Origin of the sequence: Vreelandella venusta (assembly GCF_007989605.1) — a bacterium.
Lineage (GTDB): Bacteria > Pseudomonadota > Gammaproteobacteria > Pseudomonadales > Halomonadaceae > Vreelandella > Vreelandella venusta.
In genome coordinates this window covers 172318-229988 of the sequence record NZ_BJUL01000002.1, presented here as the reverse complement: position 1 = coordinate 229988, position 57671 = coordinate 172318, and the positions used below count along the sequence as shown (strand labels likewise).

The following is a 57671-nucleotide window of genomic DNA, read 5'->3' as shown; positions in this document are numbered from 1 at the left end:
TCACGAAGGCGCTCCTCTTTTTCCAGCGTTAAGCCAAACGCTGTAGCGACTCGATCAGCGGTTTGTGTTGTCCGCAAAAAGTCTGAGTGCAGCACCTTGGTGGGCGTCGGCCAACACCATTGTGCAACGACTGTTGAGAGCTGCTCTTCGCCCAGAGGCGACAAGCCGAAGTCGCAAAGACCACGCCCAGGCGAACTAATAATGAGGCCTTGTTCGTTCGCTTGGCTATGGCCATGGCGCATCAACAGATAGCGATTTCGCCAATGGTAGAAGGTGGCTGTGAAAGTGTTTGACATATCTTCGTAATAAACCCTAGATTGAAAGAGATCGTTTTCGAAAAATAAACATCTAGCGCTACAAATGTCCACTTGCGAAACGTACGCGCAGTAAAAGAAGCGCTGAATTCGATAGTGGATAGCACAACACAAAAATAACGCACATAAGAGGCTAACTATGGAAACATCACGTTTCTGCAAGCGCCCGCTTGCCATGCTAGCGGCTGCATCACTGCTCCCCTTCGCACTCCTCTCTACCCATGCTTTAGCAGAGTGCGAGCGTGGCGACCTGGACCCAATGTACTGCGATGAAAACGGCGACATGGTGGCTGATCGGCCAAGTGACGAGTCTGAATGGGCGAACCCAGACACGCTTATTTTTGCTTATACCCCGGTAGAAGACCCGGCCATTTATTCGGATATCTGGCAGCCCTTTATTGATCATCTATCCGAGGTCACCGAACGCGATGTGCGTTTCTTTGCTGTTCAATCTAACGCCGCACAAGTCGAAGCCATGCGCAGCGGGCGCTTACACATTGCGGGCTTCTCGACCGGCCCGACGCCTTTTGCCGTTAACTTGGCAGGCGCGGTGCCCTTCGCACTGATGGGGTCTGATGATGGTCAGTTCGGCTACACCCTGCAGCTCTTTACCCACGCAGATTCAGACATTGAAAGCCTGGAAGACCTCAAGGGCAAGCGTGTTGCCCACACCTCGCCTACATCCAACTCCGGCAATCTAGCGCCGCGTGCCTTACTGCCAGAGCTTGGCATCACCCCCGAAGAGGATTACGAAATCGTTTACTCGGGCAGCCATGACCAATCGATGCTGGGCGTCGTCGCACGAGACTACGATGCCGCGCCGGTGGCTTCTGAAGTGGTCGAACGTATGGCAGCACGCGGCCTTTACGATGAGGAAGATGTACGTCTGATCTACGAATCTGATCGATTCCCCACGACCTCCTATAACTACGCCCATAACCTACACCCGGATCTTGTAGAAAAAATCGAGGAAGCCTTCTTTACCTTCGATTTCGTCGGCACCGAGCTTGGCGAAGAGTTTGAAGGCGTCGAAAAGTTTATTCCGATTAATTACAAAGATAACTGGCAAGTGATTCGTACCATCCAGGCAGCTAATGACGTGAGCTATACACGAGAAAACCTAGAGTAATAGCGATTGCGCCGCCTCCGGCGGCGCGATTATTCGCCTTTCGATGGAAACAATTACATGCTGGAAATTACCAATCTGGTCAAGCGTTATGGCCACAACGAGGCAGTGCTGAAAGGACTCGACCTTAAAGTAGAGGGCAACAGCGTTGTTTCGATTGTCGGCGCATCCGGTGCCGGTAAAAGCACCATGCTTCGCTGCATCAATCGCTTAGTAGAACCTACATCGGGCTCTATCAAACTCAACGGCACCGAACTGGTGAATGTGAAAGGCGCTGAGTTACGCCGTGCCCGGCGCAAAATTGGCATGGTTTTCCAGGGGTTTAACTTACTTGATCGCCTCACCGTTATGGAGAACGTACTGGCCGGGCGGCTTGGCTACGTTAATCTCTATCAAGCAATCTCGCGTCGCTACCCTCAAGCCGATATTGAGCGCGCATTTACCCTTATGGAGCGCGTTGGGATTGCTCATTACGCCAATAAACGTGCCGATGAGCTTTCTGGCGGTGAGCGCCAGCGTGTCGGGGTGGTGCGGGCATTGATGCAAGAGCCCGACCTGTTGCTGGCCGACGAACCAACGGCATCACTCGACCCGCGCACGTCCGAGCAAATAATGATACTGCTGCAGAGCCTTGCCAGTGAGCTTTCGCTACCGGTGTTGATCAATATTCATAACGTTGCGCAGGCAAAAACCTACACTGAGCGCATTGTCGGCTTACGCCACGGCAAAATGATTTTTGATGGAGTGCCTGCAGACTTCAACAAAGACGCTCTTGATGCCATTTATGGTGGTATTGAAGCGCCTGATGACGCTATTACTGAGCAGCCCGGTGACCATGCTGAGGAGCCACGACATGACGCCGTCTGACGCCCCGTCTCCCCCACGCACCTGGAAAAAACCGCCATTCATTGCCAACCCCATCATCCGCTACGGCATTTTCATTGTCGCTGCGATTTATCTGGTGTGGGCTTTCGGCTCTTTGCCGTTTAACTGGGCGCGCATTTCAGAAGGCTTACCACGGGCAGCGCGTATCTTTAGCGGCGGCTTTCCACCCAGTCTGGAACGTTACGAGCTACTCCTGACAGGCTTTAAAGAGAGCTTCCAAATTGCCATTCTCGCCACATTGCTAGGCGTTTTTTTATCGATTCCTTTTGCGGTGATGGCCGCTCGTAACATTGCCCCGATGCCCATTTACGTGATTGGCCGCGCGGTCATTATTATCTCGCGCAGCTTTCACCCCGTTATCGTGGCTATTTTATTCGTGGCGGCCGTTGGCTTTGGGCCGCTGGCAGGTATTTTAACGCTGACGCTCTACTCCATCGGGTTTGTTGGAAAGCTGCTAGCAGAAGAGATCGAAGAGATTGACTGGGGGCAGGTAGAAGCCATGCGCGCGGCAGGAGCAGGCTACATTGCCACGCTTTATTACGCCGTCTTTCCACAAATATTGCCCCGCCAGGTCGGCCTATCGATGTACCAGCTTGATAGCAACCTACGCGCCTCTGCGGTAGTCGGCATCGTCGGTGCAGGCGGTATTGGTGGCACATTAATGAATGCCTTTGGCCGCTATGATTACGACTTCGCCTTTGCGATTCTACTGGTCATTATTGCGGTTATTTTACTGAGTGAAGGCATCAGCGGCTGGGTGAGGAAAAAAATATGGTAGATCACGCTCAGCAACTTGCCGACCGTGTTTGGCATCGCTACGACCGTAAAGAACGCTTAATCCGCTACGCTGTACTGCTAGGCACACTGATGCTGGTGTTCTGGGCGGTTCGCGATATTGATATTTTCTGGCCCTGGGTTTGGGATGCGCCCAATCAAATGTCTAATTTGGCTGGGCGCATGTGGCCACCCAGCACTGCCGGGTTAAGCAACATTCTGAACGCGCTACTGGAAACCGTGCATATCGCGACATTAGCCACATTTCTGACTATTTTTCTCGCCTTGCCGGTCGCCTATATCGCCGCCCAGAACACCACCCCCAATCGTGCCTGCCTATGGCTGGGGCGCTTTATTCTGGTCTCCAGCCGCTCGGTTAATACGATTATATGGGCGCTGTTATTCGTGGCTATTTTTGGCCCCGGCGTATTAGCAGGGATTCTGGCGATTGTGTTTCGCTCAGTCGGTTTTATTGGCAAATTAATGGGTGAAGCCATTGAAGAAATTGACCGCCGGCCGGTAGAGGCGATGGAAGCCACCGGCGCTTCAAAAGCAAAAGTGGTCGCCTACGCCATTGTGCCCCAGGTGATGCCAGCCTTTTTTGCCATTGTGATTCTGCGCTGGGATATCAACATCCGGGAATCCACGGTGCTGGGGCTCGTTGGCGCAGGTGGCATAGGCGTGATTCTGCAAGGCGCTATCGACACCTTTGCTTGGCCGACAGTCGCTACTATTTTGATCGCGATTATCATCTTAGTACTGATTGGCGAAGCCATTACGAGTCTGTTACGCAGCAGGGTACTTTAAACACCACACAGTGCTTTAAATTTAACACCGTACTTTAACGCTCCCAGAGATGCTCTAACGCTACGCAAGTGTTTGACCAAACGGCAAATGCTTGCCATGGTTAGAGAGTAACTAACGACAAGGAGGACGTACGACGATGACCACCTATATCGTGGTAGCTGACGCCGCCCGCGCACGTATTTTCACCCGTGATGCGTTGAATCTCACTGAGCATGAGAGCCTTGTACACGCAGCAGGCAGGCTGCACGAAGGTGATTTAATCACCGACCGCCGCGGTGCCGATGTTCATGAATCTACGTCAACCTCATCGCGCTCGTCAGGAGAGGAGGGTGCCGCCTCGCAGCATGAAAATGAGCTGTTTGCCAAAGAAGTTGCCAAGCGCTTATATGACGCACGCGTCGATAACAGCATGGAAAAGCTTATTATGGTCGCGCCGCCGAAATTTCTTGGGTTACTGCGAGAGAAGCTTGATAACACCACCCACAAGTTGGTTATTCACACGCTTTCAAAAGATTTGAGTAAAGCCTCCCTGGCCGATATTCAAAACGCCGTTAGCGACCTACGCTAATGCTCTCTACGTCACTCATACTGCGCTATTAAGCACGCTTTTCTACTAAAGAAGTGGTCGTTCTTGCCGATAGTCGTCAGACCCCTGACGATTTAGAGAGCGACCATGTTTTCCTCCCTACGAGCCCGCATCTTACTAGCCGCCCTCACGGCCATTATTGTAGCCCTCATCATTAATGGCATAGCCAGCTACACCACCGTCAAGCATCATAATAATCAACAAGTAAGTCGCAATCTCAGTGCCGTCGTTAACGGTAACACCCAGGCGATTAATGAGTGGTTTAACGCTCGCTATACCATGCTGGCCAGCATGGACGATGCGGTTAGCAGCAGCGACCCGCTTGCCGCATTGCGTCAGTTGGCGGATTCTGGGAGCTTCATGACTGCCTATCTAGCTTATCCCTCTACGTCCGATGCTATTTTTTCTGATAACTGGCAGCCACCTAGTGATTATGACCCTCGCCAACGCCCCTGGTATCAAGACGCTGCCAACGCCAAAGACACCATTATCACAACGCCTTATGTCGATGCCCAAACAGGGGGATTAATCGTTACCTTTGCACGCCCCTTCTACCGTAACGGGCAGCTTGCTGCGGTCATTGGCGCAGACATCACCATTGAGGATGTCATTGATATCGTGGACAGTATCGCCCCGACACCTTCAAGCTTTGGTTTCTTGGCAACACAAGATGGCACGCTCGTCGCACATCCCGACGCCGCGTTAACGCTTGAGCCGTCCTCAGTGTTGAGCCGCGATCTAACCAACGACAGCTTAGCTAAGATTATCCAGGCTGAAGAGCCTCAAGCGCTTGAACTGCAAAACAGTGGCAAGCTGCTGATGGGCAGCACAGTGGGCGGCAGCAGTGGTTGGCAGTTAGTCGTAGCGCTTGATGAGCACGAAGCCACCGCAGGCCTGCGTGCCATTGCGACTACCTCGATTATCACTTTGCTGATTGTCGCGGCCATCACCGCCGTTATATTTGGAATCCTGCTTTCATTGATGCTGCGTAGACTACTTGGCGTGCGCAACGCGATGGATAACATTGCCTCGGGAGATGGCGACTTAACCCTACGTTTGCCAGAAGAAGGCAACGATGAAGTGACCCAAATTGCCAGCGCGTTCAACCGTTTTGTCGGCAAAATGGAAGCCGTATTGGTTGATGTCCGCACGAGCAGTGAAGCGGTTCATCACGCGGCCAACGAAATTGCCATGGGTGGTCAGGATTTATCACGCCGTACCGATAACGCGGCCGCAAGCCTGCAGCAAACATCTGCGTCAATCGAGGAAATCACCAGCACCGTTCAACACACTGCCGCATCCGCCCAACAAGCCAACCAGCTCTCCCATGTAGCATCAGACGTTGCGAAGGAAGGCGGCCAAGTGGTGGCCAATGTCGTCACAACAATGGAAGACATTTCTCAAGCCTCTAATAAAATTGGTGAGATTGTCACGCTGATGAACAGCATTGCCTTCCAGACCAATCTGCTGGCACTCAACGCCTCCGTGGAAGCGGCCCGCGCAGGCGAGCATGGCCGCGGCTTTGCGGTAGTGGCCGACGAGGTCCGCAAACTGGCGGGCCGCAGCAGCGAAGCTGCCAACGATATTCAAAAGCTTATCGAAGACTCACAAAGCAAAGTCAACAATGGCACCTCTCTGGTACAAAATGCGGGGGCGACGATGCAGGATATTGTTGCCCATATCACCCGTGTTACCGATGTGCTGGAGGAGATTAACGCAGCCACCAGCGAGCAGAGCGACGGCATTAATCAAGTCAATATTGCCGTTGCCGAGCTTGACCGTATGACCCAAGAAAACGCTGCCATGGTTGAAGAATCCACCACCGCCGCCGAACAGCTGAAAGAACAAGCGGAGCATCTCGCGGGGACTATCAGCAGTTTTAAACTGTCCCACACTGCTTCGCCTGCTTTGCAAGTGCCCTACCAAGCACCTAACAGCCAACGTCTCCATATCGCCTAGGGATTACACTATGCATTTTCGCTCGTTACGCTCTTTTGTCGTGGCACTAGCAGGCCCTTGCCTGTTAGCCATTGTGGCCGCCCTAGTGGTGTATAACCTGGTCGCCGCCTCTCACACCCAACAAACCGTGGATGACCACACCAGTGAGCTTATGGAAGGCGCGTTGGATGCCCGCCTAAATGCCATTGCCGAAGCGGAAGGCCAGCGCATTCAGCGCGAGCTGGACAAAGCGATGACGCTGGCCAGCCAGCTAGCCACAACCAATGCGTTGATGGGCATGGAAGATGCAGAGGGCCAACGCGCGCTCTACTTAAGCCGCCGGCAGCTATCAAACCTTGTACGCCAAACCGTCGCCGACAACCCTGACCTATTGGATGCCTATATTGGCTGGGAGCCCAACGCTTTTGGAGATGACGCTCGCTACGCGGGTGAAGAGCGTTACGGCCATGACAGCAGCGGCCGCTTTATGCCTTGGTGGTACCGCACTGATGATGGTGAGCTGGCGATACTACCGCTAGGTGAGGACATCGAGAGCCAAGCACTCCTGGCAAGCGGCGTGCGCGAAGGTGAGTACTACCTGTGTCCGAAGGAAACCTTAGCTCCTTGTATTATCGACCCCGCAGCTTACGACTTCGGCGGTGAAACCCAGCTAGTCACCTCGTTCAACGCGCCGATCTTGGTAGATGGCGAATTTCGTGGTGTGGCAGGGATTGATTTGGCGCTTAACTTTATCCAAACCCTGTTAAACGACGCCAACCAGGCGCTTTATAATGGCGCTGGCCGGATGACACTGGTGGCAGGGCGTGGCGGCTTGGTAGCGGATACCGCTGGCAAAGAAGCCTTGGGCTTACCCGCTAGCGATTCGCTAAGTGACACGCTATTGGCAGGTATTGAGCAGGCCACAACGCAGGGCAGCCTACACAGCAGCATGGCCGACGGTATGTTCCAGCGTTATCAGCCTATTGCCCTTGGCAATACCGATCAGCCCTGGGTGCTGGTACTGCAGCTTCCCGAGTCAGTGGTACTGGCCGAACTGAATGCCTTGCAAGACGTGCTCAGCGAGCAGCGTCAGCAAAACACGCTGGGCATGACGCTGGTGGGCTTATTACTGGCAGCTATCGGTGTCGGCGCACTGTGGTGGATTGGTGGACGAATCGCACGCCCTCTTAAACGCCTGGCCAACCGGATGGAAGAGATCGCAACCGGACATGGCGACCTTACCCAACGCTTGCCAGTTCATGGCCGCGACGAGAGCGCAGCGGTAGCAGAACAGTTCAATGCCTTCGCGGAGAAAATCCAAACCATCTTGCTGGATGTACGGCGCAGCAGCGAAGCCGTAAATCATGCGGCCAATGAGATTACCCAAGGAGGGCAAGACCTATCTCGGCGCACCGAGCAGGCCGCCGCCAGCCTGCAGCAGACCTCTTCAGCCATGGAAGAGATCAGCAGTACCGTTGGCCACACCACCCATGCCTCACAGGAAGCCAGTGGGCTTTCCCAAACCGCCTCGGAGCTAGCATCTCGTACTGACAGTGCGTTTGAGCAGGTGGTCGCTACGATGACGGATATTCGCACCAACTCTGATGAAATTCAGAGCATTGTCAGTGTCATTGATGGCATCGCTTTCCAAACTAACCTGTTGGCGCTAAACGCATCCGTAGAGGCTGCCCGTGCAGGGGAGCATGGTCGTGGTTTTGCCGTCGTGGCTGATGAGGTACGCAAACTCGCCTCGCGCAGCAGCGACGCCGCCAAAGATATTCGCCAACGCATCGATGCCTCGGCAGGCAAGGTGGAAAGCGGTACCCAAATGGTACGTGATGCCGAAGCGGCTATGCATGAACTGGCTCAAAGCGTGACGCGCGTTACTCAAATGCTCGGCGATATCAGCACGGCCGCGCGCGAGCAAAACGATGGTATTAGTCAGGTAAGTATTGCAGTCACCGATCTAGACCAGATGACTCAGCAAAACGCAGCCCTAGTGGAGGAGTCCACCACCGCCGCCGAACAGCTAAAAGATCAGGCGAATCGGCTCGATGCACTAGTGGGTGGCTTCACCCTTGAAGCACATGACAGCCGCCATACACAGAGCCAGCACACACTGCCTGCGCCAACGCTGGCACAGTACTAAACGGCGACTCAACCAGACCGCCAGGAGATCGGCAGTAGCACAGGTTTATCGCTCTGCTGAACTTCGGCGGTCATTATCCTGCCCGGTCTCATTGCGAGGCTCACCTCGTTATCCATCCTGCCTTAGCTCAGTTTACTCCAGAGCATGTCTTCCCCGATGCGGGCCTATAACAACACAATCTTAAGAATACGCCTAAAGTCGTAGGCATTGGTGCCGATAGTAGGGCTGCAGATAGTACCTAAAAGATAGTACCTAAAAAGTGGCCTGTTTTAGGCCTTAGCTTTCCTAACTAGCGAGACTATATTCATGCTGTCGTCCCTACGCTTGCGTATTCTTATCATCACGTTAATGGTAATTACGCTAGCACTGACTATTAATGCCTCAATCAGCTACCTAACCCTGCAAACACATAATGACCAGCAGGTAACTCAGCAGCTGGCCTCTATTGCACAGGGTAACGCCCTGGCCATTGAGGAGTGGGTTGATGCCCGAGTCGCCATACTAGAAGCAGCTCGCACACCCGTGATCGATAATGATCCGCTTGCGCCACTTGTCCAGTTAGCAGAGTCAGGCGGTTTCCTAACGGCATTTTTCGGCCAATCCGATGGACGCCACCTTTCGTCTGATGGCTGGGTACCAGGCAGTGATTTTGATCCACGCCAGCGCGAATGGTACCAAGCAGCAACAAAGCAGGATCGTACGATCGTCTCGCTGCCTTACGTGGACGCTAATAGCAATCAGCTTGTGGTTAGCTTTGCTACGCCAGTCAAGCGTAATGGCCGTTTGTATGGGGTAATCGGCGGCGATGTCGTCATCGACAGCCTAGTCAGTCAGGTCAACGCTATTCGGCCAACGCCCTCGAGTTTTGCCTTTCTTAGTAGCGGCGGCGAAACAGTCATTGCTCACCCCGACGCGGCGCTGACGCTCAAACCGCTGAGTCGAATTAGCGATACCCTATCCCCTGCATCCATCGAACAACTAAGTGCTGCGCCAGACACGTGGGAGCCTATCAACGTCGATGGCCTGGATAAGCGACTCTCGGTGACTCCCATCGCAGGAACCGACTGGGAACTCGGCGTGGCACTCGACGAGTATGAAGCCACGGCCGGGTTACGTGCCATTCTCAAGTCTTCATTGTTGACGCTAATCGTCATCATTGCTGTCACGGCTCTGCTGTTGAGCTTGTGGCTCAAGCGTGCCTTCGCTGGCCTAGAACGGGCGCGTGATGCTCTGGATGACATTGCCAGCGGCGAAGGCGATTTAACCCGCCGACTTCCCGAACAGGGCAGTGATGAAGTGGCTCAGATCTGCGGTGCTTTCAACCGCTTTGTGGGCAAAATGGAAGCGGTCTTGGTCGATGTACGCACCAGCAGTGACTCGGTGCACCATGCCGCGAATGAAATTGCCTTGGGCGGCCAGGATCTATCCCGCCGTACCGATAATGCGGCTTCTAGCCTGCAGCAGACCTCGGCTTCAATAGAACAGATCACCAGCACCGTGGAACACACCGCCGCATCGGCCCAAGAAGCCAATAAGCTATCTCAAACGGCCACGAACGTAGCTAAGGAAGGCGGGCAAGTGGTCGCCAATGTGGTTACCACGATGGAAGATATTTCCCAGGCCTCCCATAAAATTGGCGAAATCGTCACGCTAATGAACAGTATTGCCTTCCAAACCAACTTACTGGCCCTTAACGCCTCCGTAGAAGCCGCCCGGGCAGGGGAGCATGGCCGTGGTTTTGCGGTCGTTGCTGATGAAGTACGCAAATTAGCAGGACGCAGTAGTGAAGCCGCCAACGATATTCAAAAGCTCATTGAAGACTCACAAAGCAGAGTGAATAACGGCACTGTATTAGTGCAAAACGCGGGCGCAACCATGCAGGATATCGTTGCTCATATCACTCGCGTCACCGATGTGTTAGAGGAAATCAACTCCGCCACGAGTGAGCAGAGCGATGGCATCAAACAGATCAATATCGCCGTGTCTGAGCTTGACCGTATGACCCAGGAGAACGCTGCCATGGTGGAAGAGTCCACCACTGCCGCTGAACAACTGAAAGAGCAAGCTGATCACCTTAAGGGCACCATCAGCAGCTTTAAGCTGTCTCAACACCCCTCGGCTCCTCTAACCATCAGCTCAACCAGCGCTTTGCCATCGTATTGAGTGACTATCGTATTGAGTGACTAAGGAATCGGCGGCAGTGGAATATCGTCGCTGCGCTTGGCACCTGCGGTCATCTCTCGGCAAAGTCGCAAGAACTCTCGTATCCCCGTGGTAAGGTACTTGTGGCGGTGCCAGATGAAAGTGAACTGACGTTTTAAGTCTAATTCCGGTGTGGGCAGAGGCACTAAGCTGCCACGCCGGAAAGCATCGCGTAGTGCTAGCCTGGACACACAACCAATCCCTAGGCCTGATTCTACTGCCCGCTTAATACCTTCGGTATGTTCAAGCTCCAACAGGGTATTAAACCGACTACGCCGATGCCTGGCAGCGTGCTCAAGAGTCATGCGGGTGCCAGAGCCCTCCTCGCGCATAATCCAGTCTTCTCGCAGCAGCTGGTCCAGTTCCAGATGCTCACGGCCTGCCAACGGGTGGCGCGGCGAGCAGAAGACGCACAGCTCATCCTCGACCCATGGCTGGCTAATAATCATATCGTCGTCGCACTGCCCTTCAATCAGCCCTAAATCAAGCGAGTGCTGGCGCACGCTCTCAATAATGTGGCGCGTGTTACGCACTGCCAACCGCACCCGACTGCCGGGATAGCGCTGCATAAAATCGCTGATTAACAGAGTGGCTAGATAGTTGCCAATGGTGAGCGTTGCGCCCACATCCAACGCACCTACGCCCTGCTGGCCACGCAACAGCTCCTCTACCTCTTCAGCCCTGTCCAGCAGCGCCACTGCTTTTGGCAACAGTTGGAAGCCCAGCGCATTAAGCTTCAGTCGTTTTCCCATGCGGTCGAGAAGCTGGCAGTCAAATTGACGCTCAAGCTCCGCTAGCGACGTACTGGTAGCAGATTGGGACATAGCGAGGGCACGCGCCGCCTGAGAAACACTTTCGTGCTGGGCGACGGCTACAAAAACCTCCAACTGGCGCAGGGTGTAATGCATAGAGGCAACCTCTGTTGTTTTGACAGCATATCTATTTTTTAGATAAGTGTTATCAGTATAATTTGCTTAACAGATATATTGCGGTTTATTTAGAATTGGTAGCAACATATTTAGCTATTTTTTATGCTTTTTTAGAATATGGCAGACAAGGCTTAGGCCACTCTGCCCATTGGAGGAGTTAGCATGAGCAAGTTTGCCCTGGAAGAAGTCCTCAGCGTTCACCACTGGAACGACACCCTGTTCAGCTTCCGCACCACTCGCGAGCGTAGCCTACGTTTCAAAAACGGTCAGTTTGTGATGATTGGCCTGGAAGTGAACGGCAAACCGTTGATGCGCGCTTACTCCATTGCCAGCCCCAACTACGAAGACCACCTGGAATTTTTCAGCATCAAAGTACCCGATGGCCCACTCACTTCGCGCTTGCAGCATCTTCAAGTTGGCGACCAAATTATGGTCAGCCGCAAGCCTACGGGCACGCTGGTATGCGATGACCTGCTGCCTGGCCGCAACCTTTACATGCTTTCCACCGGAACAGGCCTTGCACCGTTTATGAGTCTGATCCAAGACCCAGAAGTGTACGAGCGCTTTGAAAAAGTGGTACTGGTGCATGGCGTGCGCGAAGTATCTGAACTTGCCTATGCCGACTTTATTACCAAAGAGCTGCCTGCTCACGAATATTTAGGCGAAGAGATTGCCGAAAAGCTGGTGTACTACCCCACGGTTACCCGTGAAGAATTCCACACCATGGGACGCCTGACCGATCACATTCGCAGCGGCAAGCTGTTTGAAGACACCGGTCTTCCGCCGATTGATCCGCGCCAAGACCGCGCGATGATTTGCGGCAGCCCCGCCATGCTCGACGACACAAGCGCACTGTTAGACGAACTGGGCCTGAATATTTCCCCGCGGATGGGCGAGCCGGGTGATTACGTGATTGAACGCGCCTTTGTTGAGAAGTAAGGCGTCAACGGTAAAGAGTAGCAAGTCGAAGGCAGGAAAATCACTTGCTAAGCTATGGTAAAAAGCCCCGCTAAACCGATAGTTTAGCGGGGCTTTTGGTAACCTTAAGCTGCGAACACCCGTCGCGATTAAACCGCGTCTTTGCCGGTTTCGCCGGTACGAATACGAATCACCTGCTCCAGCGGCATGACAAAGATTTTGCCATCGCCGATTTTGCCGGTATTGGCAACCTGCGTAATGGCATCAATAACCTGCTCCGCCATATCGTCATCCACCGCAACTTCTAGCTTCACTTTAGGCAGAAAATCCACCACGTACTCGGCACCACGATACAGCTCTGTGTGACCTTTCTGACGGCCAAAGCCCTTCACTTCCGTTACCGTAATGCCCTGCACGCCGATATCAGAGAGCGATTCGCGTACGTCATCAAGCTTAAACGGCTTGATAATGGCTGAGATCAATTTCATTGCGACATCCTCTAGCTTGGTGGCCTTTTATTAAAGGTTGGCGGGACACTGCTGATAGCCAAGCCCGTTAGCATTAAGCATACACCGCTACAGGCAGAGAATAAAAAATCAGCGCCAATGGATTGTAACAATGCTCGAAGGCAAAAAGGCCTCCCGCTAGGGGAGGCCAAAAGAGCACGCCAGCTCATTTAATTAGCGTAAGCTTATTTCTTAACGCTAAATTCGGGATAGGCTTCAAGACCGCACTCAGCAATATCGACACCTTCATACTCTTCTTCTTCGCTAACGCGGATACCCATGATCGCTTTCAGCACCAACCACACCACCAGGCTGGCAACGAATACCCAGCCAAAGATACCAACGATACCGATCAGCTGTGCGCCGAAAGAAGCGTCGCCATTAGTCAGCGGAACCGCCAGCACGCCCCAGATACCCACCACACCGTGTACCGAGATAGCGCCGACGGGATCATCAAGCTTCAGCTTGTCCAGCGTGACGATTGCAACGACAACGATCAAGCCACCTACCGCCCCAATCACCGCAGCGCCTAGCGCAGAGGGCGACAGAGGGTCCGCAGTAATTGCGACAAGGCCAGCCAGTGCACCGTTAAGCGCCATGGTAAGGTCCGCTTTACGGAACCACAGTTTGGCAAGAATCAGTGCGGCAAGCACGCCGCCGGCAGCGGCCGCATTAGTGTTCACAAACACCTGAGCAACGTTGTTGGCAGAGCTGATGTCAGACATTTTCAGCTCAGAACCGCCATTGAAGCCGAACCACCCCATCCAGAGAATGAAAGTACCCAGGGTGGCCAGCGGCATGTTGGCGCCGGGAATCGCGTGGATAGAGCCATCTTTACCGTACTTACCTTTACGTGGGCCAAGCACCAAGACACCCGCTAAGGCAGCCGCGGCACCGGCTAAGTGAACAATGCCGGAACCCGCGTAATCGGAATAGCCGACTTCAGACAACCAGCCGCCGCCCCATGTCCAGTAGCCAGACACCGGATAAATAAAGGCTGTCATCACCACCGCGAAGGCCAGGAACGCCCACAGTTTCATGCGCTCGGCAACCGCACCAGACACAATCGACATGGCGGTGGCCACAAACACGACCTGGAAGAAAAAGTCAGAGCGCATAGAGTAGTAAGGTGCATCCTCACCGCCTGCGGTTACTGCATCCATGCTGTTTTCAGCGCCAATTAAGAAACCAAGATTGGGTAGGAAGCCCCCCGCGCTGCTGGAATACATAATGTAGTAACCCACCAGCAAGTACATGGTGCAAGCAATCGCAAATAGCGCGATATTTTTGGTCAGAATCTCGGCGGTATTTTTCGAACGCACCAGACCAGCCTCAAGCATTGAGAAGCCAGCAGCCATCCACATGACGAGCACGCCGCAAATTAGGAAGTAAAACGTGTCGAGCGCGTAGCTCAGATCAGTCAACTCATTCATTTTAAGTTCCCCGTTGAACTATAGAAATGATCCGAAAAAACAGCTTCAAACGGCGTCTGCACCGCGTTCGCCTGTCCGAATCCGAATAACGTCTTCAAGCGGTGTCACAAACACCTTGCCGTCACCGATCTTGCCGCTGTTAGCCGCACTACAGATCGCGTCCAATACGCTCTCTAGCCGGGTGTCGTCTACGGCCACTTCAACTTTTACTTTGGGTAGAAAGTCGACAACGTACTCCGCACCACGATACAGCTCGGTATGCCCCTTTTGACGACCGAATCCTTTAACTTCAGTCACCGTGATGCCCTGAACGCCATTGTCAGCGAGCGCTTCACGAACGTCGTCTAGTTTGAATGGCTTGATGATAGCGGTGATGAGTTTCATCCCGGATCTCCCCTGCTGGATTAGGTAGCGGCAATGCCGCCCGACTTAACTGCTTATCTAGTTAATGCGCATACCGTGCCACCCAATTTTTTTTTCTTATAAGTCAGCAGTTTGTTTTATAAAAACGAAGGCTGTTCGGTGGCAAGGAAGACTTAGCAGTCGCCGCCACCACCCGCTTGCACCATAAAAGAACATTAATAAAAACGCGGCGCTCTATTTCGATGCACGCCGCCGAGAAAGAGAGACCAGAGGCTAATTTGCAAACGATGCATGCGTATCGGCAGCGGGTTGCGTATCCTTATTAATAAGCAGTGAACATTTATGCGTGGTCATTTAAGGAGAGAGCGATGGCGCCTCAAGATCGCATTAGCCGTTTAGCCCAGCAAATTGGGGATCGTTTACAGAACGCGTCCCAAGCCCCTGAAGATATTCAAAAAGGCGTACAGCAAGTAGTACGCGGTGCCTTTGACAGGCTGGAGCTGGTGTCACGGGAAGACTTTGATATTTTGATGGATGTATTGCAGCGCACCCGCTCACGCGTTGAAGCCTTAGAGCGCCAAGTGGCCAGCCTTGAGGCCGCCGTGGAAGCCTCTACCTCAACGCCCTCTTCCCCCATCGAAGCAGAAGCACCACCCGCCCCCACGCCTGAACCGAGCAGCGATGGTCCAGAGGATAGCAAGCCCGCCTAAATCCACAACGGACGGCAATAGGTTGACGACGCCTATTGCCGACTACAGGGTGGCTTAATAGGTTGATGTTGATGACGTAATGAGCGTCCTGCCCAATCAACAAACATGAATCAATAAACACGAATCAATATCATTGACTTTGACTGTTGTGGTGATACTCTCCGCCTCTTATTCCCTAACTGCTCGCGGATTGTTCACCATGTCTGACTGGTCTTCTTCAACGGCTACACTCATTGGCACGGGTCTATTACTAGGCTTTTCCGGCGCTGTTTTCGCCCAAAACACAACGTCTGGATCCACGCTAAACGCAAACGCTGAAGATACCCTAGTGGTGGTCGGCTCCCGCACTCCGACTCAGATCAGTCAGATACCTGGCGCGGTATGGGTGATTGACAAAGAGATGCTGCAACAGCAGACCCGCAATGGTGCAGACCTAAAGACGGCATTGGGTCAGCTTGTGCCAGGGCTGGATCTGGCACCGCAAGGGCGCACCAATTATGGGCAAAACATGCGTGGCCGGGGCGTACAGGTGCTTATCGATGGCGTATCCCTGAACAGTTCGCGTGGGCTTTCCCGTCAGTTCGATGCCATCGATCCCTTCAATATTGAGCGTGTAGAAGTGCTTTCCGGCGCCAGCAGCCTGTATGGCGGCGGTGCTACGGGAGGCTTGATCAATATCATTACGCGCAAAGGCGAAGAAGGCCTGAACTGGCGCACCGAAGCTGGCATCACTACAGGCTTCAACAACAGCGATGATATGGATCGACGTCTGTCGCAATCAATCAGTGGCGGCAATGAGCGGGTTCAGGGCTACCTGGGCACCTCCATTGTGGACAACGGCCGTCACTACGACGGCGGCGGCCAAGAGATCTTTCCCGACATTGCCCAGACCGACCTTCAGGACAATCGCAGCATTGATGTATTGGGCAACCTCTCGTTCCGTTTGACCGACGAACAGAGCCTGGAACTGGGCGCCCAGCTGTATCGTTCCGGCTACGAAGGTAACCGGGGGGTTTACTTTCCCAACCTCGACGCAGCCTCGCCCAACTTGAACGATGCCGAGATTCGCGACGGCTACCGTTCACAGCGCGATCCGGAAACCGACCGCAAGCTGGTCAACGTCAACTATCACCACGCTAACCTGTGGGGGCAAAACTTCTATCTACAGGCCTTCCACCGAGAAGAGGAATCCAGCTTCCAGGCCTTTCCTTACCCTATCTCAGATGGCCTGCAGTTTCGTGCATCGCAACAAAATACTGATTTAAGCGGTATTAAAGCGCTGTTTGAGTCGCGCCTGGTTGATGACATCTCATTGACCTATGGGCTCGACCTGGATCGCGAAAAATTCGATGCCACCCAGATGCTGTTCGATACCGATGTATCAGATACTACCGGAGGGCTGGTGCAGCAGGCTTCGGGCGTTGAGCCCCGCTATCCAGGCTATCAAGTGGACGGGCTTTCCGGCTTCGTTCAAGGTGACTGGCAAGCTACCGAGGCGCTTAAGCTCTCAGCAGGGTTGCGGCAGCAGCATATGGATGTCGAAGTGGGTGATTTCAAGGGTATTCCCGGCGGTCAGAACGATTACGAAGCCACGCTATTGAATGCCAGCGCCCTCTACGATTACGGCAACGGTCACCAGAACTGGCTGCAGTTTAGCCAGGGCTTCGAGCTGCCAGACCCGGCCAAATACTACGGCAAGAGCCCCGAGGTGAGTGTCGATAACAACCCTCTATCTGCCATCGAGACAGATCAGGTGGAGCTAGGCTGGCGCTACCAGGGGGGTAACTGGATGGCTCAAACGGCACTCTACTACGCTTGGTCGGACAAAGCGGTAGAGAACGCCCAGGATCTGAGCGTCAGCGTAGTGGACGAAAAGAAGCGCGACTTTGGCCTAGAGAGCGCGGTAACTCGCTACTTCGACAACGGCCTGGAGGTCGGCGGCACCCTACACTTGGTGCGCTCCGAACAGGAGAACGACCAAGGGGAGTGGGAGAAGCGTGACGCCCGCTATGCATCGCTCTCCTCTTCCACGGCCTTTATCGGCTGGACCGACTACGTGCGTTCAGCGCGCTTGCAAGCCAGCCATACTTTCGACCTGAAAGACGACGCGGATCGTGAGATCGACGGCAACACTACCCTCGATCTATCGCTCAGCCAGGAAACCGATTTTGGCACCGTGAGTCTGGGCATACAGAACCTACTCGACGATCAGTACTCCACCGTCTGGGGCCAGCGGGCCGCTATGTTCTATTCGCCCTACTACGGCCCAGAATACCTCTACGACTACCAGGGGCGTGGGCGTACCTATACCCTGAACTGGTCGATGGCCTATTAAGCACCGCCCCGCTACTCGCAGGCAGCCGCTCAAAAGCGGGGTAATGGGAATGGGAATGGGAATGGGAATGGGAATGGCGACTCTCGACACACTCGCGCCAATCACCACCAATGACCTGCTGGCCCTTGGTCAGCGCTTCGGGATCGATTACCGCTTTCCCGAAGCGCCCGACCGCTCTCCATCGCCTTGCATAGCTCGCGGGCGGGTGATGGATATCGAGATCACCCCGACCCTACGCGTAACGCACTCCGATCTTGATGTCCTGCACGCCTATGCCTCTACCTCCTGTCGTACCGCTCCGTGGTTTCTCAGTGTGATACTTGAGGGTTGTATCCACGTGGGGCTCGGCCATCAGTCATTTCAATTGCAGGCGGGCGACGCCTTCAGTGCGCATTTCAACCAGCAGACCGGGCTTGAGGTCTTCCAGCCGGCTCCACAACGCTTACGCACTCTTAACGTGTCGATTCTGGATGGCCTCGAACCGCTTCCTTCCTCACCCGTCAACGTTGCCCCTCCAGCGGCCCCACTGCTCCACACTTGGCAAGTACCGCCACTCCTGCGCCATAGCCTAGAAACCGCGCTGACGTCGAACTGGTCAGAACAACGGCTGTGCCTATTATGGCAAGGGCTCGCGCTCCAGCTACTAGCTCATGGCCTGCCTGCCGCTTGCCTGGAGCCCGGCGACCAACACACACAAGATAGCCCCCCTCTGGGCCTTTCTCATCACGATCACCAACGCCTAGAGCGCTTGCGCCAGCAGCTCGAACATTATCCCAACCAGCATTACCGCTTGGAGCAGTTGGCCCGAAATGCCGCCATGAGCCCTAGCAGCCTACGCACCAAATTCCAGCGCTGTTACGGCTGCTCGATATTCGACTACCTACGGCGTTGTCGCCTGACCCAAGCTCAGACGTACTTACGCAAAGGTTATAGCGTGCAGCAAACTGCCCACGCCTGCGGCTACCGCCACGCCAGCAACTTTGCTACGGCATATAAGCGGGCCTTTGGTGTCACGCCGCATGAGGCCTTCAAGTGTCGCTAACGTACTGTCCAAACGTACTGTCCATAACGTACTGTCCATAACGCACTACCCACCACTGCTTACCGTAAGTTCCCCTGCTCTGCATTTTTTGGCAGCGCGCATAACCTCTTTGGCATAGCGCATACCTTTTCAAAGCAATTAAACGCAATAATTCTCATTAACACACTAGTTAATTGCTTCTCATTGCAGGTACGCCCCCATGTCTTTTATGCCTCGCCGTTTGTTACGCTCTCCACTTAGTGCCGCTGTTATTGCGGCGCTCGCGGCACCATCGGTTCACGCTCAGGCAAGTACGCAGGAAAGTACTCTGGCAAGTACAGCGCTAGGCACTGTGACGGTAACCGCCCAGCAGGCGGCTACTAAAGTCACCACCCCTTTTATCGAAACGCCGCAAAGCGTTTCTACCATTACCCGCGAACAGATGGATCACCGTGGGGTAGACACCGTTCAGCGCGCCACTGACTATACGCCTGGTGTTTACAGCAACCAGGTGGGTGCCTCCAACCGCTTCGACTACCTGGTACTACGGGGGTTTTCTGACGGTAGCTTGAGCAACACTTTCTTAGATGGCCTTAAAGTGATGGGCGATGCCAACTCCCATAGCACGATGCGCATCGATCCGTGGTTTTTAGATAGCATTGAAGTGGTACGCGGGCCTGCCTCGGTGCTCTATGGCCGCGCGTCTCCGGGTGGTGTGGTGGCGCTTAACAGTAAGCGCCCTGAATTTGAACAAGGTGGTGAGCTACGCTTTCGGGTAGGCAATAATAACCAGCGCAGTGCCGCCTTTGACCTCACTGGGCCGATTGGCGCAGAGCAGCGGGTAGCGTTTCGCCTGACCGGTATTGCCAGCACCGCTGACACCCAGTTTGGCCCGGCCGAAGAGGAGCGCTATGCCATTGCACCGCGGCTAACCTGGGATATCACCGACGACACCAGCCTAACGGTTGAGGCCTATCTACAGGATGAACCCGAGGGCGGCTACCACTCCGGCGTGCCCTATGAAGGAGCGGTAGTGCCCAGGAGCGGCAAGCAGATTAGTAACAACTTCTTTGATGGCGAAGCCGACTACGACGTCTATGAACGTACTCAGCGTATGGCTGGCTATACCCTGGAACATCGCTTTAACGACGACGTAACGGGCCGCCAGTTACTGCGTTATCTCAATTCCGATGTGGTGCTGAATCAAGTCTACGGCTATGGCTGGACGTCGCCTACCTCTGATGAACTAACCCGCTACTATTCTGGCAGCGATGAATCTTTAGAAGCTTGGACTATCGACAACCAGCTTGAAGCCACTATCAGCAACGGCTTTATGGATCATACCTTGCTCGCCGGGGTCGATTATCAACAGCGGGAAAATGACGTCTCATGGCCTTCTGGGTATTTCCATCCCATCAATGCCTTTAATCCTGTCTATGGCAGCGGGCCGATTGAATTTTACGCCCCTACCCGTGAGAGCCACGAGATTGATCAAACCGGCGTTTATCTACAGGATCAAATCGCCGTCGATAACTGGCGCTTCACGCTGGGCGGCCGCTACGACTGGGTGAACATCGACAATACCAACCGCGATAGTGGTGACACCAGCTCACTTAGCGATACCCAGTTCAGCGGCCGCGCTGGTGTGGTCTACCTGTTTGATAATGGCGTAGCCCCCTACCTGAGCTACTCCACTGCCTTCACGCCCACTAGCTTTGTAGATGAGAGTGGCGACCTGCTTCAACCAATGGAAGGCGAACAGTGGGAGGCCGGCCTAAAGTTCCAGCCTAACGGCAGCAGCAACCAATTCAGCGCAGCGCTGTTCCATATCAGCCAAGAGAACGTCGCGACCAAGGTGCAGCCGTCCGACCCTTATCGCGCAGTGGGTGAAATTGAATCCCAAGGACTGGAATTGGAAGCACAGACCCAGCTAACCGACACCCTCTCGGTTCAGGCAGGCTATAGCTTCACCGACATCACCTACGCCAAAAGTGACGACGGCAATCAGGGTAACAACGCCATTTACTCTCCACGCCACCAAGTACAGCTGTGGGGCCATTACGAGGCCAATAAGGGCTGGCTAAACGGCGTGGATGTTGGTGTCGGGGTACGCCACTATGCGGATATTGCCGCCGATCGCGCCAATACTGAAACCGTTCCTGACTACACCCTGGTGGATGCCACCATTGGCTACGACCTAAGCCAGCTCGGCGTTGCAGGGGTGGAAACACGCCTCAATGTTAACAACCTGTTGGATAAGGAGTACGGGGCCTCCTGTAACTCGCTGGAGTATTGCTACTTCGGCGCCGAGCGCGGTGTGACCGCCAGTGTTCACTACCGTTTCTAAACGCTTGTACTAAGTGATGTTCCAGGCACTTATCTAAACCCTTGTCTAAGCGTTATTAAGTTATTGTAGCCCCACCTGCCCAGGCCGCTGTGCCTGGGCATTTTTCCTTGAACACAGGTTTGCAAACAATAAAGATTATCGTTTAAATACAGTTCTTATTTTCTGGATAGCCTCTCACCACCATGCGCCACACCAACCTATTCTTCTTAGTCACGCGCTGCGGGCTATTGGCGGTTTGCCTAATGGCTTTTTCCACCGCCAAAGCGCAGTGGGCAACCGTCGACTGGACAATCGCTGAAACGCTACTGGCCATTGACGCACCGGTTAGCAGCGTTGCTCAACAAAGCGATTATCACCAGTGGGTGAGCGAGCCGCAGATACCCGACAGTGCCACCGATATGGGGCTACGCACCCAGCCTAATTTAGAACTGCTGGCCCAAGAGCCTCCAGAACAGACGCTTATTTCACCCATGTTCACCGGTTTGAAACCGCGCCTGGAACGCATTGCTCCTGTCACTTTATTCTCGCTCTACTCCCCCGGCACCGATACCTGGCAGGAGATGCAAACCCTGACCCGTAAGCTGGGCGAGCTAACCGAGCACCAGCCCCAGGCCGAGCAGCTTATTGAAGAAACCCAAACGTTGATGACCACGCTGCGCAAATCCCGTCCCCTCTCTCAGGCAGAAATTGCCCCGCTGCTGATGGTACAGTTTATGGATGCCCGCCACGTGCGAGTGTTTGGGGAAAACAGCTTATACAACGCCGTGCTGGAGCAGCTCGAACTGCCCAATGCCTGGGATCAGCCGACCAACTCCTGGGGATTTGCACTGGTAGGAATTGAAGCGCTGGCGCGCTATCCAGAGGCAACGTTGGTAATCATCGACCCACTGCCCATCGGAGCCGAAGAGCAACTTGCAAAAAGCGGCCTGTGGCAGCAACTTCCCAGCGTCAGGCATGACAGGATAGTTCGCCTGCCGCCGGTATGGAGCTTCGGCGCACTGCCTTCCGCCCAGCGTTTTGCAAGGGAACTGTTTGCTGCACTATCGGCAGACAGCCCAGCACAAGTCACCGGCTCAACTGTTAACTAAGGTCAGTTTTTCAGCTCACGCTATTTTTAAACGTTCCAATTGACGTAGGGTTACGTTAGGAACAAAAAACTAGCGAGTGAGCGCCATGACACTAGCCATTGTGGCCACGCGCGCAGGGGTTGGACTGGAAGCCCCCGCCGTGCATGTCGAGGTACATCTAGCCAACGGCCTGCCGGGGCTAACGCTGGTGGGGCTGCCGGAAACCGCCGTCAAAGAGAGCCGCGAGCGGGTGCGCAGCGCGCTCATCAATGCGGGGTTTGATTTTCCCAATACCAAGCGCATTACCCTCAACCTTGCCCCTGCCGACCTACCCAAAGAGGGCGGCCGCTTTGATTTACCGATTGCGCTCGGCATTCTGGCCGCCTCTGGCCAGATTCCAGTAGATGCGCTAGAAGGCATGGAGTGCGCAGGCGAACTGGCATTGGATGGCAAACTACGCGCCGTACCCGGCGTACTGCCCTTTGCTCTCGCCACTCGGCGCGTCAACAAAGCCCTGATTATTCCCCGTGCTTGTGCCGACGAAGCCGCATTGGCGGGCGACTTACCGGTTTTGCCTGCCGACACCCTATGGCAGGTCGTTGCTCACTTGCTGGGACAAGAGAAAATACCGCCCCACCAACTGTCTGCCTCGGTGAGATCCACGGCCCCCATTGCCGACTTAGCCGACGTTCGCGGCCAGCAGCAGGCACGCCGCGCACTGGAAGTGGCGGCCGCGGGTGGCCATAATTTGCTGCTAGCAGGGCCTCCTGGCACCGGAAAAACCATGCTCGCCAGCCGCTTACCAGGCATTTTGCCGCCGCTTTGCGAAGACGATGCGCTACAAGTGGCCGCTGTACGTTCAGTCTGTGGGCTACCGCTTGAAGCAGACTGGGGCCAGCGCCCCTTTCGCCAGCCCCACCACAGCGCCAGCGCCGCTGCGTTAGTAGGTGGAGGCTCAAAACCCAAACCAGGGGAAATCTCGCTTGCTCACCACGGCGTGCTGTTTTTAGACGAGCTGCCGGAGTTTTCACGCAACGTCTTAGAAGTGTTAAGGCAGCCACTGGAAACGGGGGAAATTCACCTCTCACGCGCCAGCCATGAACGCCGTTATCCAGCGCAGTTTCAACTCGTTGCCGCCATGAACCCCTGCCCCTGTGGCCACTTGGGCGATCCGCGTCAGCGCTGCCAGTGCAGTTCCAGTCAGATTCAGCGCTATCAGGCACGGCTTTCTGGCCCGCTGTTAGACCGCATTGACCTGCAAGTGGAAGTACCCGCCCTGCCGCCCGAGCAGCTTACTGCACAAACTCAAGGCGAACCTTCCAGCGCCGTGCGCGAGCGGGTGATGGCCGCCCGAGAGCGCCAGATGGCGCGAGGCGCACTCAACAGCCAGCTAAGCGGCAAAGCCTTAGAAGCCGCCTGCGCACTTAACGATGAAGAGCGCGCCTGGCTGGCAGGCGTGCTGGAAAAGCTCAAGCTCTCTGCCCGTGCTTACCACCGCGTCCTGCGGGTCGCGCTTACCCTGGCCGATCTGCAAGGCGAACCCAAGCCTACCCAGCCGCACTTTATCGAGGCTATCGGCTACCGGCAGTTGGATAGGCTATTGAAAGGTGCCTAGCGATGATGATTGGCCATTACATCGACAAGCCGTTGGCATAAGGCATCGAGCTTTCCACCCGTCGCTTCATCCTTGAGCGCGCCTGACTCGTTAAACGCACTGCCTGCCTTCGGCAATGATAGTGGCTGCGGCAGTACGGTCAAACTCAGATTGGCCAACAACTGCTGTCCAAGGGGCAGTGCTCGAATACCGCCCAGCCCACCTGGTGACGCCGCGACTAGCGCAGCCCACTTGCCGGCGAACAGTCCAAGTCCTGGCGTATCGTTGTAAGGCCTGGAGAGCCAATCTAAGGTATTTTTCAGCAGCGGCGTAATAAACCCGTTGTACTCCGGCGAGGCAATCAATAGCGCTTGATGTTCTGCCAGTATGTCGCGCAGTTTCAGTACATTATCAGGCATGCCTTGGGCTTCAATGTCTTCATCGAACAGCGGGCAAGGGTAGTCTTTTAAATCGATAAAGGTCGCTTGTCCACCCAAGGCCTCAATACGCTTGGCGGCAAGCTTTGCGAGCTGTTTGTTAAACGAGCCTTCACGGGCACTGCCCGCTAATACGAGAACTTTTGCTACTGATGCCATACCACTTCCTCTTTAGAAGAATGTCTTTGAAAGACTCACCATTTAGCATTTGTGTCTTTAGAGCAAGGCGTTTTTGACTGATTAGCGGCGAGGCTCGATATGCAAGTTCATCATCATTAAAACATCTGCACGTTGTCATTTAACTATCACTATTACGGGTGAAAATTAGCAAATTCTGAAGCTGCTCTACTTTCTCTTTCTAAATAGTGAAACCGTGATGACTAAGCCGTTACTAGCAACTGCTCTTCTCGCCTTTGTATTTACCAGTGCCGCGCACGCCCAGCAGGATTTTAGCGCCACATTGTCCGACCATGCTCAGCTACCTGGCAGCAGCTTTGTGGCAGCGCCTTCCGGGGCCGCTGACCACTACAACGTCTCGGGCCGTTTTACTGGCCCAGAGGGCCGAGCTGAGCAGCTATATACCAACATGCAAGCCACCGGCTTAGCACTCCCCTTCCCCAGCCAACCATTGCAGGGGTTTTCAGGTATTCGCTCGCTAGGCGATGACCGTTTCTTGGTATTAACCGATAACGGCTTTGGTTCCAAAGCCAACTCCTCTGACGTCATTCTGATGTTTAATATTATAAAGACTGACTGGGACACCGGGCGTGTCATCATTGAGGAAACCGTTCATCTATCGGACCCAAACCGCAAAGTGCCTTTCCCAATTATGAATGAAGCCACGCCTGGTCGCTTTTTAACCGGCGCTGATTTCGATATTGAATCGATACAGCCGGTGGGCGATAGCTACTGGATTGGCGATGAGTTCGGCCCCTGGATTCTCCAGGTCGATAGTCAAGGCGAAGTGCTGCAAGTGCTGGCCACTAACCCTAGTGGAACGCTGATGCGCTCACCTGACAATGCTTTTGCCCTCACCCCGAACCCTGGTGCGTCTCTCGCAGATGAAGTGGTGGTATTTCGCTCCGGCGGTTATGAAGGCATGGCGCTTTCCGAAGACCAAACAACGCTCTATCCCTTGCTAGAGAAACCGATCTGGGACAGCAGCGCCAACGCCCCAGAAACGATTGACGGCACCGCCGTGTTAAGAATGTTCGAGCTCGATACTGAAACCGGAGAATGGGGCAACACAACCCGTTATTACCCCTTGGAGTCAGCGGATCATGCGATTGGCGATTTCAACCTCATTGGCGGAACTCGCGGCTTAATCATCGAGCGTGATAGTCGCCAGGGCGACCCGCGAGAAGCGTGGGCAGACAATCCCGCTGAGTTCAAACGTATCTACCTCATCGACCTCGACCGTACAGACGAGCAGGGCGTGCTTGAGAAAATTGCCTATATAGATCTGATGAACATTCAGGATCCAGATGGCATCGCACCCCGTGGCACGGTCAACGGCATCTTTAACTTTCCCTTTGTGACCATTGAGAACGTCGATCGTGTTGATGAGAGCACCATCGTGGTCGCCAATGACAATAACTACCCTTTCTCGATTGGCCGCCAGCAAGGACGCGCTGATGATAATGAGCTGATACTGCTCGATGTGGAAGACTTTCTGAACGCTCAGTAATGAAACTCAGTAGCTAAAATAGGCCTGAGGCAGGGCGCACGCTAGCGCCCTGCCTCGAGTTGTCCCCTAGGCTTGCAATATTTACGTTATTGCCCACGCTCAACAACGTTGTCTACGAAACCATCCAGAGCCTCGAACAGGACTTCTCGAATGGGGTCGGCCTCGTTAACTAAGTGGTGCCGTGCTTCTGGATGGCGGTAGATCTCGGCATTAGGAAACTTCTCCTCCAATACCGCTAAGTTCCACTCCCAGTCGACAGTAAGGTCTTGCTCACCCTGTAAAATAAGCGTCGGCAGCGGGTTAGGTTCCAGCGCGAGCAAACGCGGCATCCAACGTCGCATGGCAGTTATCCAGGCAACGCTCAACCGTTCCGGTTGAAGCGGATCTTGGTCGCGTAGGAACGCCGTAAACTGCTCATCCGTGGAGTTGGGGCGATACTTACGTGGTAGCTCCTTCAGAAAAGGGCTGGCAATCAGGTGCAGCCAGCTAGACTGACTCCAGCGCCAAGGGCGCACCAATGGCGCTAGCAGCACAATACCGGCCCAGCCTGCCGTTTCGCGGCGAGTGAGTGCGTCGGTCGCCAGAATGGCTGCCCCCGTGCTCTGCCCAACGCCTAGCCACGGTGTAGGGGCCATGCCTTGGCGTTGCAATGTCGTCTGTAAATGCGCAAGGCAGTGCTGATAGTCGTCAAAATCTTCAATGTCGGCGCGTGGGCCGCTGGAAAGCCCGTGACCAGGAAGATCCCACAACACCACTCGCCACCCTTTGGCCAGCAGGCAGCCGAGTAAATGGCGATAAAGTCCTAAATGGTCAAAATAACCATGAATCACAAACGCGGTGCCCGTGGGAACAGGTGGGCTCCATACTTGGCACCACAGAGCAAAGCGTCCAGTATCAATAAATCCCGCGTGCACTTCGCTGGTGTCGTTTAGTAGCGTTTCTAAACCGTAGTGGCGAAAATAGTCATGCACAGCGTCCGTTAGCGCGTCGCCCGGCTTAAGCTGGGAGAGCGATGACTCGCCTGCTGCTTGCCTAAACAAGCCTTCCAGGTGTTGGAAATTATGCATTAACGTCTCTCCGTGAACGCCACCTATCCATTGGCTGAATGATAGCGGAGACCACTACCGCTCTCATCATTTGGTCGATCATTTTGCTGCTTTACGGCATAGACTGTTTACATGCTCGCGCAGTTGTGGAAGTATTTTCCACAAATATACATTTACCCTGACCGTGGCACGATAATATCCCACGGGCACCTTTACAGGAGAACCCCATGAGCGAGCGTATCACGCGTCACCGTTTACAGGTGTCAGCAGACCTGGACCGTTTTATCAATGAGCAGGCTTTACCGGGCACTGGTGTCGACGAAAACACCTTTTGGGCTGGCGTTGACGCCCTGTTCCATGATTTGACACCGAAAAATCGCCAACTGCTTGAAGAGCGCGACACGCTCCAAGAAAAACTGGATGTCTGGCACCGTGAAAATCCGGGGCCGGTTAGCGATATGCCGGCTTACCGCAGCTTCTTGAAAGAAGCGGGTTACCTAGTGGATGCACCCAACAGCGTAAAAACCACTACGGCCAATGTAGATCGCGAAGTGGCTGTTCAAGCAGGCCCGCAGTTAGTGGTACCGGTGAGTAATGCCCGCTATGCACTGAACGCCGCTAACGCCCGCTGGGGTAGTTTATACGATGCCTTATACGGCACCGATGCGATTTCTGAAGAAGATGGCGCTGAAAAAGGCACCAGTTTCAACCCGAAGCGTGGCCAAAAAGTTATCGCTTATGCCCGTGGTGTGCTTGATCGTGCTGCCCCACTGGCCACCGGCTCTCACCGCGATGCGGTGAAATACGCTATTCGTGATGGCCACTTGGTCGTTAGCCTGGAAGGCGGTCGTGAAACCGGCCTAAAAGATTCCGGCAAGCTGATCGGCTTTAACGGCGATGCATCCGCGCCTGAAGCCATCCTGCTCACCAACAACGGCCTGCACCTGGAAATCCAGATCGACGACAGCCACCCGATCGGTAAAACCGACCCCGCTCACGTGAAAGACGTAGTGGTGGAAGCGGCACTGACCGCGATTATGGATTGTGAAGACTCCGTTGCTGCTGTCGACTCTGAAGACAAGGTCGGTGTTTACAGCAACTGGCTTGGCCTGATGAAGGGCGACCTGGAAGAGAACATCGACAAAGGCGGCAAAACCTTCAAGCGGACACTGCACGCCGATCGTACTTGGCAAACCACTGATGGCAGCACCGTTACCCTGCCAGGTCGTTCGCTAATGTTCGTGCGCAACGTAGGCCACCTGATGACCACGCCTGCCGTTCTGGACGAAAATGGCAACGAACTGCCGGAAGGTATTCTGGACGCAGTGGTGACCTCGCTGCTGGCGCTGCACGACCTGAAGAAAGACGCCGACCAGCCGCGTAACTCCCGCGCTGGCTCAGTGTATATCGTGAAGCCGAAAATGCACGGACCAAAAGAAGTGGCGTTCGCCAACGAACTGTTTGGTCGCGTTGAAGACATCCTGGGCATGAGCCGTGACACCCTGAAAATGGGCATCATGGATGAAGAGCGCCGCACGACTGTCAACTTGAAAGCGTGTATTGCTGAAGCGGCTTCTCGCGTGGTGTTTATCAACACCGGCTTCCTTGACCGCACCGGTGACGAAATGCACACCGCCATGGAAGCAGGCCCGATGGTTCGCAAAGGCGATATGAAGAGCGCTGCGTGGATCACCGCCTACGAGAAGAACAACGTGCAGGTAGGCTTAGCCTGCGGTCTGCGTGGTCGTGCTCAAATCGGTAAAGGCATGTGGGCGATGCCGGATCTGATGCATAGCATGCTAGAGCAAAAAATTGGCCACCCGAAAGCGGGTGCTAACACGGCATGGGTGCCTTCTCCAACAGCGGCTACGCTTCATGCGCTTCACTACCACCAAGTCAACGTAGCGGACGTACAGCGCGAACTGGAAGCCCAAGGCGAACCCGACTTTTTAGATGACCTGCTCACCGTGCCAGTAGCCGAAAACGCTAACTGGTCGGATGAAGAGATTCAGCAAGAGTTGGATAACAACTGCCAGGGCATTCTGGGCTATGTGGTGCGCTGGGTTGAACATGGCGTGGGCTGCTCAAAAGTACCGGACATTCATAACGTTGGCCTAATGGAAGACCGCGCTACGCTGCGTATTTCCAGCCAACATATCGCCAACTGGCTGCACCACGGCATTGTCGATGCGCCGCGGGTGGAAGAAACGCTGAAGCGTATGGCTAAAGTGGTTGATCAGCAGAACGCTGGCGACCCCACCTACACGGCCATGAGCGCCGACTTCGAAGGCTCAACCGCCTTTAAAGCAGCCTCTGACTTGGTGTTCAAAGGCCGCGTACAGCCTTCTGGCTACACCGAACCGCTACTTCACGCATGGCGTCAGGTACATAAGGCGAAGTAAACGCGCTTTGCGGTATCATCAGCCTCGAGGCGCATGCCTCGGGGCTTTTTTATAAAGGACAATAATAATGACCGTAATGACTGCCGAGCAGATTGAGCACTTTCTGGATGAGGTGTTTCCCCAACGGATGGGCAGAATTGAAAGCGTTGGCGCGATGAGTGCCACCCTGCGACTAACCATCGATGAGCAACATCTGCGCCCTGGCCCCAGGGTGTCTGGTCCGACCATGATGGGGTTTGCCGATGTGGCGTTATATGTAGCCATTTTGGCGCAAATAGGCCCTCAAGCCATGGCGGTCACCAGCGACTTGAACTGCCATTTCTTACGTGCTGCCTCCGGTGAGCACGATATTGTTGCTCACGCCAAACTCATCAAGCTAGGCCGCCGTTTAGCGGTAGGCGAAGTGCAGATTTTCTCTGCCAGCGATGACACTAAGCCAGTTGCGCATATTACTGCCAGCTACGCGCTGCCAGACAGCCCAACTGGCTAACCACCGCGCTAACGGCTGAGCAGCGCAGTGGCGGCTAACCCCAACCAGCCTGCCATCAGCAGCAAACCACCAATGGGCGTTACAATACCAACGCTTAGCCCTACCAGGGCCATTAGGTAAAGCGAGCCTGAAAAGGCGGTAATACCCAACGCCCATAGCGCTAACACGATGCGCTGACCTGGTTGAGGGCACTGGCTGCGCCAAGCCAGTACCGCTAACATGGCCAACGTATGCCACGCTTGGTAACGCACGCCCGTTTCAACGATGTCGACCATGGCTGCACTGGTACGCGATGCCAACCCGTGAGCCGCATAGGCCCCGAGTACTACCATTAATGCTCCTGAGAGTGCGACTAGGCACCACCAGGGTTTGTCTGCTCGCTGCATGGATTACTCCTGTTTATAAATACTCGTTACAAGTACTTGAGATAAGCTCTTGAGATAAGCTCTTGAGATAAGCTCTTGAGATAAGTACGTAAGATAACTACCTGGAATAAGTACTCGACATACGCACTCGATATTTCACCGAGATGATTGTCGTTGTCACATACCTTGAGCGGTGCGAAACCGCTACAATAGACAATGCTTTGCCTCACCGAATGGGACACTTACCGTTATGCCTACTCCTAATGAGTCGATACAACTGACGCTCAATGGCGAATCGCATACGCTGGCAGCAGGCCTTAGCGCCGCTGATCTGATTGAGCAACTAGGCCTGACCGGGCGCCGTATCGCTGTGGAAATTAACGAACAGATCGTGCCCAAAAGCCAGCTTGCTCAAACGCATTTAGCCAATGGCGACCAAATAGAAGTCGTTCACGCCATCGGCGGCGGCTAGCGTAGCCCACCACCATTTTTGCTTTCAAAAGGAACCGCTATGACGCCACTGACTGATACACCGTTTACCGTTGCTGGGCGCGCGTTCAGCTCCCGCCTGCTGGTGGGCACTGGCAAATACAAAGACTTTACCGAGACCGGCGCGGCCATTGCCCAAAGCGGCGCGGAAATTGTCACCTTTGCTGTACGCCGCACCAACTTAGGCCAGGATGCCGACGCGCCTAACCTTCTCGATGTCATTTCCCCCCAGCGCTACACCTTATTGCCCAACACCGCCGGCTGCTACAACGCCAAAGATGCTGTGCGCACCTGCCGCTTGGCGCGTGAGCTGCTAGACGGCCATAACCTGGTCAAGCTGGAAGTACTCGGCGACGATCACACCCTCTATCCCAATGTGGTTGAGACGCTTAAAGCCGCTGAGACACTGTTGGCTGATGGCTTTGACGTCATGGTGTACACCAGTGATGACCCCATTGTGGCCCGTGAACTAGAAGCGATGGGCTGCTGCGCCATCATGCCGCTAGGTTCGCTGATTGGCTCGGGGCACGGCATTCAAAACCCGCATAATGTACGCCTGATTGTTGAGCAAAGCAGCGTACCCGTGCTGGTCGATGCGGGCATTGGCACCGCTTCTGACGCCGCCATGGCAATGGAGCTCGGGTGTGACGGCGTGCTACTCAACACAGCGATCGCCCATGCCCGCGACCCGCTGCGTATGGCTAACGCCATGAAACTTGCTGTAGAAGCTGGCCGCGATGCCTTCTTAGCTGGCCGTATGCCACGCCGCCAGAGCGCCGATCCCTCTTCGCCTTTTGCAGGCCGAATTAACGGCTGATACAGAGATACCATGACCGATACGAACGACACCACGCCTGAAAGCAACACTGCGGGCGCTGAGAGCAACACCACAGGCCCTGAAAATGCTGATGCCCCGCTACACCGGCGGGGGATTAAGAGCTACGTGATTCGCGCAGGGCGCATGACCCCAGCACAAAGCCGCGGTTTAGAAGACGTTTGGCCACGCTTAGGACTAACAATTGCCGATGGGCGTCAGGATTTGGATAGCCTGTTTGGCCGCCAAGCACCGCGCGTGGTGGAAATTGGCTTTGGTATGGGCAACTCACTCATCGAGCAGGCCGAGCGCCACCCAGATACCGACTTTATCGGTATTGAAGTGCATGCGCCGGGGGTGGGCAAGCTGCTGGATGAGGTAGATAAACGCGGCCTAACTAACCTGCGCGTTTACCGCGAAGATGCCTTGGCGGTGTTGGAACAGTGTCTGCCTGAAGGCTCATTAACCACGCTACAGCTATTTTTCCCCGACCCATGGCCCAAAAAGAAGCACCACAAACGGCGTATTGTGCAGCCTGCGTTTGTTGAGTTAATTCGTACACGCTTAAAACCTGGCGGCACCTTCCACATGGCGACCGACTGGGAAGCCTATGCCGAGTGGATGGCCGAGGTAATGGACGCCGCACCCGGCTATACGAATACCGCCAGCGCCGACACAGCACCCTACGTTCCACGCCCAGACTTTCGCCCGCTAACTAAGTTTGAAGCTCGCGGCGAGAAACTTGGCCACGGCGTATGGGATTTGATTTACCGCCGTGACGTTTAGACACAGCGACTAAAGGTAGCCCAGCGTCGTTTACGTTCGCTTATCGTAAACGACGCGATGCAGCGTACCGCTATCACTTTCAAAGGCATCAATATTCGCCAGTGTAGTCTCGGCAATATTGGTTAGCGCCTCGGTAGTGAAGAATGCCTGATGACCGGTAATCAGCACATTGTGAAAGGTCGTCAGGCGCATGAACTGGTCATCATCGATCACTGCGTGCGATAGATCCTCGAAAAATAGCTGCTCCTCCTCTTCGTAGACATCTAACCCTAAGTGGCCAATTTTGCCGCTTTTCAGACCAGCGATCACCGCTTGGGTATCGACCACTCGACCGCGGCCAGTGTTGATCAGCATGACACCCTGCTTCATTTGCGCGATGGCCTTAGCGTTAATCAGATGATCAGTATCGGGTGTTAACGGGCAGTGCAGCGAAATAATATCTGCCTGAGCATAAAGCGACGCCAGCGGCACGTACTCCACAAACGGCTCGGCATTCGGGTTTGGAAAAGGATCGCTGGCAACTACTCGGCAGCCAAAGCCATGCATGATATTGGCAAAGATCAAGCCAATCTGCCCAGTGCCAATCACGCCCACGGTTTTGCCATGCAGATCGAACCCCAGCAGTCCGTCCAGGGAAAAGTTGCCCTCGCGCACTCGGTTGTAAGCGCGATAGGTCATGCGGTTCAGGCTTAACACTAAGGCCACCGCGTGCTCTGCTACGGCATGAGGCGAATAAGCGGGCACCCGCACCACGGTAATTCCCAACCGTTCGGCCGCCGCCAAGTCAACATGGTTAAAGCCCGCCGAGCGCAGTGCGACCAATCGTATGCCGCTAGTGTGTAGCTGCTCTAAAACGTCCGCATACAGATGGTCATTTACAAAAGCGCATACAACTTCAAACCCTTTCGCGAGAGGCGCCGTATCGACGGTCAAGCGCGCATCAAAAAAGCTTAATTCGTGTCGATTCGAGGCATTAGCACGAGTAAGGAAGGTTTCGTCATAAGGCTTAGCGCTAAAAACGGCAATCCGCATGGCATGTCTCCTGGCTCTGGATAGATGATCAGCATAGGCAATTCGCCTATTGTCTGCCCAAACGTCACAAGAGTTATTCACCGAGATCAAAGAAAGATGCCGCTATAAAAAAACCCGCTCCAAGGGGAGCGGCAAAAGACCGTGACTAGCAAGGAAAGAGAGACCAGGACCAGAAACTGGCGCTGATCTTTGCAATAGCGTCGTGGTTGCCAATGTTTCAGCAAACACGGCCACTAGAAAAAAAGAAACCCGCTCCAAGGGGAGCGGCAAAAGACCGTGACTAGCAAGGAAAGAGAAAACATGACAGGAAACTGGCGCTGGTCTTTGCAATAGCGTCGTGGTTGCCAATGTTTCAGCAAACACAGCCACTAGAAAAAAAGAAAGCCGCTCCAAGGGGAGCGGCAAAAGACCGTGACTAGCAATGAGAGGGAGAAACCATGACAGGAAACTGGCGGTTTCTGTCGTGGTTGCCAACGTCTCATTAAACGCTGACAATCACAATATAATCATTCTCATTTACCACGTCAACCTAAATGCGAATACTTTTTATTTATTTTTAAGAAAGTTTTTACGCTATCCAACCAGCTGCAACCAAACGGGCAACGTCAGCATCGCTAACAGCGTCTGGCCGGTAATAATTGCCGCCATAAGTTCTGCATCACCTCCTAGCTGCCGAGCAAGAATATAAGCAGAAGTGGCGGTAGGCAGCGCCGCAAACAGCAGCGCCACATCACGGCTGATAGGGTCCAGCCCCACCAGCCACGCCAATAGCAGCACCACCGCAGGCATTAACAGCAGCTTGATGCTATTCGTCGCTATCACGCCACGATCAAGCCGTAGCAGTGCTGCAGGGCGCAGCGCCACACCCACGGCAATGAGTCCTAACGGCAGCGCCGCACCACCCAATAACCCGACTGTAGCTTCGCTCCAACCGGGCAAGCCAACCCCCGAAAGATTGAGACCGATACCTGCCAGACAGGCCAAAATCAGCGGATTTTTAGCCAGTGCGAGGGCACTTTGGCCAAGGCTTCCACTGCCCAGCGTCCCTGCCGCGACAAAGCTTGCGACACACATTACGTTCACTACCGGTACCATAAGTGCCACCGCCACCGCGGCGGTAGTCGCCCCCATGCTGCCATGCAGTGCGGCGGCGCCCGCGACACCCACGTAGGTGTTAAAACGCACGGCGCCCTGGAATACCGACGTGAACGCAGCAGGCGTTAAGCCTAGGTAACCACGACAGCGCCATAGCAGCAGACCTAATCCTCCCATCGTGCCGAGCAATACCAACGCTATACGCCCAACCGGTACTTGGCTGACATCAGCAGTGGCCAGGGTGCCTATCAGCATGGCTGGAAATAGCACAAAGTAGATCAGACGCTCCGTTTGCGGCCAAAATGTAGCACTTGGCCAGCGGCCATAACCAATGGCAGCGCCCAGTAAAATCAATAAAAACAGTGGCCCAAGTGCGCCTGTAATGCTCTCCATTGTTATTCCTTGTTAACTGCGACATCCCAGCACAGCGACATCCGTGAGATTACTGTTACCATGAAACTAACTTCTATCTTACGGCCTGCGTAGTGACCATTCTGCCATGAAGAACTTTTCTAAACCTGGCTACTTTACGGGTTTTCCAGCACTGAAAGTGCTTATCCTCATCACTGGCATCTCACTGGCCGCCTGCACGTGGTACGTGTTTGCCAATTGGCTACGCGATGATGGTGATATTGCCTGGTTTACACCGGATGCCAACTGCAACCTACACACCAGTACCTGCTCAGCTGTTCTGGGCGATAAAGGCCGCCTAACACTTACCGTTGATGCCGATGGCCGTATCGATGCGCTGGATATTCTGCCACTGGACGTAGAGGTCGAGGGTCTCAACCCAAGCCATGTGACGATCGACTTTATCGGACGTGACATGGATATGGGCTTACACCGTTTTGGATTAACCGCCACTGCGCCCGGGCACTTCCATGGTCAAGGACAAGTGGGTATCTGCACTCAAGACGTGATGCCTTGGCGAGCACGGGTTATCCTGGAAACACCGGAAGGCAAGTTGGGCAGTTGGTTCGACTTTGACGTGATTAGGAGTTAGTACGTATGGCCGCTAAACCAAACAATCGTAAAGCACTCTGGCTGGGGCTAGTGCTAATACTTGTCTTACTGACCATTTCGGCGATCGGCCTTTACCAATTTGCCTTCCAGCCTAACCGTGATGACGTGACGGGGGGACCAATAGAAATGCCGTCTACTCAAGGCGATTTCTCTCTCTCCCAACTAGACAAAGACGACATTGCGATTGTTTCATTTGGCTACACCTACTGCCCAGACGTTTGCCCAATGAATCAGGCCGTTAAACGTCAGGCGCTGGCTCAGCTAAGCGACGCGCAGCGTGAACGCGTGGTGCCAATAATGATAACGGTTGACCCTGAACGCGATACGCTGCCACGCATGGAAGAGTATATGCGGTTCTTTGGTGAGACGTTTATTGGCTTGGTGGGTAGTCAAGAACAGCTTGAAGATGTAGCAGCCCGCTATGGTGTGATTTGGCGGCGAGTAGAGGCACCCGATTCAGCAATGGCCTACACCATTGACCATAGTGCCTCGCTTTTCTTGGTTAACCGCAACGGTGAGATCTTACAGAGAGTACTCTACTCCCCAGCACCACACGGCTTAGTGTCAGCGCTGGAGAATGAGCTAGGTAGCTAGTAGAAATACGTGGCGAAGTATCTGAATTGGAATTAAGGCGTGCTTTGTAGGTGCTCAAGCATTGCCATTAGCGCTCTGGCTTGAGTGCCATCACGCGTGTCGTGCAGCGGGTTGAGCTGCCAAGTACTTTCAGCAAAGCCCCACCAATCCCAGCACCCCTGAGGATTAGCCATACTGCTTTCCGCCTGCGGGTATAGCACCACTTGTCCATGGTCTGCTGCCCAGCGGTTTAAACCACTGTGGCGTACAAACGTATCGCCAATGACATCCACGCTCATTTGACAACCATGCAACGCGATTGTGACAGGGCAGCCCCCCGCCTCACACACCTCAGGAATAAACAGATACCCCACATCAGCCAAGCCCTTAACAGCGAACTCTGACTGATCAAAGGCAATCACCTCACCCTCGCTAGCATTAGCCTCACGTTCAGGGTAAAGCCATGAGAGCATATCGCCAGCCACGTCCTCATCACAAGCAAGCACATGGCTATCACCACCCTGGCGACAGTCGCCAAGTGTTTGGGGGCTAGCGCTGGCCTGCTTCGGCAATTTTATGGGCCAGCCATGGCCTGTGTGCTCACTGCGCACGAAACGCAGCTGTTCTGAAGACGCCAACCAGCGCTGCCACTGTTCTGCTAACAAACTCCCCAGCTCAGGAGAAACCGTGTCATCTTCAGCACCGTGCCATACATAGGCTCGCAGCTGGCTTAATGCATCGCGCTCACCCACCTGCTCAAGCGATTCGTAACGCTCGCGCCGACGGTCCAGCTCATCCAAGGACGGCAACCCACGGCGGATGCTCATGCACTGGTTAAGCGCCAAACTGAGCTCGCCCTGGGCACAGCTCCAAGGACCCGCCGCTAATACACCTACGCCGCTAAAGCGCTCAGGCCAAGCAACCGCCAACTGTGCGGCCATGTAACCACCAGAAGAAACACCTACCACGCTCGCGTGATCGCTCGCTGCGTTTAGGGCAGGTAAATTACCCGGCACGGTATCGGCTTCAGCGTGAACAGCCGCGCTACCCAGCAGCAACAGCGCGCCCAAAAAACAAGATGTAGCAGCGGCGGAACGTATCATTTACTCGACGCCTAACAGTTCAACACGGAACGTCAGCATTTCATTTGGGCCAATGGGGCCTTGGCCGCCTTCACCATAAGCCAGCTCAGCAGGGATATATAGCATCCAGCTGTCGCCAACGCTCATCAGTTGAAGCGCTTCCTGCCAGCCTTCAATGACTTGATTTACCTGGAAGCTCACCGGCTGACCACGCTCAAAGGAGCTGTCGAACACAGTGCCGTCCAACAGCATGCCTTCATAGTTCACTTCAACGGTGTCTTCAGCGCCAGGCGATGCGCCATCACCAGACTCAAGCACTTCATACTGCAAGCCAGACTCAGTCACTTCAACTTCTTCACGCTCAGCGTTTTCCGCCAGATAAGCTTGGCCTTCCTCTAAATTACGCTGTGCAATTTCAGCGGCTTCTTGCTCCCGCTCAGCCATAGAGCGCTGCTGGAAAGCAACCAGCGCCTCCATCATTTCTTCCTCGCTTAACGCCAGCTCTTCGCCATCAAAAACATCGCGCATGCCATCCGTAAATGCATCAAGGTCGAGATCTTCAATATCGACCTGCATGCTCTCACCTAGGGTGACGCCCAAGCTATAAGCAAGGCGCTGCTCGTCGGTTTCAGGAGCTGCGGCCGCGAAAGGAGCAACCAGTAGCAAACTCGCCAAAGCAGTGGAAGAAAACAATACTTTCATGTAAAGAACCTTATCCAACGGCGCATTGCGCCAAATGTTTGAGTACCTTAAAGACTAACACCCGTCATCCCAGGCTGCATTACCTGAGAGAACGGGTGTTAGTAAGACCGCTATTAAGTTCAGTAGTTTGGTGTCTTAAACGACCAATGTGGGACAGTGTGCCGCACCCGCCACGCGCTGGGAGACACTCCCCAACAGCAGGTTTTTCTCGCCGTTGGTTCCTTGAGCACCGATCACGATTAAATCGCACTCCCTCTTGCGGGCAAAGCGCACGATAGTTCGCGAGGGGCGGCCACCTTTCACAAACGCCCTTACCCGCGTACTGTCTGCGCCCATCTCTATGGCGTAGGCTTTAGCGTGTACAGCAATTTCCGTGGCGTACTCTTTTAGCGCATCGTCAGGCAAATCCAGTTTATTCGGCCTCACCATAGAAAGCGATGCCTCCAATAAACTATGGTGCTTAAATACGCACAGCAAATAAAGCTCGGCACCGGTGAGCATATGCAGGCCCACCGCTTTCTCCAGTGCGTTAATTGCCCCTTTCGAGCCATCTACGGGAATTAAAATGCGATTAAACATCCGCGTTCTCCTTGTGACTGCTTAGCGGAAGGCAATATCACGCAAGAACAGCGCAATTTGCGGGAACATGATCAGCAGCGCCGCCGCTAAAATCAGCATAAAGATAAAGGGCGGTGTGCCTTTGATGACTTCCCAGTAAGGCCGCTTAAAGATCGCAATCGCGGTAAATATATCGCAGCCAAAAGGTGGGGTCGCCGAGCCGATGGCTACCTGCAGCGTAATCAAAATACCGACCAGAACTGGGTCCAGACCAGTCGCTGCAATCGCCGGAGCGAAAATGGGCGTAAGCACCAGAATGACCACAATCGGGTCAACAAACATGCAAGCGACAAAGAAAGAGATGCAGATTGCAATCAGTACGCCAGTCGGCCCAGCTTCATTGACACCTACCGCTTCCAAAATCATTTGTGGAATCTGCGCGAACGAAATTATCCAAGAGAATCCATTACCAACAGCGACTAATATAAACACCACTGCGGTAATTAAGCCGGTGGATTTAGCAATCGCATAAATATCGTTCATTTTGAGCGAACGGAATACCACAAACTCAAGCAATACGGCATAGAGCACACAGGCTGCAGCGGCTTCTGTCGGGCTAAAAATACCTCCGTAGATACCACCAACGATAATGACCGGAAAGCCTAGCGGCCACAGTGCTTTTTGCACCGCTACAGCACGCTCTTTCCAGCTAGCGCGGGGTTCGGTAGGCACGCCTTTTACCACAGCGTAAACGATGCAATAAACCGAGAACATAAACAGGATCAAAAGCCCTGGCCCAATACCCGCAATAAACAGCTCGCCAATGGATGTTCCTGAAATAACCCCGTAGATGATCATGCCAATACTTGGGGGTATCAAAAAGGCAATATCACTCGCGTTGATAATCAGCGCCAGTGTAAATGGGTCAGAGTAGCCCGCTTTTAGCATCTTGGGCCGCAGTGGAGAGCCCACCGCAACTACGGTTGCCTGGGTAGAACCAGAAACCGCGCCAAACAGCGTACAGGAGGCCGCCGTACTGACAGCAAGACCGCCTTTGATATGACCGATAAAAGACATCACCATATCAATTAAGCGATTTGCCGACTGGCCGCGCGTCATAATATCTGCCGCTAATATAAACATCGGCACCGCAATCAACGAAGCAGGCCGGATACCCGCCATCATCTGTTGAATCAGCGTATCCATCTGGCCGAAGCCATTAAACATCATATAAAAGCCGATCACCGCTGCCGTGATCAGCGGGATCATCATAGGAAAGCCCAGCAGCAGCAGGGCAATCATGGTGACTACCATTATCGTCGTCATAGCGTTCCCCTAGAGTGCAAGCCCTGCTTTACACTTCTGTTTCGGTGTCTTTGTAACCATCAACTACCCCTGTCGAGAGATATACATCCCGAGAGGTAAGGTTTTTAATTGCCGTTAACAGGTACTGAATGCCCGTAATGAGAAAACCTATAGGTACCCAGATATAAATGATCCAAATAGGTAATCCGAGTGATGGCAACACGCGCCCCTTGCTTTGAAGGTCGAGGATATACACCACGGAGTAGTACAGTAGGAAAAACATAACGAGAGAGGTAAAGAACGCAATACCTATCATCAGCACCTTACGTCCCCCGACGGGCAAAGCATCGTAGATGGCTGACATACGAATATGGCGCCCATGTCGAGCAGCGTAGCCAATACCCGCAAAGGTAATCATAATGATCAAAATACGGTTTAATTCTCCTGAAAACATAATGCTATTGCCGAATACAAAGCGGGCAATAACATTAGTGACCGTATTCAGCGCCATTAGCAAAACCCCCATCGCCAGTATGACTGACTCGATTTTGCTAATTGCAGTGTCGATCACGCCCAGTATGCCAGGCAAACCAGAGCTGTAATTCTTTTCGGATTCTTCTTCGGTCATGGCCGATCTCCTCTTATGCAGCGTGGCAGCTAACGATAAAAACCTAGTGCTTACTCTTTCACTGACCACCGAACAGAGCGTGTCCAGCCTTACTCATTTTGTAGCGTAACGGTTAATAACTCTTTCCGCTTCAACGCTGGATGTACGTAAATTTTTCTGTCTTTTACGCAAGGAAACGCGGTTTTTTTGTTAAGTGGCTGTCAGCACCGGGCAACGTATAAAAATAAAAAAGGGGCAGCGCTGGCTACCCCCTAGGTGATTTACCGTTAAGTACGGAACGGTGAATTACTCGTTAGTTACCGCTTCGAGATCAGCTTTAAACTGCTCCAAAAGCTCAGCACCCTTATCACCTGTCATCTCTAAGAAGGCTTCTTCAACTTGTGGAGCACGGTCACGGAAAGCCTGGATTTGCTCTTCATCCAAACGCGTCACGGTGACTTCATCCGAAGCTTCTTGGATTTTAGCTAATGCCTCGTCGGCTAGCCCTTTAATGTGCTCGATTGTGTGATCATAGGCAGCATCAGACGCTTCCTGCACTAGCTCCTTATCTTCATCAGACAAGCCATCATAGAAGTCTTGGTTGGCCATCATGGCAGTAGTAAACCAGCCGTGGCCTGTGAAGGTAAGGTGAGGCGACACTTCATATAAACCGCCGGACTCGATCCAGAAAATCGGATTTTCTTGTCCGTCGATAATGCCGGTTTGCAGACCACCATATACCTCGCCCCACGGCAACGGTGTCGGCGTTGCGCCAAAGGCGTCATAAGTTTCTGAAAGCAATGGGTTCGTCATGGTACGAATTTTCTTGTTATTCATATCTTCCGGCGAGCTGATCGGCTCGTCGGTGGTCACGACCATTTCACCTTCAGGGTACATCTTCAGCAGCTCAAGGCCTTGCTCGGCGTAGAGCTCAGGGAACATCTCGTTGATGGCCTTACTCTCATCAAAGAAAGTCAGGACCGTATCTTCATCTGTTGGCAGCAGGTAAGGAATAAAGAAGATTTGCGCTTCTGGAATTAGAGAACCGGTGAAACCAGGTGACTGGTTTACGAACTGAAGAATACCGTTTTGGGTCTGCTCCATAATGTCGTCAGATTCACCTAACTCACCAAAACGATAAACCTGAACACTGTGATCTGAATTCTCTTCAATATAGTCTTTGAATGCGTGAGCAAACACATCCTGGACATCGCCTTCGTACTCTTCGTGTGCGTAACGCCAGTTATCTGCTTGGGCGGCTGTGCTGAGACCAAATAGCAGTGCACCAATGCTCGCCGTCGTCATTAACTTTGTCGTTACTGAACGAGTCGAAATTAACTTGCTTGCCTTCATGCAGAGTTCCCCTAGCAGTGGTAAGCGCGCTATGCGAGTGCGCCAATATTTAATTTTTGTATAATGCGTGCCGCTCTTAAACGCTCTGTTAGTTGTCAGTGACTTTAGAATAACTATTCATAAAATCATCATTCATAAAGCTTATCTTTTTGAATACATTTAGAAACAGTTACACAAGCAATAACAACCTTAAAACACGCGTTATTCAAAAATAGCTTAATTTCAGGCTAGCGCGGTCGCTCGTAGTGGTCAAGCCGTGTCGCTAGTATAGTAATCGCCTCTCTAACACTCTCGCGCTCGGGTTGCACAACTACTTGATCAAACGCAAATTCATCAGAAAACAGCTTATCTTGCAGCCATTGTGCAACATCTTGCTTACTTATGGCGCAGTTTATTAACCGCTGGTTAAGCTCTGACGCCTGCAATATCCAGTGCTGCCAGCGTTGAAGATTCTCACGCTCAGCCTGAATCTCGGCCTGCTGCAGCGTCTTTCGCAACTGGGCAATGCCCTCACTTTCTGCGGCTTGTGGCTTAAGATCACGACGCAACTGCCGCAAAACAGCCGTGACCGATTGCTGCCAACGCTCCCGCGCTTTGCGCTCCATTGACAGCGCACTAGGCGTTACCTGAAGACCGTAGTGGTAGAGCCAGCTATGCACGAGAAGCTCACACACATCGACCCCAGCACTATCCTGCAGAACAAGGCATGCTTGCTCGACTCCGGACTGGGCATAAAATGTCAGCGCAAAATCCCATAGTGGAGCCTGTTGTAAGCGCTGGAATCGGTTAGAATCGAACATTGATTTACCCACCTTTTCGGGAGAATGCATGATCGCACTGCGCCAAGTCGCCCTGCAACGGGGTACACAAACGCTACTTGATAACGCTGACCTTACGCTCCACAGTGGGGTAAAGGCAGGTATTATTGGGGCAAACGGCGCCGGTAAGTCGAGCTTATTCAAACTTCTGCTAGGCGAGCTCGGCCCCGACCAGGGCGACGTTGAGATGAGCGGTGGGCAGCGGATAGCCCACATGGCCCAGGAAGTTGAAGCGCTGGATCGTCCCATTGTGGAGTACGTGCTGGATGGCGACTATGCGCTGCGACAAGCGGAGGCTGATCTACTCGCCGCGCGCGAAGCAGACGATGCGCATCGGGAAGCCGAGCTACATGGGCTTATCGAAACCTTGGATGGCTACACGGCAGAATCGCGAGCATCGCAACTGTTAGTGGGGCTCGGTTTTGTGCAAACGGATCTTAAGCGGCCTTTGTCAGACTTCTCCGGTGGCTGGCGAATGCGGGTAAACCTAGCCCGCACACTGTTTATGCCTTCCGACTTATTACTGCTTGATGAGCCGACCAACCACCTTGATCTCGACGCCCTACTTTGGCTAGAACAGTGGCTAACCCGCTACCCAGGCGCATTGCTGCTGATTTCTCATGACCGCGACTTTCTCGATGCCGTGTGTGATCACATTGTGCATATGCATCACCAAACGCTCGAGCTTTACCGCGGCAACTACTCTCGCTTTGAGCGCACGCGAGCTGAAAAACTCGCTCTACAGCAAGCAGAAGCAGCTAAGCAGCAGGCTCGCCGCGAAGAAATCGAGCGCTTTATAGCGCGCTTTCGCGCCCAGGCGACAAAAGCAAAGCAGGCACAAAGTCGTGTGAAAATGCTGGAGCGTATGGGGGATATCGCCGTTGCTCATACGGATTCGCCTTTTCACTTCACGCTGCCTGCCGCTGATAAGACCTCACACCCCCTGCTCGTACTTGACCAAGCGACCCTTGGCTATCGCAGCGAAGCTGGCGATGTGGCGCAATTAGAGAAGGTCAATATTACGTTATTACCCGGTAGCCGTATCGGCCTGCTAGGCCCCAACGGCGCGGGTAAATCGACATTGATCAAATCACTGACCGGTGAATTAGCGCTGCTAGAGGGCAAGCGCGTACCAGGCGAGCATTTAGCCATTGGCTATTTTGCCCAGCACCAGCTAGAAAGCTTGGACGTGACGGCGACGCCGTTTGTGCATGTGCAACGGCTCTCTCCCACGGCGAGTGACCAGGAAATTCGCAATTTCCTGGGTGGTTTTGGCTTTAAGGGCGATGATGCTTTTGGCGAAGTTGGTACTTACTCTGGCGGTGAAAAGGCGCGCTTAGCGCTCGCGTTGGTCGCCTGGCAGAAGCCCAACCTGCTGCTGCTCGATGAGCCAACCAACCACTTAGACTTGGAAATGCGCGAGGCGCTCACCGAGGCATTAGCAAGCTTTGAGGGTACGGTTATTCTGGTGTCGCACGACCGTCATCTATTACGCGCCACGGTTGATGAATTCTGGCGGGTAGCCGACCATCGTGTTGAACCCTTTGATGGCGATCTCGATGATTACCGGGCATGGTTAAAGGCGCGTTTGGAAGAGGGCCGCCGCGATGCGCGTAGCGAAAAAAGTGAACGCCAAAGCCAGCAGCCTAGCGGTGATCGAAAAGCCGCTCGTAAAGCAGCGGCGGAGCTGCGCGAGAAGCTGCGGCCACTGAAAAAAGCGCGCGATCAAGCTGAAAAAGCCATGGAGAAAAATCAGCAAGCACTTGAAGAAGTAGAAGCTATTCTGGCTGACCCGACGCTTTATACCGACAGCGCTCGTAAAGCGGAGCTGACCGAAGCACTTGCCCAACAGGCGAAAATCAAAAGCCGCTTGGACACCAGCGAGCAGCAGTGGCTCGCCGCCGAGGAAGCGCTGGAAACAATGGAAGCAGAGTTATTAGCCAGCGAAGATGCCTAACCCTAGGCCAACCAATTCGGGCTGCTTTGAATCTAGTCGAATTAAGTCGCTTAGCTCTCAAGCATGAACGTTACCGGCCCATCGTTAACTAACGCCACTTGCATATCAGCGCCAAATTGGCCGGTTGCAACGTTGGGCCAAGCGGCACCAGCCTTAGCGACTAAATAGTCAAACAGGCGCTCACCTTCAGCAGGCGGAGCAGCGCTAGAAAAGCTGGGTCGCAAACCTTTGCGAGTATCAGCGGCCAGCGTAAACTGTGATACCAGCAGTAAGCCTCCGTTAGCCTGCTGAAGGTTATGATTCATTTTGCCTTCTTGGTCACTGAAAACGCGGTAGTGCAGCAGCTTATGCAGTAGTTTTTCAGCATCGGCCTCAGTGTCACCCTTTTCAACGCCCACTAACGCTAGTAGGCCATGATCAATGGCCCCGACCATCGTACCTTCAACCGTAACGCTGGCGTTTTTTACCCGCTGAATCAGTGCTTTCACTCTCGCCCCTTGCAATATCATTCCAACAAGAAGCAGTGTAATCGCTGGCATAGGTTTGAGACAAAGCTTTGTGTGGATTTAGCCCAGCAACGTATCGCAAAAAACGCCTCAACAAAGGGTCCCTACGACAGCTACCAGGAGCGGCACAGCATAAGGTCGCAGTGAGGTTCACCTAACAACATTTCAGTCACCTGGCTGGTGTGTTGAGGCTGACCGCGGCTACCAATAATCACCAAATCGGGGGTGTGTCGCTTCATATAGTCTTGAAGCACATCACAGGGCTGCCCTGGTTCAAGCACTAGCTCGATATCGGGGATACCGTCAAGATCGCGCATCAAGCTCTCAATCTCGTTATCCAGCGTCCTACGTAAACGCTCTACTTCGTGATCTCGCCAGTGTGCAAAATTAGCCTGGGAACCCAGCTCACGCTCACCAGGCAAGCTCCAGGCATGCAGCAGCGTCAACGTTGCTTCCGGAAAGCGAATGAGTGCTTCCCTAAGTGTTTGCCGAGCAGTCAGCGAAAAATCGATTGGCACTAGGATATGCTGCCAAGGCTGCGTTGGTAGATAAGAGGCGACCACCACCGGGCAAGGCGCACTCCTCATCACGCGCATCACAGTGGTTCCCAAAAGAAGATCTTTCTGACCGCGCTTACGGTGCATGCCCATAATAATTAACGAGGCATTACGCTCGTGGGCTTCTCGCACAATTTCAACATGAGGCTCCCCCACAACAGTTTGAATAAGCAGCGAAGGCGCTTCCAGCGCGTAATCTTCACGCAGGTCGGTCAATGTGGCACTGATATCTTCGTTAACCGCACTTTCAACGTCGTGAAGAACACGGTGTGGCAAGTAAGGGTCAAGGACGTGGAGAATGTCGAGCTGTGCCCCTTGGGCATAAGCCAGCCGAAGAGCGCGAGCAAACGCAGCGCGGTTATCCTGAGAAAGGTCCGTGGCAAACAGCAGCGTGCGAGACATGGCACAACTCCCTGGCCGATCAAGTCGGCACCGTCAGTAGACACGTGAGACAGCCAAACAGGCAATGTTCAGCATGGTGTCCGTTTGCGCATACTGCAAGGAGTGTGTTGCTTTTTCCGCTGCCGCTCGGCACATTGATGGTGCTAGATCATAGACATCACCACCACGCATGAAAGTGGTGCACCGGCCCACGCCCATGACCAACACTTAGCCGAGTACTCGCTTCTAATGCAGCATGCAGCCACACTTTGGCTTCACCAATCGCTTGCTTAGGCGCGTTTGGCGCTGCATCGGCAGGCAGTTTTGCTAAACACGCAGTGATCGCAGACGAGAGAGCACAGCCCGTGCCGTGCAGGTTTTCAGTGTCAATACGTGAGGCAGGAAGCCATGTGTGTCCGTCAGGAGTTGCCAGCAAGTCAGGGCAGGTATCTCCGCGCAAATGCCCTCCTTTCAGCACCACATAAGGCGCGCCCAACTCAACCAGCGCTGGCAGCATCGCCTCCATGTCATCCAGTGAATTCGGTGATTCGGCATCTAAGAGCACAGCCGCTTCAGGCAAGTTAGGCGTAATCACGTCAGCCAGAGGTACCAATATATCGCGCACGGCACGAATGCCAGCATCATCGACCAGAATATCACCGCTTTTAGCTACCATCACCGGATCCAGCACGATCCAGCGAGGACGATTTTGCCGTAAGACATCAGCGATCACCTCGGCAACCTCGCGGCTGGCAACCATGCCAATTTTAACGGCATCTAATGCCACATCATTTATTAGGTTTTCTAACTGCTCGCGAATAGCGTGAGGCGAAACCGGATACACGGAAGCCACACCACAGGTATTTTGAGCGATAACAGCAGTGATGACATTGGTGCCGTAGACACCCAGCGCCGAAAAAGTTTTCAGATCACCCTGCAAGCCAGCACCACCAGAAGGGTCGGATCCTGCGATGGTCAGTACATTGCGGAGGCGGGAATCGTTGGACATGGTGCTCCTTAATTAACGGTTCAGTCGTGTTCTAAGATACTCAAATACAACGCCAAACAGGGCTTCTTAACCAAAACAATGGCCGCCTAAAAGGCAGCCATTGCGTGTTTAACGAGAGCAGAATGCTAATAGTATAGCTACATCGCTAGTGAGCCGTTACTGCGTTGTGTCACCCTCTGGATTGCGGGCGTTGTAGTATGCCTGCTCAGAAATCGCATGGTAATTTCCGACCTTATCCTGGAAGGTACGGTACGACTCATAAATCCGTGTACCCAACTCGCTTGATTCAGCCAATTCAGCAATAACGTCTTCTGAATGCTCACGAGCCTGAGCCAACACGTCGTCAGGAATACGGCGCAGCTCAACCTCATGCTCGTTGACCAACGTCTCCAGCGCATCGTTATTACGTGCGGTGTACTCATCAAGCACGTTTGCATTAATATCGCGCACGGCGGTCGTCAAAATAGCCCGTAAATCAGCGGGTAATTCGGCTAAGGCTTCTTCGTTGACGATGGTTTCAAACATCACCGTCGGCTCGTGCCAGCCAGGATAGTAGTAATAATCGGCAGCCTGATGCAGGCCGAAAGCTAAATCATTATAGGGGCCAATCCACTCAGTCGCGTCAATGGCACCTGACTGAAGTGATGTGAAGATTTCGCCACCCGGCATGTTCACAATCGCGACGCCCATACGGCTCATCACTTCACCACCTAGCCCTGGCATACGCATCTTCAGGCCATCAAGATCCTCAATCGAATTGATTTCCTTGTTATACCAGCCCCCCATTTGAACGCCAGAAGCACCCGCCACCATGACATCCACACCAAAAGGCTCATAAACTTCGTTCCACAACTCCATGCCACCGCCAAAGTGCAGCCAAGCATTCATCTCCTGTGCGTTCATGCCAAACGGCACGGCGGCGAAGAACTGGGCTTCAGGGGCTTTGCCCTTCCAGTAATAGGAAGCAGAGTGGCCAAGTTCAGCCGTGCCGTCAGACACCGCATCAAAGACCTCAAACCCAGGCACCAACTGGCCAGCACCGAATACTTCAATGGTCAGGCGACCATCGGACATCTCTTCCACCAGTTGCGCAAGACGCTCTGGCCCCTGCCCCACACCTGGGAAGTTTTTCGGCCAGGAAGTGACCATTTTCCAACGAAAATTTTCTTGTGCCTGAGCTTGGTTATCAAAGCTTGAGACCACCAGCAAACTAGTGGATAGAGCGGTTGTCAGCGCAATGGCGACAGGTAAAGCGTTGGCTTTCATATATTAACCCTCTTGCTTCCATTATTACTGTTATAGGTAGGAGGAGGCCGCCTAGCCAATTGGCTAGGCGGTTTGTTACAAGCCGTTAGTTTATGCAGCTTGGCTGCTTTTGATTAAGGTTGCCACTTAGTTGCGTTGACAGTCACGATAGTTTTCAACTCGCCACTGATCAAAATGGCTTAGCCTAAAACTGGGCCTTGCAAAACCAAGCCTTGCAAAACCATGTCTTTCAAAACCGTGCCTTTTAAAATTGAGTAGGTAGCCATGTGGCCAACTGCGGGAAAAACGTTAGCATCAGCAACATACCAAGCTGCATCAGGATAAACGGGATAACCCCACGGTAAATTGCCGAGGTCGGCACCGAGGGTGGCGCTACGCCGCGCAGATAGAACAGCGCAAAGCCAAACGGCGGGGTTAAGAATGACGTTTGCAGGTTAATAGCGATCATGATGCCCAGCCAAATCGGGTCAAGCCCCATGGCCAGCAGAATCGGCCCGACGATGGGCACTACTACAAACGTGATTTCGATAAAGTCGAGAATAAAGCCCAGTAGGAAGATGACCAGCATCACGATAATGGTCGCCCCCACCACTCCACCGGGCATACCTTCGAACAGCTCGGTGACCATATGCTCGCCGCCGTAGGCCCGGAAGACCAGCGAAAACAGCGCCGCACCAATCAAAATCATAAACACCATGGTGGTCACATGGGTGGTTGAACGCAGCACGTCTTTCAACGTAGCCCAATCCAGTTGACGATAAGCAAGGGCCAGCACCAGGGCACCAAAGGCACCGACAGCCGACGCTTCAGTAGGCGTTGCAAAGCCGCTTAAGATCGAGCCAAGCACCGCGACAATGAGTACAACTGGCGGCACTAAGCCTTTCAATAGCAACATTCCCAGGCCGGAGGTGTGCCCAAGCTCTGCCATTAGTTCTTCACGGTCAGCGGCGGGTGCCATCTGCGGGCGAAACAGCGCTACCAAAGCCACGTAAATCATATACATAACGACCAGAATCAGCCCGGGCACCAGCGCGCCCATAAACAGATCACCCACAGAGACCGTTTTAGGACTGAAAACTCCCATCGAGAGCTGCGCCTGCTGGTAAGCGGACGATAGCACATCGCCAAGCAGTACCAATGCAATGGAGGGTGGGATGATTTGGCCAAGCGTGCCGGTCGCACAAATGGTGCCGGTCGCCAGCGAGGTGCTATAGCCGCGCTTTAGCATGGTAGGTAGTGACATGAGTCCCATGGTCACCACGGTGGCTCCAACAATGCCGGTAGAGGCTGCCATCAACATACCGACCAATGTCACCGAAATACCTAAACCACCACGCATGGCACCAAACAGCAGCGCCATCGCATCGAGCAGTGTTTCAGCGACTTTGGACTTCTCCAGTAAAACGCCCATTAAGACAAATAATGGCACTGCCAATAACGTTTGATTGGTCATAATGCCGTAAAGCCGATTAGGCAGCGCGGCAAGATAGCCACTGTCGAAGTTGGCATCTATACCGACGCTCTCAAGGCCTAAGCCCATTCCCGCAAACAGCAGTGCAGTACCTGCTAATGAAAGCGCCACAGGAAAGCCAAACATCAGCACGATGCAGATGGTGGCAAATAAAACAAGCGGCATAAATTCCAGCATCAAACGCGCTCCTCAAGGTGGTTGTTATCACCAACAGACGGGGGTATCCGGCCAGTCAATACATAGCCATTGCGCACTACTTCAATGACCCCTTGCAGTATCATTAGCATGGCAAAGAGCGGTATTAACGTTTTCAGTGCAAAGACGGCGGGAATGCCACCATAATCGGAGGAGGTTTCCATAATCCGCCAGGAGTTAGCAACGTAACCCCAGCTGGAAGCAATGACAAAAACCATCACGGGTATCAACAGCGTGATAATCCCCACGATGTTAACTATCGCTTGGCGGCGAGGCGTCATGCCACGATAGAAGATATCGACACGCACATGGCCGTCATGGCGAAAGGTATAGGCCGCAGCGAGCATAAAGACACTGGCGTGCATGTACATCACCAGCTCTTGCATAAAAATGCTGTTAACGTTGAAAATATAACGAAGCAGTACAATCGTGAACTGAATCAACATCATAGTGATGATCAGCCACGCAAGGCTACGCCCGAACCACTCCGAAGCGCGGTCCAGCGCAGCGATAAACGCAGGTAGTTGTGTTGTGTCCGACATTGTGGTGTCTCGCGTAAAACGGCTAAGGGGAGTCAGCGTTCCAGACAATAGCGCATATACGCAAACAATGCAGCGCCCATAAACCGCCTAGCAAGCTTATTATTAAACGCTTTGGCGAATTGCCGCTAGGCAGGCGGGAGGTAATGGTAAATCGACAGCAATCGGCAAATGGTCAGAAAACAGATGGTCCAGTACATGGACATCTGCAGCTTCAAGTGTCTGGGAAAGCAGAATGTGATCCAGAGCGCGCCGGGGCTGCCAAGATGGATAGCTAAGCAGCGGCTTAACCGGGTGAAGCGGCAACGAGGTACTAAAACGCTCATGGGCATGAAGCTGGTCAGGCGTGCAATTTAGATCACCCATGACCACTACATGGCGCAGCGGCTCAATAATATTGCTTAAATAATTCAGCTGACGCACACGCCCGCGCTGGCTCAGCGCCAAGTGGGCGACAAAGATATGCAGTGCATCTGGGCCTTCACCATAGCGTGCGTGAATTGCACCACGCCCTGGCAACATCCCTGGCAGCCGATGCTCTTCGATGTGGCTCGGCACAATACGTGACAATAGCCCATTACTGTGTTGAGCAAACTGCCCTAAATTACGATTAAGCTGCTGAAAGTAGTGGGGAAAGCGTGCTTGAGAGGCAAGGTATTCAACTTGGTTTACACGGCCGGAGCGAAAACTACCGCCATCAACCTCTTGCAGCCCCACCACATCAAATGGCTCTAGCACATTACCCATTTGCGCCAAGCGTTTCAGACGTTGAGGGTGAGGCAAAACGTGTTGCCAACTACGTGTGAGGTAGTGGTGATAAGCCGACGTTTGAATACCTACCTGCAAATTAAATGTCAGTAAGCGGATATGGCCACGTTCGGCTAAAGATAACGCAGACGAGCCTGCTTGCCCACCTGCGTGACCATGCTCTAACACCGTTATTGTGCACGCTCGTTACGCACGCGCTCGACAAGCGCATCCGCAATTTGCGGCATATTTTCCAAGCTACCTGCTGTGCTTGGCGACACAACGTAGCGACCATCAACAATAAGCGCCGGCACGCCCATTAAGCGCATTTCACGCATGCGGCTGTTGGCTTTATTGACTTCGCTACGAACACCGAACGCTTTCAACGCCTGTTTGGCTTCTTCTTCACTTACACCATAATTGGAGAAAAACTCGGCGATTTCATCCTCATCTGTCAATGAGCGGCCATCTTCATGAATGGCCTCAAAGAAATCAGCGTGCAGTTCATCTTCGATACCCAGAGATTCTGCTGCATAAAACGCCGTCGCGTGGGTGTTCCAATCACCGCCCATGGTAGCTGGCATATGAACAACGCTAACGTCGTCTTCAAGCGTTTCGTACCACTCATTTACGGGTGTTTGTAGCCGGTAGCAATGCGGGCAGCCAAACCAAAACACCTCGGTCACTTCAATCTGCCCCTCTTCGACCTGTGTTTCCACTGGCGACTCAAGCAGCGTGTAGTGTTGACCCTCTACCAACTCCTGAGCACTTACTGCCGCAGATAAACCTAGGCCAACCATCGCGACCATTAACGTTTTCAACATAGCGAAAATTCTCCAAGAATGAGCGAGGCTATGACCGCAGGGCGTGCATAGAGGTTCCCCATCTCTTTAATTACCAGTGAGATAGGGTACCTTGATGAGCAGCGTCTAGTTCAAGCCTAAGAGGTAATTCGCCACGGCTTCCATGTCGTTATCACTCATTTTAGAAGCAATATCGCCCATGATGTTGTTCGGACTGTTAGCACGCTCGCCGGAAGCAAAGTCTTGCAATGTAGACACCATATACTCCGTGTGCTGGCCTGAAAGCGCTGGATATACCGCGCTGCCAATACCAACTCCAGTGGGTGTATGACAAGCACTGCAAGCAGGAATACCTTTGGACATATCCCCTACCCGGTACAGCTCTTCACCGCGCGCTAAAAACTCTGAGTCTTCATCGTTAGTTTGGCCAAGATTTGCGTTTTGGCCTGCAAAATGCGCCGCAACATCCCAAGCGTCTTGATCAGAGAATGCATCAACTTGTCCAGCCATGGTGGGAACCAAGCGGTTGCCGTCGCGAATATCCATGATTTGCTTGGCCAGATAGGACATCTGCTGCCCTGCCAGATTAGGGAAGGTACCCACTGCGCTGATACCTTGCTGACCATGACAGGCCGCACAGGTTTGAGCCAGTTCACGACCTGCCGCCGCATCCGCGTCAGCTTGGTGGTCGGTTTGAGCGTGTACGGTGCCAACGGCACCCATGGTAATTGCCAGGCTTGCCAGTAACTTTCTCATTGCTATTCCACTATGCCGTTTGATTATTGACTGGTACGCATCCCGGGCGCTGCCCAGGCTCAGCACTTTACCAGGGTCAGCTCCGCCAAAACGAACAACATGCCGTGTTGGTCGCTGCTGGCTAGAGCGCAATGGTACACTAGCGCCCCAGGTCGCAGTTATAAATCGCTTGCATTATAACGAATCACCCTAGCGGCGGGAATGCAAGTCCAGGTCTGCTTTTAGGGTAATTCGTCGCGGTACCGTCATTTACTCACGTTAACGTGGTGAAACGGGCCGTCTTATACGTCTGTTTTTTCAGGATTAACACCATGTCTACTGCTAATGATCACCCTGTCGTTCGACTGAACTACCCCACAGCGCATTTTATGATTAGCGCACCAACGCTGGCTCTGTGCCCAGACGATACCGGCGCAGAAGTCGCGTTTGCCGGGCGCTCAAATGCGGGTAAATCAAGCGCAATTAACGCACTGACTCAACAAAAGGCGTTAGCCCGCACCTCGCGCACGCCAGGCCGCACTCAGTTGATCAATTTTTTCAGCCTCATGAACGACGAATCGCGTCGCTTAGTCGACTTGCCCGGCTACGGCTACGCCAAAGTGCCTGAAGCGGTAAAACTAGAGTGGCAACAGCACCTGTCTGACTATCTACGTGGCCGCTTCAGCCTACGTGGCCTTGTACTGCTAATGGACGTGCGCCACCCGTTAACCGAGTTCGACCAAATGATGCTCGACTATGCAGACAAGCGCGAAATGCCGGTGCATATTCTGCTTACCAAGTCCGATAAATTAAAAAAAGGCCCTGCTAGTGCCGCGCTGCAAAAAGTCCGTTCTCGTCTTAAAGAGTGGGAAGACTTGGTCTCCGTTCAGCTTTTCTCATCGCTCAAGCGCGACGGTGTAGATACGCTTTCTCAAAAGCTCGACCAGTGGCTACATACCCCCGAGTAAACCAAGCTTTGCCGAACAAGCCAAGCTTTCTCCATAAACGGAATCTTGCCAAACAAACCCAGTCTTCTTAAACAAGCCGCTTTTTCACGAGCGTCGCTCCAACCACTCGATCAGCTCGGGCAATTCTTTCACGTGGGCAATGCGGTGGGTGCGTGCTGGCAAGGTCTGATCGCCTTGCGCGGCGATCCACACGGCATGCATGCCCAACTGCTGTGCAGGTAGTATGTCCTCTTGCCAGGAATCACCTACATGCATAGCGCGGTGCGGCACAACATTAAGACGCTCCAGAGCGGTGAGAAATGGCTTGGGGTCTGGTTTTGGGGCCAGTAATTCACCCGCTGCAATCGCGACTGGAAAGTACGCCGCTAACGGCTGACGTTTAAGGTGAATATTGCCATTAGTAATAGCAGCTAGCTGGTAACGTTCGCTCAACGCAGATAAGAGTCCCGCGGCTTCGGGATGCGGCGTTACCTGTACCCGCAAGCGATGAAACTCATTCATAGCAGCGGCAGCCCATAGCAACGCACTGCTGCGTGTTAAGCCTTGGGCTTCCAGCTGGGCTTCTAACGCCCGCAGACGCAGCCAAGTAAAGTCGCCACGCCGTTCTGGCACCCGCTTGGCCCACGCTTGGCGACGCTCCAAATAGTCGACTAGCCCCTGCTGGTAACTTAGCGTTAATGGGCTTTCATGGCGAGCTTTGCGCCATGCCGCCAGCGCATCAATTAACCAACGATAGTGGCCCTCTTCCGTTTTTAGCATCACGCCTTGGTTGTCCCATAGCGTATCGTCAAGATCAAACGTAATCGCTTGCAGAGAAGCCATGGTTAACTCCGTGTCGTGCGGCGTTTTGCGCGAGGGTGAGCGGCATCGTAGCTTTCAGCCAAGTGCTGCCAATCGAGGCGAGTGTAGACTTGGGTCGTCGACAAATTAGCGTGACCCAGCAATTCCTGAACCGCGCGCAGATCTTGACTGGATTCCAGCAAATGACTTGCGAACGAGTGACGCAGACGGTGGGGGTGAAGGTGTTCAGGCAAACCACGCACAACAGCAAGCTGTGCCAAGCGCTTTTGAATACCGCGATGCCCCAGACGTTGGCCACGCTGACCGACAAATAATGCCATTTCACCCGTTGCCGCTAGCTCAGGCCGACACGACAACCACGCATTGATGGCTAGATCCGCTCGCTGGCCAACGGGCACTTGCCGAGGCTTACTGCCCTTCCCCATCACCCGCACATGCTGAGCATTTAAGTTATCTAAATCCAGCGCAGCAAGCTCCGCTAGGCGTAGACCACTGGAGTAAAACAACTCCAGCATGGCTTGGTCACGTATTGCCAGCGGTGTGCCGTCGTGCGGCGTGTCTAAAAAGCGTGAGAGCGCATCCACATCAAGCGGTCTGGGCAAGTGGCTTGGTTGCTTTGGCGTGCGCAGTAGCCCCACCGGATTGTCGGCAAGCATGTGATGTTGCACAAGATAGTCAGCAAAGCGTGATAGCGCAGCGCGGCGGCGAGCCAAACTTCTCGGCGCGAGGCCGCGACTGCGCTCCGCCCCCAAAAAGGCGCGTAGAAATGTGGTATCTAACGCCGTCGCCTCGGTGATGCCACGCTGCTCAGAAAAACGCTGCAGGGCGGTTAAATCCTGGCGATACGCAGCCACCGTGGCAGGGCTTGCATGGGTAGCAAGCTTACGTAAATACGCCTCAATCTGCGTCGTTAATAAGCTTGGGCTATCCATGGTGTTCTAAGCGCAGCAGTAGCCGTGCCACGATATCGCTCAGGTATTCTGTAAACAGCGTATCCATACTGGCGCGGTAGCAGTCAGGATCAGGGCTTGCGAGCAGCAAGTATCCCAGCTGTTCGCCCGCCGAAAGGCGCGAAATGGCGCAGGAGCCCGCCCGTCGGGGGGCCTTAGTATGCGGCAGCAAGCATTTCCAGTCGCTAACGCTGAGCTTGGCACAACGGCTGGTACGCCCATCTAACAGCGCAGCCAAACGAGCGCTGGCATGCTGATCCAATACATGGCGTGGTGGCTGGGGCGGCGTTGGCTCCTCGTCACTTAATGAGGATGGGCACCATAGTGCCATTGCCGGCGTTTGAAAGTGCTCGCTTAACTGAATAGCGAGCGCTTGGGCTAAGGCATCACGGTCTTCTGCTCCCACCAGACTGAGCAGCGTCTCACGCAGTCGACGATACTGGGCTTCATTATGTCGTGCTGTTTCTAGTAGATGCTCAAGCCGCCCCTCTGCTGTTTCAGCACGCTGACGTAAATCGATCACCAAACGCTCTAGCAACGATACCGCCCCATCAATGTGGGGGTGCGGTACCTTAAGCTGCTGCAGTAAGCCTTCGCGGCCAACAAAAAAATCGGGGTGACGGGCCAGCCAAAACGCCACTTGATCTGGGTCGAGCGTTTTGCGCGGCTCGGGGGCTTGAGACATCGCCGTTCTCCTCGAATTAGTTGAGTGTGACACGACCGTCGAAGACGCGTGTAGCAGGGCCCACCATCACCAACGACGCTTCGGGGTCAGGCCACTCAATGCTTAACTGACCACCCGGTAAGTGAACGGTGACGGGGCTTTTCAACACCCCTTGGCGAATACCACTCGCCACAGCGGCACAGGCGCCGGTGCCGCAAGCCAGCGTCTCGCCGCTGCCACGCTCATACACCCGCAGGCGAATCTCACTGGGCGATACAACCTGCATAAACCCCACATTCACCCGCTTCGGAAAGCGGGGGTGAGACTCAAGTAACGGGCCAAGATGCTCGACCGGTGCACTATCAACACTTTCCACCTGCAGCACGGCATGAGGATTGCCCATAGAGACAACCCCCAGTTCCAGCGTATCACCGTCGACCTCGACAGTGTGTAAGGGTTGGTCCCCCGGTGCCTCAAACGGCAACGTGGCGGGATTAAAACGCGGCCTCCCCATGTCAACACGCACCATACCATCGTGCTGAACATTGAGTAGCAGTGGCCCACCGGCCGTTTCCACATGAATTTCATGCTTATGGGTTAGGCGCTGATCGCGAACAAAACGTGCAAAGCAGCGCGCGCCATTGCCACAATTTTCAACTTCGCTGCCATCCGCATTAAAAATACGGTAGCGAAAGTCCATCTCTGGATCCCGGGGCGGCTCAACCACTAATAATTGGTCGAAGCCGATGCCAAAGCGCCGGTCTGCTAACTGACGAATCTGCTCATCACGCAGGCGCGCTCGCTGAGTGACCAGATCCACCACCATAAAATCATTACCCAGACCATGCATTTTGGTGAAGTGCAACAGCATCAGTGCTCCCCTTCCGGCAGCAGAGCTTCACCGGCCCACAGGCTCTCCAGGCTTTCCCGAGCGCGAACTACATAATAGCTACTGCCATCGACCATTACTTCCGGGGGCCGCGGGCGGCTGTTGTAGTTCGAGGCCATCACAAAGCCGTAAGCACCGGCTGATCGAACGGCCAGTAAATCGCCCTCAGCAATTGCCAGATCGCGCTCTTTACCAAGGAAATCACCGGTTTCACATACAGGACCTACCACATCATAGACTGCACGCTCACGCTGCTGGCGGGTATCCACCGGCACAATCGCCTGCCATGCCTGGTACAACGCAGGGCGTATCAGGTCATTCATGGCGGCATCAACAATCGCAAAGTTTTTGGTTTCGCCGGGCTTTAAGAACTCTACCCGGGTCAGCATTAAGCCTGCGTTAGCGGCAATAGAGCGGCCCGGTTCAAATAGCAACGTAAGCGCTTCACCGCCCTCCCAGCGAGAAAGGCGTGCCAGCAGTTGGCTCGCATAATCAAACGGCTGAGGTGGCTTTTCATCACGATAAGGGACACCTAGCCCGCCGCCTAAATCCAAATGGTCAATCT

56 protein-coding genes (2 of these 56 only partly in view) are annotated in these 57671 nt (G+C 53.8%); 25 read left to right on the top strand and 31 right to left on the bottom strand.

What is annotated here, in order from left to right:
- Positions 1-296, bottom strand: partial view of a histidine phosphatase family protein gene (locus tag HVE01_RS03275; protein ID WP_146942335.1) — the 5' end (the start) only. Its footprint begins 298 nt before the window's first position; 296 of the gene's 594 nt are visible here — the first part of the coding sequence; it begins with the start codon at positions 294-296; its stop codon lies off the left edge, out of view.
- 157 nt (positions 297-453) lie between these two features.
- Between HVE01_RS03275 and phnD the strand changes: the two genes are divergently transcribed.
- The 8 genes from phnD to HVE01_RS03235 all read left to right on the top strand — a co-directional run bounded on the left by phnD (position 454) and on the right by HVE01_RS03235 (position 10742).
- Positions 454-1443: a phosphate/phosphite/phosphonate ABC transporter substrate-binding protein gene (gene phnD, locus HVE01_RS03270; protein WP_146942333.1), complete on the top strand. Its 990-nt coding sequence runs from the start codon at positions 454-456 to the stop codon at positions 1441-1443.
- Between the two features lie 57 nt (positions 1444-1500).
- On the top strand, positions 1501-2307 hold the full coding sequence (phnC, locus tag HVE01_RS03265; protein ID WP_125752858.1) for a phosphonate ABC transporter ATP-binding protein: 807 nt from the start codon (positions 1501-1503) through the stop codon (positions 2305-2307).
- Positions 2294-3103 (top strand): phosphonate ABC transporter, permease protein PhnE, encoded by an 810-nt coding sequence (gene phnE, locus HVE01_RS03260; RefSeq protein ID WP_146942331.1) that lies wholly within the window; start codon positions 2294-2296, stop codon positions 3101-3103. The genes phnC and phnE (HVE01_RS03260) overlap by 14 nt, the downstream gene beginning before the upstream one ends.
- On the top strand, positions 3097-3906 hold the full coding sequence (gene phnE / locus HVE01_RS03255; RefSeq protein WP_125752865.1) for a phosphonate ABC transporter, permease protein PhnE: 810 nt from the start codon (positions 3097-3099) through the stop codon (positions 3904-3906). The genes phnE (HVE01_RS03260) and phnE (HVE01_RS03255) overlap by 7 nt, the downstream gene beginning before the upstream one ends.
- A gap of 136 nt (positions 3907-4042) precedes the next feature.
- Positions 4043-4474: a host attachment protein gene (locus tag HVE01_RS03250; protein WP_038479465.1), complete on the top strand. Its 432-nt coding sequence runs from the start codon at positions 4043-4045 to the stop codon at positions 4472-4474.
- Positions 4475-4579: 105 nt separating this feature from the next.
- Positions 4580-6451 (top strand): methyl-accepting chemotaxis protein, encoded by a 1872-nt coding sequence (locus tag HVE01_RS03245; RefSeq protein WP_125752868.1) that lies wholly within the window; start codon positions 4580-4582, stop codon positions 6449-6451.
- Between the two features lie 10 nt (positions 6452-6461).
- Positions 6462-8579: a methyl-accepting chemotaxis protein gene (locus HVE01_RS03240; RefSeq protein WP_146942329.1), complete on the top strand. Its 2118-nt coding sequence runs from the start codon at positions 6462-6464 to the stop codon at positions 8577-8579.
- A gap of 306 nt (positions 8580-8885) precedes the next feature.
- Positions 8886-10742, top strand: a complete 1857-nt coding sequence (locus HVE01_RS03235; protein ID WP_146942327.1) for a methyl-accepting chemotaxis protein — start codon at positions 8886-8888, stop codon at positions 10740-10742.
- Positions 10743-10762: 20 nt separating this feature from the next.
- On the opposite strand, the gene HVE01_RS03230 is transcribed toward HVE01_RS03235, so the two are convergent.
- Positions 10763-11689 carry a LysR family transcriptional regulator gene (locus HVE01_RS03230; RefSeq protein WP_125752879.1) on the bottom strand — a complete coding sequence of 309 codons (927 nt, stop codon included), beginning with the start codon at positions 11687-11689 and terminating at the stop codon, positions 10763-10765.
- Positions 11690-11872: 183 nt separating this feature from the next.
- Between HVE01_RS03230 and HVE01_RS03225 the strand changes: the two genes are divergently transcribed.
- Positions 11873-12649 carry a ferredoxin--NADP reductase gene (locus tag HVE01_RS03225; RefSeq protein WP_038479478.1) on the top strand — a complete coding sequence of 259 codons (777 nt, stop codon included), beginning with the start codon at positions 11873-11875 and terminating at the stop codon, positions 12647-12649.
- Positions 12650-12777: 128 nt separating this feature from the next.
- On the opposite strand, the gene glnK is transcribed toward HVE01_RS03225, so the two are convergent.
- From glnK to HVE01_RS03210, 3 genes are all read right to left on the bottom strand, one after another.
- Positions 12778-13116, bottom strand: coding sequence for a P-II family nitrogen regulator (gene glnK / locus HVE01_RS03220; RefSeq protein WP_009098335.1), 339 nt, complete (start codon positions 13114-13116; stop codon positions 12778-12780).
- 203 nt (positions 13117-13319) lie between these two features.
- Positions 13320-14567, bottom strand: a complete 1248-nt coding sequence (locus tag HVE01_RS03215; protein ID WP_125752882.1) for an ammonium transporter — start codon at positions 14565-14567, stop codon at positions 13320-13322.
- Between the two features lie 45 nt (positions 14568-14612).
- Positions 14613-14951: a P-II family nitrogen regulator gene (locus tag HVE01_RS03210; protein ID WP_125752885.1), complete on the bottom strand. Its 339-nt coding sequence runs from the start codon at positions 14949-14951 to the stop codon at positions 14613-14615.
- Between the two features lie 347 nt (positions 14952-15298).
- Here HVE01_RS03210 and HVE01_RS03205 point away from each other — a divergent pair, with 347 nt between their 5' ends.
- From HVE01_RS03205 to HVE01_RS03180, 6 genes are all read left to right on the top strand, one after another.
- Complete coding sequence (locus HVE01_RS03205) at positions 15299-15640, top strand: accessory factor UbiK family protein (protein WP_146942325.1); 342 nt, start codon at positions 15299-15301, stop codon at positions 15638-15640.
- Positions 15641-15839: 199 nt separating this feature from the next.
- Positions 15840-17975 (top strand): TonB-dependent receptor, encoded by a 2136-nt coding sequence (locus HVE01_RS03200; protein WP_213017483.1) that lies wholly within the window; start codon positions 15840-15842, stop codon positions 17973-17975.
- Positions 17976-18018: 43 nt separating this feature from the next.
- The gene (locus HVE01_RS03195; RefSeq protein WP_244973769.1) at positions 18019-19017 is read left to right on the top strand and encodes a helix-turn-helix transcriptional regulator; all 999 of its coding nucleotides are present in this window, start codon (positions 18019-18021) and stop codon (positions 19015-19017) included.
- A gap of 199 nt (positions 19018-19216) precedes the next feature.
- Positions 19217-21343 (top strand): TonB-dependent siderophore receptor, encoded by a 2127-nt coding sequence (locus HVE01_RS03190; protein ID WP_146942322.1) that lies wholly within the window; start codon positions 19217-19219, stop codon positions 21341-21343.
- A gap of 182 nt (positions 21344-21525) precedes the next feature.
- On the top strand, positions 21526-22431 hold the full coding sequence (locus HVE01_RS03185; protein WP_146942320.1) for an ABC transporter substrate-binding protein: 906 nt from the start codon (positions 21526-21528) through the stop codon (positions 22429-22431).
- 85 nt (positions 22432-22516) lie between these two features.
- Entirely contained in the window at positions 22517-24025 is a 1509-nt protein-coding gene (locus tag HVE01_RS03180; protein ID WP_125752904.1) for a YifB family Mg chelatase-like AAA ATPase, read from the top strand.
- Here the strand turns inward: HVE01_RS03180 and HVE01_RS03175 are convergent.
- Positions 24022-24600: an NADPH-dependent FMN reductase gene (locus HVE01_RS03175; RefSeq protein WP_125752907.1), complete on the bottom strand. Its 579-nt coding sequence runs from the start codon at positions 24598-24600 to the stop codon at positions 24022-24024. The two genes, HVE01_RS03180 and HVE01_RS03175, sit on opposite strands and share 4 nt — an antisense overlap.
- A 217-nt stretch (positions 24601-24817) precedes the next feature.
- Between HVE01_RS03175 and HVE01_RS03170 the strand changes: the two genes are divergently transcribed.
- Positions 24818-26128 (top strand): esterase-like activity of phytase family protein, encoded by a 1311-nt coding sequence (locus HVE01_RS03170; RefSeq protein ID WP_213017482.1) that lies wholly within the window; start codon positions 24818-24820, stop codon positions 26126-26128.
- Between the two features lie 86 nt (positions 26129-26214).
- Here HVE01_RS03170 and HVE01_RS03165 read toward each other — a convergent pair whose 3' ends face one another.
- Positions 26215-27195, bottom strand: coding sequence for an alpha/beta hydrolase (locus HVE01_RS03165; protein ID WP_125752914.1), 981 nt, complete (start codon positions 27193-27195; stop codon positions 26215-26217).
- A gap of 206 nt (positions 27196-27401) precedes the next feature.
- Here HVE01_RS03165 and HVE01_RS03160 point away from each other — a divergent pair, with 206 nt between their 5' ends.
- On the top strand, positions 27402-29576 hold the full coding sequence (locus tag HVE01_RS03160; protein ID WP_146942316.1) for a malate synthase G: 2175 nt from the start codon (positions 27402-27404) through the stop codon (positions 29574-29576).
- Positions 29577-29643: 67 nt separating this feature from the next.
- Positions 29644-30066, top strand: a complete 423-nt coding sequence (locus tag HVE01_RS03155; RefSeq protein ID WP_125752921.1) for a PaaI family thioesterase — start codon at positions 29644-29646, stop codon at positions 30064-30066.
- 8 nt (positions 30067-30074) lie between these two features.
- Here the strand turns inward: HVE01_RS03155 and HVE01_RS03150 are convergent, their stop codons facing one another.
- Entirely contained in the window at positions 30075-30452 is a 378-nt protein-coding gene (locus HVE01_RS03150) for a DUF423 domain-containing protein (protein ID WP_125752924.1), read from the bottom strand.
- A gap of 229 nt (positions 30453-30681) precedes the next feature.
- On the opposite strand from HVE01_RS03150, the gene thiS reads away from it, so the two are divergent.
- The 3 genes from thiS to trmB are packed head-to-tail and all read left to right on the top strand — an operon-like array spanning position 30682 to position 32520.
- The gene (thiS, locus tag HVE01_RS03145; protein WP_009723207.1) at positions 30682-30903 is read left to right on the top strand and encodes a sulfur carrier protein ThiS; all 222 of its coding nucleotides are present in this window, start codon (positions 30682-30684) and stop codon (positions 30901-30903) included.
- Positions 30904-30942: 39 nt separating this feature from the next.
- On the top strand, positions 30943-31737 hold the full coding sequence (locus HVE01_RS03140) for a thiazole synthase (RefSeq protein ID WP_120386058.1): 795 nt from the start codon (positions 30943-30945) through the stop codon (positions 31735-31737).
- A 12-nt stretch (positions 31738-31749) separates the two neighbouring features.
- A complete protein-coding gene (gene trmB / locus HVE01_RS03135) occupies positions 31750-32520 on the top strand; it encodes a tRNA (guanosine(46)-N7)-methyltransferase TrmB (RefSeq protein ID WP_146942314.1) in 771 nt (256 codons plus the stop codon).
- A 30-nt stretch (positions 32521-32550) separates the two neighbouring features.
- Here the strand turns inward: trmB and HVE01_RS03130 are convergent, their stop codons facing one another.
- Both HVE01_RS03130 and HVE01_RS03125 read right to left on the bottom strand, forming a co-directional pair.
- The gene (locus HVE01_RS03130) at positions 32551-33552 is read right to left on the bottom strand and encodes a 2-hydroxyacid dehydrogenase (RefSeq protein WP_146942312.1); all 1002 of its coding nucleotides are present in this window, start codon (positions 33550-33552) and stop codon (positions 32551-32553) included.
- Between the two features lie 573 nt (positions 33553-34125).
- Positions 34126-35040 (bottom strand): AEC family transporter, encoded by a 915-nt coding sequence (locus HVE01_RS03125; protein WP_125752954.1) that lies wholly within the window; start codon positions 35038-35040, stop codon positions 34126-34128.
- A gap of 106 nt (positions 35041-35146) precedes the next feature.
- Here HVE01_RS03125 and HVE01_RS03120 point away from each other — a divergent pair, with 106 nt between their 5' ends.
- Positions 35147-35650 carry a hypothetical protein gene (locus HVE01_RS03120; RefSeq protein WP_125752957.1) on the top strand — a complete coding sequence of 168 codons (504 nt, stop codon included), beginning with the start codon at positions 35147-35149 and terminating at the stop codon, positions 35648-35650.
- A gap of 5 nt (positions 35651-35655) precedes the next feature.
- Positions 35656-36264 (top strand): SCO family protein, encoded by a 609-nt coding sequence (locus HVE01_RS03115; RefSeq protein ID WP_125752961.1) that lies wholly within the window; start codon positions 35656-35658, stop codon positions 36262-36264.
- Between the two features lie 32 nt (positions 36265-36296).
- Here the strand turns inward: HVE01_RS03115 and HVE01_RS03110 are convergent, their stop codons facing one another.
- From HVE01_RS03110 to HVE01_RS03080, 7 genes are all read right to left on the bottom strand, one after another.
- Positions 36297-37346 carry an alpha/beta hydrolase-fold protein gene (locus tag HVE01_RS03110; protein WP_146942310.1) on the bottom strand — a complete coding sequence of 350 codons (1050 nt, stop codon included), beginning with the start codon at positions 37344-37346 and terminating at the stop codon, positions 36297-36299.
- Positions 37347-38027, bottom strand: a complete 681-nt coding sequence (locus tag HVE01_RS03105) for a BamJ family beta-barrel-assembly machinery protein (protein WP_146942308.1) — start codon at positions 38025-38027, stop codon at positions 37347-37349.
- Positions 38028-38162: 135 nt separating this feature from the next.
- The gene (locus HVE01_RS03100) at positions 38163-38606 is read right to left on the bottom strand and encodes a universal stress protein (RefSeq protein ID WP_146942307.1); all 444 of its coding nucleotides are present in this window, start codon (positions 38604-38606) and stop codon (positions 38163-38165) included.
- A gap of 21 nt (positions 38607-38627) precedes the next feature.
- Entirely contained in the window at positions 38628-39911 is a 1284-nt protein-coding gene (locus tag HVE01_RS03095; protein ID WP_089040259.1) for a TRAP transporter large permease, read from the bottom strand.
- 28 nt (positions 39912-39939) lie between these two features.
- A complete protein-coding gene (locus HVE01_RS03090) occupies positions 39940-40518 on the bottom strand; it encodes a TRAP transporter small permease (protein ID WP_125752970.1) in 579 nt (192 codons plus the stop codon).
- Positions 40519-40803: 285 nt separating this feature from the next.
- On the bottom strand, positions 40804-41850 hold the full coding sequence (locus HVE01_RS03085; protein ID WP_146942305.1) for a TRAP transporter substrate-binding protein: 1047 nt from the start codon (positions 41848-41850) through the stop codon (positions 40804-40806).
- Between the two features lie 227 nt (positions 41851-42077).
- Complete coding sequence (locus HVE01_RS03080) at positions 42078-42650, bottom strand: TIGR02444 family protein (RefSeq protein ID WP_146942303.1); 573 nt, start codon at positions 42648-42650, stop codon at positions 42078-42080.
- A gap of 28 nt (positions 42651-42678) precedes the next feature.
- On the opposite strand from HVE01_RS03080, the gene HVE01_RS03075 reads away from it, so the two are divergent.
- Entirely contained in the window at positions 42679-44625 is a 1947-nt protein-coding gene (locus HVE01_RS03075; protein ID WP_146942301.1) for an ATP-binding cassette domain-containing protein, read from the top strand.
- Positions 44626-44675: 50 nt separating this feature from the next.
- Here HVE01_RS03075 and dtd read toward each other — a convergent pair whose 3' ends face one another.
- The 9 genes from dtd to HVE01_RS03030 form a co-directional block, all read right to left on the bottom strand.
- Positions 44676-45113, bottom strand: a complete 438-nt coding sequence (dtd, locus tag HVE01_RS03070; RefSeq protein WP_125752982.1) for a D-aminoacyl-tRNA deacylase — start codon at positions 45111-45113, stop codon at positions 44676-44678.
- A gap of 131 nt (positions 45114-45244) precedes the next feature.
- Entirely contained in the window at positions 45245-46090 is an 846-nt protein-coding gene (locus HVE01_RS03065) for a universal stress protein (protein ID WP_146942299.1), read from the bottom strand.
- A gap of 157 nt (positions 46091-46247) precedes the next feature.
- Complete coding sequence (thiD, locus tag HVE01_RS03060; protein WP_146942297.1) at positions 46248-47078, bottom strand: bifunctional hydroxymethylpyrimidine kinase/phosphomethylpyrimidine kinase; 831 nt, start codon at positions 47076-47078, stop codon at positions 46248-46250.
- Between the two features lie 156 nt (positions 47079-47234).
- Positions 47235-48344, bottom strand: coding sequence for a TRAP transporter substrate-binding protein (locus HVE01_RS03055; RefSeq protein WP_125752992.1), 1110 nt, complete (start codon positions 48342-48344; stop codon positions 47235-47237).
- Positions 48345-48588: 244 nt separating this feature from the next.
- The gene (locus tag HVE01_RS03050) at positions 48589-49992 is read right to left on the bottom strand and encodes a TRAP transporter large permease (RefSeq protein ID WP_125752995.1); all 1404 of its coding nucleotides are present in this window, start codon (positions 49990-49992) and stop codon (positions 48589-48591) included.
- Positions 49992-50552 (bottom strand): TRAP transporter small permease subunit, encoded by a 561-nt coding sequence (locus HVE01_RS03045; protein WP_146942295.1) that lies wholly within the window; start codon positions 50550-50552, stop codon positions 49992-49994. The genes HVE01_RS03050 and HVE01_RS03045 overlap by 1 nt, the downstream gene beginning before the upstream one ends.
- A 102-nt stretch (positions 50553-50654) precedes the next feature.
- Positions 50655-51485 carry an endonuclease/exonuclease/phosphatase family protein gene (locus tag HVE01_RS03040; RefSeq protein ID WP_125753001.1) on the bottom strand — a complete coding sequence of 277 codons (831 nt, stop codon included), beginning with the start codon at positions 51483-51485 and terminating at the stop codon, positions 50655-50657.
- 2 nt (positions 51486-51487) lie between these two features.
- A complete protein-coding gene (locus HVE01_RS03035) occupies positions 51488-52120 on the bottom strand; it encodes a thiol:disulfide interchange protein DsbA/DsbL (RefSeq protein ID WP_125753004.1) in 633 nt (210 codons plus the stop codon).
- Between the two features lie 105 nt (positions 52121-52225).
- Entirely contained in the window at positions 52226-52855 is a 630-nt protein-coding gene (locus HVE01_RS03030; protein ID WP_125753007.1) for a c-type cytochrome, read from the bottom strand.
- A gap of 311 nt (positions 52856-53166) precedes the next feature.
- On the opposite strand from HVE01_RS03030, the gene yihA reads away from it, so the two are divergent.
- Complete coding sequence (yihA, locus tag HVE01_RS03025) at positions 53167-53802, top strand: ribosome biogenesis GTP-binding protein YihA/YsxC (protein ID WP_125753011.1); 636 nt, start codon at positions 53167-53169, stop codon at positions 53800-53802.
- 84 nt (positions 53803-53886) lie between these two features.
- On the opposite strand, the gene HVE01_RS03020 is transcribed toward yihA, so the two are convergent.
- The 5 genes in view from HVE01_RS03020 to lysA are tightly spaced (at most 16 nt apart) and all read right to left on the bottom strand, a layout consistent with a single transcriptional unit that may run on beyond the window.
- Positions 53887-54624 carry an HAD family hydrolase gene (locus HVE01_RS03020; RefSeq protein WP_146942293.1) on the bottom strand — a complete coding sequence of 246 codons (738 nt, stop codon included), beginning with the start codon at positions 54622-54624 and terminating at the stop codon, positions 53887-53889.
- A gap of 2 nt (positions 54625-54626) precedes the next feature.
- Positions 54627-55535 carry a tyrosine recombinase XerC gene (locus HVE01_RS03015; RefSeq protein ID WP_146942291.1) on the bottom strand — a complete coding sequence of 303 codons (909 nt, stop codon included), beginning with the start codon at positions 55533-55535 and terminating at the stop codon, positions 54627-54629.
- Entirely contained in the window at positions 55528-56238 is a 711-nt protein-coding gene (locus tag HVE01_RS03010) for a DUF484 family protein (protein ID WP_125753020.1), read from the bottom strand. Before HVE01_RS03010 ends, HVE01_RS03015 begins: the two co-directional genes overlap by 8 nt.
- A 16-nt stretch (positions 56239-56254) precedes the next feature.
- Positions 56255-57088, bottom strand: coding sequence for a diaminopimelate epimerase (dapF, locus tag HVE01_RS03005; protein ID WP_125753023.1), 834 nt, complete (start codon positions 57086-57088; stop codon positions 56255-56257).
- On the bottom strand, positions 57088-57671 hold the final stretch of the coding sequence (gene lysA / locus HVE01_RS03000; RefSeq protein WP_146942289.1) for a diaminopimelate decarboxylase. Its footprint extends 688 nt past the window's final position; the window shows 584 of its 1272 coding nt (coding positions 689-1272); its start codon lies beyond the right edge, outside the window; the stop codon is at positions 57088-57090. The genes dapF and lysA overlap by 1 nt, the downstream gene beginning before the upstream one ends.

Excerpts from the sequence above, each read along its gene's own strand:
- phnD (WP_146942333.1), top strand. The coding sequence starts at position 454 with ATGGAAACATCACGTTTCTGCAAGCGCCCGCTTGCCATGCTAGCGGCT.
- phnC (WP_125752858.1), top strand. The coding sequence starts at position 1,501 with ATGCTGGAAATTACCAATCTGGTCAAGCGTTATGGCCACAACGAGGCA.
- phnE (WP_146942331.1), top strand. The coding sequence starts at position 2,294 with ATGACGCCGTCTGACGCCCCGTCTCCCCCACGCACCTGGAAAAAACCG.
- phnE (WP_125752865.1), top strand. The coding sequence starts at position 3,097 with ATGGTAGATCACGCTCAGCAACTTGCCGACCGTGTTTGGCATCGCTAC.
- HVE01_RS03250 (WP_038479465.1), top strand. The coding sequence starts at position 4,043 with ATGACCACCTATATCGTGGTAGCTGACGCCGCCCGCGCACGTATTTTC.
- HVE01_RS03245 (WP_125752868.1), top strand. The coding sequence starts at position 4,580 with ATGTTTTCCTCCCTACGAGCCCGCATCTTACTAGCCGCCCTCACGGCC.
- HVE01_RS03240 (WP_146942329.1), top strand. The coding sequence starts at position 6,462 with ATGCATTTTCGCTCGTTACGCTCTTTTGTCGTGGCACTAGCAGGCCCT.
- HVE01_RS03235 (WP_146942327.1), top strand. The coding sequence starts at position 8,886 with ATGCTGTCGTCCCTACGCTTGCGTATTCTTATCATCACGTTAATGGTA.
- HVE01_RS03230 (WP_125752879.1), bottom strand. The coding sequence starts at position 11,689 with ATGCATTACACCCTGCGCCAGTTGGAGGTTTTTGTAGCCGTCGCCCAG.
- HVE01_RS03225 (WP_038479478.1), top strand. The coding sequence starts at position 11,873 with ATGAGCAAGTTTGCCCTGGAAGAAGTCCTCAGCGTTCACCACTGGAAC.
- glnK (WP_009098335.1), bottom strand. The coding sequence starts at position 13,116 with ATGAAATTGATCTCAGCCATTATCAAGCCGTTTAAGCTTGATGACGTA.
- HVE01_RS03215 (WP_125752882.1), bottom strand. The coding sequence starts at position 14,567 with ATGAATGAGTTGACTGATCTGAGCTACGCGCTCGACACGTTTTACTTC.
- HVE01_RS03210 (WP_125752885.1), bottom strand. The coding sequence starts at position 14,951 with ATGAAACTCATCACCGCTATCATCAAGCCATTCAAACTAGACGACGTT.
- HVE01_RS03205 (WP_146942325.1), top strand. The coding sequence starts at position 15,299 with ATGGCGCCTCAAGATCGCATTAGCCGTTTAGCCCAGCAAATTGGGGAT.
- HVE01_RS03200 (WP_213017483.1), top strand. The coding sequence starts at position 15,840 with ATGTCTGACTGGTCTTCTTCAACGGCTACACTCATTGGCACGGGTCTA.
- HVE01_RS03195 (WP_244973769.1), top strand. The coding sequence starts at position 18,019 with ATGGGAATGGGAATGGGAATGGGAATGGGAATGGCGACTCTCGACACA.
- HVE01_RS03190 (WP_146942322.1), top strand. The coding sequence starts at position 19,217 with ATGTCTTTTATGCCTCGCCGTTTGTTACGCTCTCCACTTAGTGCCGCT.
- HVE01_RS03185 (WP_146942320.1), top strand. The coding sequence starts at position 21,526 with ATGCGCCACACCAACCTATTCTTCTTAGTCACGCGCTGCGGGCTATTG.
- HVE01_RS03180 (WP_125752904.1), top strand. The coding sequence starts at position 22,517 with ATGACACTAGCCATTGTGGCCACGCGCGCAGGGGTTGGACTGGAAGCC.
- HVE01_RS03175 (WP_125752907.1), bottom strand. The coding sequence starts at position 24,600 with ATGGCATCAGTAGCAAAAGTTCTCGTATTAGCGGGCAGTGCCCGTGAA.
- HVE01_RS03170 (WP_213017482.1), top strand. The coding sequence starts at position 24,818 with ATGACTAAGCCGTTACTAGCAACTGCTCTTCTCGCCTTTGTATTTACC.
- HVE01_RS03165 (WP_125752914.1), bottom strand. The coding sequence starts at position 27,195 with ATGCATAATTTCCAACACCTGGAAGGCTTGTTTAGGCAAGCAGCAGGC.
- HVE01_RS03160 (WP_146942316.1), top strand. The coding sequence starts at position 27,402 with ATGAGCGAGCGTATCACGCGTCACCGTTTACAGGTGTCAGCAGACCTG.
- HVE01_RS03155 (WP_125752921.1), top strand. The coding sequence starts at position 29,644 with ATGACCGTAATGACTGCCGAGCAGATTGAGCACTTTCTGGATGAGGTG.
- HVE01_RS03150 (WP_125752924.1), bottom strand. The coding sequence starts at position 30,452 with ATGCAGCGAGCAGACAAACCCTGGTGGTGCCTAGTCGCACTCTCAGGA.
- thiS (WP_009723207.1), top strand. The coding sequence starts at position 30,682 with ATGCCTACTCCTAATGAGTCGATACAACTGACGCTCAATGGCGAATCG.
- HVE01_RS03140 (WP_120386058.1), top strand. The coding sequence starts at position 30,943 with ATGACGCCACTGACTGATACACCGTTTACCGTTGCTGGGCGCGCGTTC.
- trmB (WP_146942314.1), top strand. The coding sequence starts at position 31,750 with ATGACCGATACGAACGACACCACGCCTGAAAGCAACACTGCGGGCGCT.
- HVE01_RS03130 (WP_146942312.1), bottom strand. The coding sequence starts at position 33,552 with ATGCGGATTGCCGTTTTTAGCGCTAAGCCTTATGACGAAACCTTCCTT.
- HVE01_RS03125 (WP_125752954.1), bottom strand. The coding sequence starts at position 35,040 with ATGGAGAGCATTACAGGCGCACTTGGGCCACTGTTTTTATTGATTTTA.
- HVE01_RS03120 (WP_125752957.1), top strand. The coding sequence starts at position 35,147 with ATGAAGAACTTTTCTAAACCTGGCTACTTTACGGGTTTTCCAGCACTG.
- HVE01_RS03115 (WP_125752961.1), top strand. The coding sequence starts at position 35,656 with ATGGCCGCTAAACCAAACAATCGTAAAGCACTCTGGCTGGGGCTAGTG.
- HVE01_RS03110 (WP_146942310.1), bottom strand. The coding sequence starts at position 37,346 with ATGATACGTTCCGCCGCTGCTACATCTTGTTTTTTGGGCGCGCTGTTG.
- HVE01_RS03105 (WP_146942308.1), bottom strand. The coding sequence starts at position 38,027 with ATGAAAGTATTGTTTTCTTCCACTGCTTTGGCGAGTTTGCTACTGGTT.
- HVE01_RS03100 (WP_146942307.1), bottom strand. The coding sequence starts at position 38,606 with ATGTTTAATCGCATTTTAATTCCCGTAGATGGCTCGAAAGGGGCAATT.
- HVE01_RS03095 (WP_089040259.1), bottom strand. The coding sequence starts at position 39,911 with ATGACGACGATAATGGTAGTCACCATGATTGCCCTGCTGCTGCTGGGC.
- HVE01_RS03090 (WP_125752970.1), bottom strand. The coding sequence starts at position 40,518 with ATGACCGAAGAAGAATCCGAAAAGAATTACAGCTCTGGTTTGCCTGGC.
- HVE01_RS03085 (WP_146942305.1), bottom strand. The coding sequence starts at position 41,850 with ATGAAGGCAAGCAAGTTAATTTCGACTCGTTCAGTAACGACAAAGTTA.
- HVE01_RS03080 (WP_146942303.1), bottom strand. The coding sequence starts at position 42,650 with ATGTTCGATTCTAACCGATTCCAGCGCTTACAACAGGCTCCACTATGG.
- HVE01_RS03075 (WP_146942301.1), top strand. The coding sequence starts at position 42,679 with ATGATCGCACTGCGCCAAGTCGCCCTGCAACGGGGTACACAAACGCTA.
- HVE01_RS03065 (WP_146942299.1), bottom strand. The coding sequence starts at position 46,090 with ATGTCTCGCACGCTGCTGTTTGCCACGGACCTTTCTCAGGATAACCGC.
- thiD (WP_146942297.1), bottom strand. The coding sequence starts at position 47,078 with ATGTCCAACGATTCCCGCCTCCGCAATGTACTGACCATCGCAGGATCC.
- HVE01_RS03055 (WP_125752992.1), bottom strand. The coding sequence starts at position 48,344 with ATGAAAGCCAACGCTTTACCTGTCGCCATTGCGCTGACAACCGCTCTA.
- HVE01_RS03050 (WP_125752995.1), bottom strand. The coding sequence starts at position 49,992 with ATGCTGGAATTTATGCCGCTTGTTTTATTTGCCACCATCTGCATCGTG.
- HVE01_RS03045 (WP_146942295.1), bottom strand. The coding sequence starts at position 50,552 with ATGTCGGACACAACACAACTACCTGCGTTTATCGCTGCGCTGGACCGC.
- HVE01_RS03035 (WP_125753004.1), bottom strand. The coding sequence starts at position 52,120 with ATGTTGAAAACGTTAATGGTCGCGATGGTTGGCCTAGGTTTATCTGCG.
- HVE01_RS03030 (WP_125753007.1), bottom strand. The coding sequence starts at position 52,855 with ATGAGAAAGTTACTGGCAAGCCTGGCAATTACCATGGGTGCCGTTGGC.
- yihA (WP_125753011.1), top strand. The coding sequence starts at position 53,167 with ATGTCTACTGCTAATGATCACCCTGTCGTTCGACTGAACTACCCCACA.
- HVE01_RS03020 (WP_146942293.1), bottom strand. The coding sequence starts at position 54,624 with ATGGCTTCTCTGCAAGCGATTACGTTTGATCTTGACGATACGCTATGG.
- HVE01_RS03015 (WP_146942291.1), bottom strand. The coding sequence starts at position 55,535 with ATGGATAGCCCAAGCTTATTAACGACGCAGATTGAGGCGTATTTACGT.
- HVE01_RS03010 (WP_125753020.1), bottom strand. The coding sequence starts at position 56,238 with ATGTCTCAAGCCCCCGAGCCGCGCAAAACGCTCGACCCAGATCAAGTG.
- dapF (WP_125753023.1), bottom strand. The coding sequence starts at position 57,088 with ATGCTGTTGCACTTCACCAAAATGCATGGTCTGGGTAATGATTTTATG.